The sequence below is a fragment of the Vibrio sp. HDW18 genome, from assembly GCF_011306175.1.
GTDB classification, from domain to species: Bacteria; Pseudomonadota; Gammaproteobacteria; order Enterobacterales; family Vibrionaceae; genus Vibrio; species Vibrio chanodichtyis.
This window is the reverse complement of the sequence record NZ_CP049913.1, coordinates 1,152,458-1,210,128: the sequence shown is the minus strand read 5'-3', so window position 1 is coordinate 1,210,128 and position 57,671 is coordinate 1,152,458. Positions and strand designations below refer to the sequence as shown.

Sequence of the window (57,671 nt, the reverse complement as noted above, 5' to 3'; positions counted from 1 at the left end):
AGCGAGGTTCTGCCACCACATCAATGGTTACTAAGCTACCAAGCGGGATCACGTTGCCATCGGCTGCGCGAACATAGTAGCTGTTCATTGATTCTGGATTGAGACGCCATTTACGTTCCACTTGTGGGATCACTTCGTAAGAGCGGCCGTTGAGGTCGATACGGTTAACATAACCGTCCGCCATCATAGTGCTGAGAGTGATACCAATATCTTGCATGGTCACACCGTAAGCACCGGCTTTATCTTTATCAATGTTGATCTTCATGGTCGCCGAATCGAAGTTCAAATCAAGATCTGAATAAACAAACATTGGATTGGTTTTTACTTCGGTCAGCACATCAGTTGCGATGGTAAATAGGCTTTCAAAGTTGCTTGGTGTCGTGATCACAAATTGGATCGGTAAGCCTGAGCCTGCCCCCGGAAGTTCTGGCATCTGGAAAGCAGTGACCGCCATGCCAGGGATGTCCTGTACTAAAGTACCAACTCGGTTGGTCACTTCGGCTTGGCTGGCTTGACGTTGACTCCACGGCACCATAGAAGCGATACCTAATGCTTGGTTGGAGTTTGGAATTCCGGTAAATACCTGCGCAAACTGAACTTCAGGTTGGTTGGATAAGATATCATTGACATCCGCCATGGTATTAGCCAGATAATCTAGGTTCGCATTTGACGGGCCTGTACCCATCAGCATCAATACCCCTTTATCCTCTGCTGGCGCTAATTCACTTGGAATAAACTTAAACAGCATAGGTAGGCTAGCAAATACGATCAACGCAAAACCAATCACTACTGGGCGATGAGCCATAACCGCTTGTAACATACCTTCATAGCGTGCCGTCATGCGATCGAGCAGATGGTGTACTTTGAGTTCAAATTTGTTTGGGGCTTCATTAGCCTTGAGCATTTTTGAACACATCATCGGCGACAAAGTCAACGCGATAATACCAGAGACAAACACCGCCCCGGCCAGAGTGAGTGCGAACTCTTTAAACAGCGCACCGGTAATGCCGCCCATTAACGCAATCGGAGCATACACCGCACCTAAGGTCAGCGTCATGGCGATAACAGGGATGGCGATCTCGCGGGTACCAATGATTGCAGCACGGAAAGGTGATTCGCCTTCTTTGACATGACGGTCAACGTTCTCTAGCACCACGATCGCATCGTCAACCACCAGACCGATAGCCAACACCATCGCGAGCAGAGTCATCAAGTTCCAAGAGAAGCCCATCATCTGCATTACCATTGCCACCCCAATCAGAGAAAGTGGAATAGTGACAATCGGGATCAGTACCGCACGCAGAGAACCCAAGAACAGGGTAATCACGATTAGTACGATAATGGCAGCTTCAATGATGGTTTTGATTACTTCATGGATGGATTCGTTGATCGCAACCGTTGAGTCATACAACACGCTCATTTGGATATTACTTGGCATGTTTTTGCGTAGCTCAGGCAGGATCTCCAACACATCTTTGGCAATATTGATCGGGTTGGCACTTGGTGCCGCACTGACTGCCGCAACGACCGCTTCACGACCGTTGGCGCTGGCCCGATAAGAGTCATGGCTTTTTTCTAAGGTGACTTTCGCAATATCACCAAGACGGGTAACGTTGCCTTTTTCTGCCTTAACCACCAGATTTTCCAACTCTTCTACGTTGGAAACTTGGGTATCAACACTGCCGTTATATAGCACGAATTCACCAATCGCTTGACCCGTTGCGGATTGGTAGTTATTGGCATTAAGCACACTCATCACATCAGATGCTGACAGGCTAAGTGCTGCCATTTTGGCTGGATCTAACCAGACACGTAGTGCGTATTGCATACCGCCATACAGGTCGATACTGGAAAGACCATTCACCGCATAAAACTGTGGGTTAACCACTCGCACTAAGTAGTCAGTGATCTGGCTAGAAGATAACTCTTCACTGGTAAAACCAATGTACATTACAGCGGTGGTTGAACCGGTTGACATGGTGACCGTAGGGTCTTCTGCTTCACCAGGCAACTGCGAGCGCACTGAGTTGGTTTTGGCCAATACATCTGACAATGCAGCGTTAGGATCGGTATTGAGCTTCATCGTAACCGTAATGGTCGAGCTGCCTAACACCGACTGTGAGGTCATATAGTCAATATTATCGGCTTGTGCGACGGCTTGCTCCAATGGCTGGGTAATAAAACCTTGGATCAAATCAGCGCTGGCACCGTAATAACTGGTGCTTACCGTGATTACGGTATTGGTCATTTCAGGGTATTCACGCACCTGCATTTTGAAAATCGCTTGCAGACCAAGCAACACAATCAAAAAGCTGATCGATACCGCTAAAACAGGACGTTTTATAAAAACATCAGTAAAGCGCATGATGCCTCCGCTTACAGCATTGGGGTTTCTGTTGGTACTTTGGTCGCATCACTTTCGACAATACGAACTTTAGCACCATTACTTAGACGAACTTGACCAGTAGTGACTACTACATCGCCCGGTTTGACACCTTCCAGGATATGCGCAATTGACTCTGAACGTTCGCCGACTTTTACCACATGTTGCTGCACGCGTTGCTCACCATTTTCTTCGGCCACAAGGTAAACATTGTCACCATACAGGGTATAGGTAATGGCAGTTTGTGGCAGAGTCACTTGGTTCTCTAGTTTCGGCAGAATGATGTTGGCGCGGGCAAACATACCGCTACGTAACTTACCATCACTATTCGGGATATCCGCTTGGACTTGGATCAAGCCACTCTGCACGCTAACGGCTGGCTCAATCGCAGAGATTGAACCTTTAAATGAATCTTGTGGATAAGAATCGACGATGATATCGACCTCTTGATCCATTGAAATCCGCGAAATATCGGTTTGTGGCACAGTGAAGCGCAGGCGCATCACGCTGGTATCTTCCAGACGAACAATATCGGTACCAGGTTGTAGATATTGGCCTAAAAACACATTACGGATCCCGATCACACCCGCAAACGGTGCTTTGATTTCGCGGCGCGCAATGCTGGCTTTCAAGCCTTCAATGTCAGCGGCCAGTGCGTAGTAGTTCGCTTCCGCTTCATCGTAGGCTTCTTTAGAAATTGAGCCCTTGGCAAATAAGCCTTTGTAACGCTCATACTTCGCCTTGGCGGCTGGCAGACGAGCTTCTGAGCTTTTTAGGTTGGCTTTTTCCACCGAAGAGTCAAGTAACACCAGTGGTTGCTGGTTTGCCACCTGAGTGCCTGATTCAAATAGAATTTGGCTAATTACGCCAGAGCTTTCGCTGGTCAGAGTCACGCCTTGGTTAGGTTCAATGAAGCCAATTGCTTCAATCACTGGCACCCAATCAACCGAGTTAACTGTAGTCACTGTCACCGGAAATTCGGATTCAGGACGATTGGCCAAATACTCGGCAATTTTCTGTTGTTTAAACAGGTTGAAGCCTATCACACTGCCGAACAGCAGGGTCGCGATAAGCAACATAAAGAATGTCCACTTTTTCATTCTGGTGCGAACTCCAAATTAGTGTTGAGTAATAGCATTACAACTAGATCCAATCATAGCATCGAGAGCCAAATCATCCAGTTGATAAAACCTAAAGCATATTGACAAGCAAGAGCCAGTGATTTCAAAACTCAGCACCCAAAATGGCGGTCGAGATATTTGAAAAGTCCCTGCGGTGGTTTTCCTTGGTCAAATCACCTTCGACTTGGGCACGCATTCTCTACCCTAGTTCCCTTGTGTAGCAACAACTTATTGATAAACCGTCATACTGTACGCTATTACGCATAATGTCACACCAAGCATTAACCACCGAGAATGGTCAGCTAATTAAGACATCAGGTTTATCGGCCAGTGAACGTTTGCTTATTATAGCGGCTAACCCCCCTGTTTTGCAATACACTTGTGCAGCAAAGTTTAAGGCAGATGGTTTCTTTGTTGGTGATCTGGGGTGAGCAGATTATGATGAGCGGCTAAATAGATAGGATTGAAATCGCTATGAAGTTAAACCCAAGACAAGATGAAGCGGTCAAATATGTTTCCGGACCCTGCTTAGTCCTTGCGGGGGCTGGTTCGGGCAAAACGCGGGTTATCACCAATAAAATCGCTTATTTGGTGCAGCAATGTGGCTATAAGGCGCGCAATATTGCGGCGGTCACTTTTACCAATAAAGCGGCACGCGAAATGAAAGATCGCGTGGCACAAACGCTGGGTAAAGCGGAATCACGAGGCTTAATGGTCTCTACTTTTCATACCTTAGGTTTGAATATTATTCGTCGTGAATTCAAAGCGCTGGGCTTAAAAGCAGGATTTTCATTATTTGATGATCAAGATCAGTTGGCACTACTCAAAGAGTTGACCGAACAGCAGCTCGATGGCGATAAAGACTTGCTGCGCCAACTGCTGAGCACGATTTCTAATTGGAAAAATGACATGCTTACCCCGCAGCAGGCGATGGCGCGGGCGCAAGGCGAACAGCAGCAACTGTTTGCGCACTGTTTTGAACGTTATCAAAAACAGATGCAGGCTTATAACGCACTGGATTTTGATGATCTGATTTTACTGCCAGTATTGCTGCTGCGCAGTAGTGAAGAGGTACGTCAGCGTTGGCAAAATCGGATCCGCTATCTGTTAGTTGATGAATATCAAGATACCAATACCAGTCAGTATGAATTGGTAAAACTGTTGGTAGGAGAGCGTGGCCGTTTAACTGTGGTCGGTGATGATGATCAGTCGATTTACTCATGGCGCGGCGCCAAGCCACAAAACCTAGTGTTGCTAGGTGAAGATTTTACCAATTTAAAATTGGTAAAATTGGAGCAAAATTATCGATCAACGCGGCGTATTTTGCGTGCGGCGAATATCTTGATTGCTAATAACCCACACGTCTATCAAAAAGCACTATTTTCGGAGTTGGTGGAGGGCGAACAACTCAAAGTTATTCTCGCCAACAATGACGATCATGAAGCAGAGCGAGTGACCGCAGAGATTATCGCGCATAAGTTTCTCAACCGTACCGAATATCGGGATTACGCAATCTTGTATCGTGGTAATCATCAATCGCGCCTAATTGAAAAGTCGCTCACCCAAAACCGAGTGCCCTATAAGTTATCGGGTGGCACCTCTTTTTTTGCACGAGCGGAAATTAAAGACATCATGGCTTACCTACGTGTGCTGGTGAACCCGGATGATGACAACGCTTTTTTACGCATCGTGAATACCCCAAAGCGCGAGATTGGCCCGGCGACCTTAGAAAAACTCGGCAGCTACGCCAATATGCGCGGTAAGAGCCTGCTAGCTGCCAGCTTTGAATTGGGTTTAGAGCAGCATCTTACTGGGCGTGGACTCGATAATTTACGCCGTTTTAGCGAGTGGTTGGTGGCAGTGGCTGATAACGCACAGCGTGGCGATAGTATTGAGGCCGTGCGCGCATTGGTGCGTGATATTCATTATGAAGACTGGTTGTATGAAACCTCCGCCAGCCCTAAAGCGGCGGAAATGCGCATGAAAAACGTCTCTGATCTTTATTCATGGATTGTGGCCGACTTGTCCGGCGATAACCCGGATCAACAACCGAAAACCCTTAAAGAAGTGGTCCAGCGTTTGACCTTGCGCGACATGATGGAGCGCGGTGAAGAGAACGATGATAGCGATGCCGTACAATTGATGACGCTGCACGCATCAAAAGGGCTGGAGTTTCCTTACGTGTATCTGATGGGAGCGGAAGAGGGCATTTTGCCGCACCAAACCAGTATTGATGAGGAAAATGTCGAAGAGGAACGCCGCTTAATGTATGTCGGCATCACTCGTGCACAGCGTGAGCTGACCTTTATGGTGTGTAAAGAGCGTCGCCAGTTTGGTGAGCTGATCAAGCCGCAGCACAGCCGTTTTCTCGATGAGTTACCACAAGATGATATTGAGTGGGAACTCAAGAAAAAGCCGGTCAGTCAACAAGAGCGAATGGCCAAGGGCCAAGCACATATTGCCAATTTACGCGCGATGTTTAAGAAATAATTGCTACTGGTTATCGATTGGAAAATCCAGTAAGCGAGAGAGCCGCCACTGGCTGGGTTGTGGAGTACAGTTGATCACAACCCAGCAATCATATGTTCAATCGCTGCTACGATTTCAGCATCCGAACAATCGACACAGGTACCTTTGGCCGGCATAGCATTAAAGCCATGCAGTGCATGATTTTTTAGCACTTCTTTACCTTGTGCAATACGTGCTCCCCATTCGGCAGCGCTGCCGATTTTAGGAGCACCTGATACGCCAGTTGAGTGACAAGCAATACAAAAGGTGCCGTAGACTGTCGCACCATCGCGTGGACCCGTTGCCACGACTGGGGTCGGTTCGCTACTGGCCAGATAAACATTGCCAACCGGTTTGATCCGCTCCGCAATCGCATGTTTATCGGCATCGGTTATCGCCCATGTGCCACTTGACAGCGCTGAGCCAAGCGTTATCACTAGCAGGTTAAAGAGTGTTCGCAACATATCTAAACTCACTTTACATAATTAAGGTAAGTGTGGCTTACCCATCCTTTTTCCAGCTTAAATTTCACATTATTAATGTTAAGTAGATGTGAAAAGTAAATTGAGTATAGCGCGGTAATATGTTGCAACAAACCTGCAAATACCCTCTTCTCGTCGTGAATCACCCTCTTAACCAATAGAAGAGCAGCAAGCGCCTGATGAAAAAGGCACCAATCAGTAAAAAAACTAAAAAAAACACTAGACGCCCTTAGGTGATCTACGTATTATTCCACTCCGCCGATAGGGCATGCGCCCGTAGCTCAGCTGGATAGAGCGTTGGCCTCCGGAGCCAAAGGTCGAAGGTTCAAATCCTTTCGGGCGCGCCATGTTCGCCTGGGGAATATCGGTAAATAAATATCAGTGGTGGCTATAGCTCAGTTGGTAGAGCCCCGGATTGTGATTCCGGTTGTCGTGGGTTCGAGCCCCATTAGCCACCCCATTTATTTTGGTGATAGTTAACTATCTCCGGTCTTAAGTGTAAAGCTTAAGCAAATTAAGTCGGTGAATAGCGCAGCTTGGTAGCGCATCTGGTTTGGGACCAGAGGGTCGGGGGTTCGAATCCCTCTTCACCGACCACTTATTTAAAGATTAGGCAAATGCGTGGTCTTAAATAACGGCAGGCAAGCGGTTATTACAAGTTGCAGTGGTGGCTATAGCTCAGTTGGTAGAGCCCCGGATTGTGATTCCGGTTGTCGTGGGTTCGAGCCCCATTAGCCACCCCATTTATTTTGGTGATAGTCAATTATTTCCAGTCTTAAGTTGTAAAGCTTAAGCAAATTAAGTCGGTGAATAGCGCAGCTTGGTAGCGCATCTGGTTTGGGACCAGAGGGTCGGGGGTTCGAATCCCTCTTCACCGACCACTTTTCAAAGCCTCAGCATCTGCTGGGGTTTTTTGCATTTTATCTATCGCAAAATTTAACCCGACTTTATGCGCGGTGATTGGCTGCTATTGCTCGGCTAAACGTCATTGCCCTCCGTTGTAAATCATTCGGGTGTACCTTTCTCTTGAACCCCTCATATTGCACTTTAGCTAGAGTTGGCGTTTTTTTGCCCCAGCTTTGTTGCTTTTACGCGCAAGATTTGCCAAATTGAGAGGCTTGTAAATCGTCAGAAGATAATTCTGATTCGAATGGATGCAAATGCACATCAGTTTCGGTTATGCGCTGATGTGCTTCAGACAGGGCAAAATTGCCTCAGCGGTAGAGGTCTGATGGAATGTCACTTTTAGCAGTTAAAAATCTTAGAATTGAATACCCTTCGCGGCATGGGGTGCATGTCGCAGTCAAATCGCTCACCTTGGATATCCAAGAGGGTGAAATTGTCGGTGTGGTAGGCGAGTCGGGGGCTGGAAAATCAACGGTAGGCAATGCCGTTATTGATCTGCTTAGCCCTCCTGGCACGATTGCGGCCGGTGAAGTTTATTTAAACGGTGAGAAAATTTCCGGTTTATCGCCCCAAGCGATGCGTGAAGTGCGTGGCAGCAAAATCGGCTTTATTTTTCAAGATCCGATGACCTCACTCAATCCACTGTTTACGGTTGAACAGCAATTAACCGAAACCATTCATGCCAACATGCAGGTGAGTGATCAGCAAGCCTATCAACGCGCATTATCTTTGTTGCAGCAAGTTGGCATCCCCCAACCCGAAAACCGTCTCAAACAGTATCCGCATCAATTTTCTGGTGGTATGCGTCAACGGGTGGTGATTGCGATTGCGCTGGCGGGTGAGCCTGATTTGATCATCGCTGATGAGCCAACCACCGCGCTTGACGTATCGATTCAAGACCAAATCTTGACCCTGATCCGTGAGCTATGTAAGCAAAACAATGTCGGCTGTATGTTGGTGACGCATGATATGGGCGTGGTATCGAATGTGACCGATCGCGTCGCGGTGATGTATCGTGGTGATTTGGTCGAGTTTGGCCCCACTACCAAAGTGCTTGGCACGCCACAGCACCCTTATACTCGCAGCCTAATTTCAGCCGTGCCGCGTTCTGATCGCAAGTTGGATCGTTTTCCTCTCGTGAGTTATATCGAACAAGCGCAACAGTTGCAGCCTTTGGATGTGAAAAATCACTGGCTAGGGCAGAGTCAAGATCAGCGTCAATACCGTGGTCCGCTACTCAAAGTGGATAACGTGAGCCTACGTTTTGTGACCAAAGATTCTTTATTCGCCAGCCGCCGCGAATATGTACAAGCCTCCGATAATGTCAGTTTTGAAGTCCATGAAGGGGAAACTTTTGGCTTAGTTGGTGAATCTGGCTCAGGGAAATCAACCATTGCACGAGTGATCGCCGGTTTGTACCAACCCAATGCCGGGCGAGTGAGCTTTGAAGGGATTGATTTAACTGCGCTGAAATCGGAACACCAACGCCGCCCTTTACGGCGTCAAATGCAGATGGTATTCCAAAATCCGTATACCTCAATGAATCCGCGCATGAAAATTTTCGACATCATCGCCGAACCGATCCGTTTTCATAAACTGACGCGCAGTGAAAGTGAAACGCGGCACATCGTCAACGATCTGCTGGAGCATGTTGGTTTAGGCGCGATGGCAGGCTTGAAATACCCCCATGAATTTTCTGGCGGTCAGCGGCAGCGAATTTCGATCGCGCGCGCTTTAGCGACCCGTCCACGCCTACTGATTTGTGATGAACCGACCTCGGCGCTCGATGTCTCGGTGCAGGCGCAAATTCTGAACTTGCTCAAAGATCTGCAAGATGAGCTGAATCTGACCATGTTATTTATCAGCCACGATTTACCGGTGATCCGCCAGATGTGTGATCGCGTTGGAGTGATGCAGATGGGCACGCTGTTGGAAGTGGCACCGACTGAGCAACTGTTTACCGATCCACAGCATGAGTACAGCAAAAAATTGATTTCCTTAATGCCTGAATTTACAGGCTTACGCGAAACGACAACGGCAGCATAGCCGTTAAATTTCGCCAACCATGCCGTTTGGTTGGCGGTAGTGACAGAAGCAAACACAATCAACAAGGGATTGGATTCCCGCATAAGGAGTTATGCAATGAAAACCATAAAAAACCAACTAGCGTTGGCCTTGATCGCGGCTGGCTTGAGTTTTGGCAGCTTGGCGGCGGATATTACCGTCGCTTATGATTCCGACCCAGTCTCGATGGATCCCCATGAGCAGCTCTCTGGTGCCACATTACAGCTTTCGCACATGGTGCTCGATCCGCTGATCCGTTTCACGCAGACTATGGAGTTCGAACCACGTTTAGCACAATCTTGGCAGCGTATTGATAATGAAACCATGCGCTTTACCTTGCGCCAAGGGGTCAAGTTTCAATCCGGTAATGATTTTAGTGCCGATGATGTGGTGTGGACCTTTAACCGCTTGAAGCAGTCAGCCGATTTTAAAGGTATTTTTGAGCCGCTGGTTGCGCTGACCAAAGTCGATGACTACACGATTGAAATCAAAACCGCGGGTACTTATCCGCTGATTGAAAACGTGGCGACCTATATTTTCCCGATGGACAGTAAGTTCTATACCGGCCTGACGGCTGATGGCAAAGATAAAGCCGAAATCGTCAAGCATGGTAACTCCTTCGCCTCTGAGCATATCTCAGGCACTGGCCCATTTATGGTGAGCAGTCGTGAGCAAGGGATTAATCTGGTGCTGCAACGTAATCCTAATTACTGGGATAGCGCATCAAAAGGCAATGTCGACAAGCTAACTCTCTCGGTGATCAAAGAAGACGCGACTCGGGTTGCTGCGCTGTTGTCTGGCGGGGTGGACATGATCGCCCCCGTTGCGCCTAATGATTACCAACGCATCCAAAACGCCAAAGGCGTAGCTCTGTTTACTATGCCAGGTACGCGCGTGATCACTTTCCAAATGAACCAAAATAGCAATCCAGCCTTGAAAGATGTGCGAGTACGTCAAGCGATTGTGCACGCGATCAATACCCAAGGGATTGTCGACAAAGTGATGAAAGGTGCGGCGACAGTTGCCAACCAACAAAGTCCTATTGGTTATGCCGGTTACAATGAAAACCTCAAGCCACGCTTTGATCTGGCGAAAGCTAAGCAACTGATGAAAGAGGCTGGTTATGAACAGGGTTTTAATCTGACCATGATTGCGCCCAATAACCGCTACGTAAATGATGAGAAAATTGCCCAAGCAACCTCGGCAATGCTGGCGCGAATTGGCATCAAAGTCGATTTAAAAACCTTACCTAAAGCGCAATACTGGCCAGAGTTTGATAAGTGTGCCGCCGATATGCTGATGATAGGTTGGCATCCTGATACTGAAGATTCGGCCAACTTTACCGAGTTTTTGACTATGACGCGTGATGCCAATACCGGTAAAGGTCAGTACAACTGTGGTTATTACTCGAATGCCGAGGTGGATAAGCTGGTTGATGAAGCCAACTCCGAAACCGATCTTGCCAAACGCAGCGCGATGCTCAAGCAGGTGGAGGCGATCTTATATAACGAAGCGGCCTTCGTACCACTACACTTCCAAGATCCCTCTTGGGCAGCGAAAACCACACTTGACATCGCTCCGATCATCAATGGGATGGATTTCCCTTATTTTGGTGATCTGGTGGTGAAAGAGTAATCAGCGCTGACACATCTCGCTTAGTTGACTCTTGCGCAGTGTGTCGTCGGGTACTTTGTGGTCTTCTCGGCAGCAAAGTACCCGATGCTTGTTTGAAGCATTGGCGCGTAATCAATCGATATAAAAATGAAAGGGGCAGGGAATGTTTTCGTTTCTGGTCAAGCGCCTGTATCAGGCACTGATAGTGATGTTGGTGATCAGTTTAGTGGCCTTCGCCATTCAGGATAATCTCGGTGATCCATTGCGTGAGTTGGTGGGGCAATCGGTTTCAGAGTCTGAACGCCAAGCATTGCGTGACCACTTGGGGCTCAATGATCCGTTCATGGTTAAATACTCGCGTTTTATTAGCGCGGCAGTTCAGGGTGATTTAGGGACCTCATATTTCTTTAAGCGCCCTGCGTTGGATGTCATTTTGGATAAGTTGGTGGCCACCCTAGAATTGGTATTTGGCGCCACGCTAATCATTGTGTGTTTTTCCATCCCACTTGGCGTCTATTCAGCAATTCACCCTAAAAGCTGGATAACTAAAATCATTATGGCAGGGAGCAGTATTGGGATTTCGATCCCAGTGTTTTTAACCGCCATCCTGTTGATGTACGTCTTCTCGATTGAACTGGGTTGGTTGCCCTCTTATGGGCGCGGTGCCACGGCCAACGTTTTGGGATGGCAATCGGGCTTTTTTACGCTCGATGGCTTACGTCATTTGGTGCTGCCCTCAATCGCTTTAGCCTCAATCATGTTGCCGCTATTTATCCGGTTAGTACGCTCAGAAATGTTGGAAGTGCTTGGTTCGGAATACATTAAATTTGCCCAAGCCAAAGGTTTGCCACTCAATAAAATCTATTACCAGCATGCATTGAAAAACACCTTGCTACCGGTATTAACCGTCGGAGGGGTGCAAATTGGTACTATGGTAGCGTACACCATTTTGACCGAAACTGTCTTTCAGTGGCCGGGAACCGGTTTACTGTTTTTAGAGGCAATTAATCGAGTCGATACGCCATTGATCACCGCTTATGTGATTTTTGTCGGGCTGATCTTCGTAGTGACCAATACCATTGTTGATCTGCTGTATGGTCTGATTAACCCCACTGTCAATCTCACGGGCAAAGGAGCGTAATGATGAGTGCAGTATCTGGTGCTCCTTCGCGCTGGCAGCGTTTTCAGCAGTCGGACTTTTTGTATTATTTTATGCGCGATAAAGTCGCGATCGGTAGCTTTAGCGTATTTCTATTCTTTGTGGTGGTGGCTTTAGGTGCACCATGGCTGGCACCGACTAATCCATACGATCTATCAGCGATCGATATTATGGATGCTGAATTACCGCCAGCCTGGATGGAAGGGGGCGAAGCACATTTTCTGCTTGGCACCGATGAGCAAGGACGCGACATATTTTCGACGATTTTGTATGGCTCACGTCTATCGTTAACCATCGGTTTTTTGGCGGTCGCTTTACAACTGGCGTTAGGCATTGTGATTGGCCTGTCGGCAGGCTATTTCGGAGGTCGGATTGACAGTTTTTTGATGCGTTTTGCCGATATTCAGCTCTCATTTTCCACCATGATGGTGGCTATCATTGTCTCGGCAATTTTTAAAGCGAGCTTTGGTGGCGAATTTTTCGGTCAATATGCGGTGGTGATGTTGGTGGTGATCATCGGTATTGCCGAATGGCCGCAATACGCGCGTACTGTGCGAGCCTCGGTATTGGCCGAAAAGAAAAAGGAGTATGTTGAAGCGGCGCGCGTGATGGGCTTTAAAGCGCCACGTATCATGTTTCGGCATATTTTGCCGAACTGTTTATCGCCGATCTTAGTGATTTCAACTGTACAAGTTGCCAATGCGATTATGTCGGAAGCGGCGCTGTCTTTCCTTGGCTTAGGCTTGCCAGTCGATCAGCCTTCTCTGGGCTCGCTGATCAGCATTGGTTTTAGCTATATTTTTTCCGGCGCATGGTGGATCACCGCTTTTCCTGGGGTGGTGCTGGTGCTGCTGGTGTTGGTGATTAATCTGCTCGGTGATTGGCTACGCGATGTGTTTAACCCAAAAATTTATAAGGGCTAAGCCTGCCGAATCGATGAGCTTCACAAACTCTTGATAAACTGGCCGCCGAAGTTGAATGCTCGGCGGTTTTTTGCACTGTTTTTGCATCTGTTTTCGGTACCGATGCCCTTCAAGCTGTGCAGCGATGGCGCAGGGCAAAGGCGATGGGTGATCAATGATGAGGAATGCAGTGGATGTCGAAATGGATAGAATACCGCAAGCTAAGTTTGGTTTGGTTGTTGCTCGCTCCGCTGACCGGGTTTGCCAGTAGTGAATATTGGTGTGAAGCGCAGCAAGCTGCGGTCGATACACTGCCCGAGCTGGATACGGCTTGCCCAATTGGTGAGGGCTTGTGGGGCAAAAAACCTCAGCCCGGCGATTCACTGTTCTGGATCCAGTGTGGCATGTTAAGTCAACTGATGCCGCTTACCAGCGTAAAAACGCTTTATGAACACATCTCGACCGATATTTGGCTCAAGCCTGAGCCCAAAGGCGCACGCTGTTTGATTGGCCCCTATAGCGATTTTGCTATCGCCAGCCAGGAGCTAAAGCAGATAAAAAAACTGGCAAGTTTTGAACAAGCTTTTATACGTCAAGTGATCAAAAACACTGCGCCACAGTCCGTGCGGCAAGCTAAAGAGTTGCGCAGTGCAACGCCCACTGTAGCTCAGGCTGTGAGCCAACAAGCTCCGCTCAATCAATCGCTCAGCACGCCGCCCAATAAGCCAATCTCTGCTCTGACCGCGACGAGCACGGAGTCGCCCGCCAAACTCAACAGCATGCCTCGCCCATCGGCAAATCACGATTTTGTGTTACGCCAGTCAATCAAAGTCGGCAGTCAAACCTTTGCGCTGCCGTATACCGGCAACCCGCAAGTGCCATTTTATATGGAACACGATTTAGCGTGGAATCGGCTTGATTATGCTGCAGCACAAAGTGTGTGCCAGCAGCTTGCGATGCGTCTACCAAGCGAGCAAGAGTGGTCAGCCTTACTCAATACCCAGCAGATGCAAGCGCAGCGCTGGCCAGTGCAGCTTCCCTATTGGGGAGAAGGCCGCAAAGGGCTATTTGCGACTGGCAAAGTCAATCCACTAAACGGCTCGTCACTGCTTAATGTGCTGTGTGTGAAGTAAGATTTAGTCAGTAGGAGGGCAAGCTGTAAGATGATTATTTATTTTTTTGTGTGAATGTATAGTCTGCCTTTTGAAACAAATATTGATTTATATTGTCCATATTAAAGCAAAATGTCACGCATTTGCTGTCTACCTAAACGGAAAGAGTTGTAGGGGAAATTTATGTGGATTAAGAAGAAGTACCGCTGGGCTCTGTCTGATAATCAAGTGACTCCAGAATCTGTCTACCAAGAGCGTCGAGAAATACTCAAAAAGTTAGGGATTGCGGTTGTTGGTATGCCCATTGCTGCTAATGCTCAAGCTGGAATTTTGGATTTTTTTTCTGCAAACGAGAATCCTATTCTAGATAATAGAAGGAATCTTTTTGCTACGAAGTCAGCACAATATCAAGCTGATTTAGCGCTTACGCCGGAAAGTAAGGTTATGACATACAATAACTTTTATGAATTTGGCACCGGTAAATCTGATCCTGCTAAAAACTCATCCCAATTTATTACAGACCCTTGGAAAATTGAAATTGATGGCTTAGTCAATAATCCCTTGACACTCGATTACGAGGATATCTTTAAGAAATTTGCACTAGAAGAGCGAATTTACCGCTTACGTTGCGTTGAAGCATGGTCAATGAATATTCCATGGATTGGATTTCCTCTCGCTGACATCATTAAGATGGTGGATCCTAAAAGCAGCGCTAAATATGTCGCATTTGAAACGCTCTACGATCCAAAACAGTTCCCCGCACAAAGCGCATTCAGCAATATTGAGTATCCGTATGTTGAAGGGTTGCGCTTAGATGAAGCCATCAACCCACTGACCTTAATTTCAGTTGGTTTATATGGCAAAACACTTGCGCCACAAAATGGAGCACCCTTGAGGCTTGTTGTACCATGGAAATATGGCTTCAAAAGTATCAAGTCTATTGTTCGTATTCATTTCGTTGATCGTGAACCACCCACGACATGGAATCGTTTAGCTCCGAATGAATATGGTTTTTATGCCAATGTAAATCCCAATGTTGATCACCCTCGATGGAGCCAAGCCAGTGAACGTTTTATTGGTGAAGGAAATGTATTAAGCAGCCGTAGGCAACCGACGTTACTGTTTAATGGTTATGAGCAAGAAGTAGCACATTTATACAATGGTATAGATTTGAGGAAGTTTTATTGATGGTGTTAACACCTAAGCGGATTATTGCACTGAAAGTAGTGATTCATGCCCTCTCATTAGGTTGTTTACTCTGGCTTGTGATGGCTGTTAATACTGGTAGTTTAGGTGGTGATCCTACACCAGAGATCATTCACTACACCGGGATGAGTGCACTAAATACTCTGTTTATCACCCTATTGGTTACTCCCCTAGCCAGATGGAGTAAGCAAGGCTTGCTGTACTCGACTTGGGGCTAGATTGGCGCTTATTGGCAGTTGAATTAATTAAACGTCCTTACTTGACCATCGGAGGGATTGCATGGGGCATATTGCTATTGTTGGCGGTCACTTCTATACGACTGATACAGCGGAGTATGGGGATTCAATGGCAAAAACTACATAATTGGGTCTATCTCGCCGCCATACTAGCCCCTATCCATTATTATTGGTCGGTCAAGTCAGAAGTCACAGAGGCGATTATTTACATTTTGATTGCGATTAGCTTATTGGTAGTTCGTTGGCGAACCTTTAAATATTGGATCACAAAACCGTAAGTATTGACTAAAAAGAATATGCCCAATGCAGATTCACATTGGGCATGTTTTGACTGCTAAATAAGTGGATTATATCATGTCCAAGAGCGATCAATACAGGTTGGTTCTGACATCAATCTGAAAATATTTATATGATAAGATCTAGTTGTATTTTCTATAAAAATAGTAATTTTTAATCATTGTCCTAATTTTCCTTATTGAGACATTTTCAAAGCGTTTAGGGTAAAAATCCAGCAATCTAACACATTGCCATCATACGGTATCACATTAATTTATTTGCTTGTTATTTTTATTATCTATTATTATGTTGGTGATGAACATCACTAAGGATTTATTATCACATTCCATGATTAATATGAATAACTCCTTAAATCAAGATACTAAATCATCAACCTATAATTTGAATTGGCTAAGTTCTCTTAAATATTTAGACTAGTGATCAGCTTTACTATAAATGCATCATGGCTCATACATCTGGTAAATTTAATCAGGATACATTATTTACTTTACTCAAGTAGTTCTATCCTCACTTTTTTCGGATGAGTTCAGTATCTACATGAAGGAGTTCTCAATGGAAAATTCTGCTATAGGAAAAATTTCACTCAGTGGATTGATCGAATTAATCAGCCATTATATTCCAGATTGAAGCGATTTGCCTGTGAAGCAATCTACTTTTTAAAATTATACCCAAACAACTTGGGGTTGCTAGTAGGCGGCAAGTGAGTGAATCCCCATGAGCATAGGCAAACTATATGATTGGGATGAACAAACGTAGCCAACACCGCTGCAGTTTCAAGTAGGAAGGGTATAGAAGATATGCATGGCAAAGTTACAAAAACGTTTATCGATCGGGAGTTCTAGCGGTGATTAAATCGATCTGAGTTACGACCAAATTACGAGTTCATTTTGTCTTTATTGTGATCTTATTGTTTAGTATTCCCCCGTTTAGGTGGATCTTAGCTTCTATATTTTTATATAAAAGAGGTATATACATGCCAACAACTATTGAAACATATTCTAAAACAACCATCAGTACTCTGAATCAAGCTAGCAATCATACTGATAGTAATAATTTGTCTGGTAGTATTTATAGCGTAAAGCAATCAAATGAACAAAAATGCCATAAAGTCAGAATCAGTCCCCTACGTAAACCACTTCCATTAGAGGATGTTAATAACAAGCCAATGTCGATGTCAGGATTGGATAGCACATCTCCAAGTAAACTATTTTCATTAGATATTTCTAGTAATCGAATGCTGGAAAATAAAAGTATAGACGTTAATCAACTTGCGGTGGATAGTGCGTTAAGCGCAGTAGAAAGAGCTTTGACTTGTGACTTTTTTACCGCAGTATCATTAAAAAATAATTTTAGGCAACTTGCAACCGGTAATGGCTCTTTAAGAACAATGGCTACAGCGCTACAAAGTTTCATACAGTTTGGAAGTGATGAGATCAAAGTACTTGCAGATGAACTGTTAAATAAACAAATTATATTGGTTCCATTTTCTCAGTTTGGAACTTATTCTGGGATGGCGTCAAATCTTATAGAAGAAGCCTCAATGGATATGCTAGAAGAGATAGTTGTTCAATTAAATGATATTTATGATGTGGTATCAAAAAATATATTAGGCAAGCAAGTTTAGTAGAAAAATAAAATCAATAGAAGATGTTTTATAAAATTAACTGGTTTTTATTTTAGTCGTAAAATAAGGGCTTGGTCTTTACTAGGCCTTTATTAATTCATTTTTCATGTGGATATTAAATGTATTATCCGTTGATATTCATATTTTTGGCAAGTGCAATAATTGACTAAACGATTCTAGTAAGAAAAATGTAAACGCGTCATAAACCCCACATTCTAATCAATCTCGGTACGCCCTAAGATCAAACCTCAAACTACAAGGAGATCTGAAATGGCAAAGCGGCGTACCGACCAAGAATGGCAAACCCTGTTCGAGCAATACGAATCCAGTCAACTCTCTCAGCGTGTGTTCTGCGAGCGCCATGATCTGAGTCTTTCGACCTTCTACGCAAAGCGTCAACAATTGCATTGCTCTGGGCAATCTCAAGCAGGTGGCTTTATCAAAGCGGAAGTCGTTGAAAAAACGACACGCTACCAGATGACTCAAACACCGATTGCCAACATGACATTATTTATTAATGACGTTGAACTCAGCATCCCCCAGGGAACACCTGCCTCGTATCTGGCAGAGTTAATCGGAGCACTGTCATGAAACGAATGCTGAGTGCTCCGAATGTTTACCTGTATCGGGAGTTTGTGGATTTTAGAAAGTCCATCAATGGTCTGGCGGCGATTATTGAATCTGAAACCGACTTACCATTAGGAAGCGGTGCGCTGTTCCTGTTTATCAATAAACAACGCGACAAAATCAAAGTCTTGTATTGGGATAAAACGGGCTTCGCTCTGTGGTATAAAAGATTGGAAAAAGCCAAATTCAAATGGCCCACTCAAGAGAAAAAACAGGTATACACCCTGACTCAATTTGACTTAGACAGACTGTTATCGGGCTTCACGATAATCGGCCATAAACCGATAAAAATAGACAATATTACAATGAGTTAATCTCGATAAAAGTCAGTTACACCAAGCCTTAGAGTGGCGTTTTTAGTATAATAAATGCCATGAAAAAGACGCCCGATATTAACCCAGAAAGCCAAGACATCGCCGAGCTTCAAGCTATGGTGAAAGCGTTGATGTCGGAGAAAAAGGAGTGGCAACAAGAGCGCCAATCCTTAATTGAGCAATTTAAGCTCGCTCTTGACCGCCAGTTCGCCAAACGCTCAGAAGCGTTAAAACCTTATAATGAAGCACAGGGTGACCTCTTCAATGAAGCGGAATGCGAAGCCGCTAAAGCTGAAGAGGAAGTTGTCACGACAACGACGACCACAAAACGCCGTGGTAAACGTCAACCACTGCCTAAAGACTTACCGCGTGAAATCCTCGTACTTGACCTTGATGAGCATGATAAGCAATGTCCTTGCTGTCAGCACACTCTCCATAAAGTCGGTGAAGACCGCAGTGAAAAGCTGGAGTTCACGCCAGCGGTGTTAAAAGTGTTGGAGGTTGTCCGCCCTAAATACGCTTGTCGTCAGTGCGAACAAAAAGCAGAGACGAGCCGTATTCACCAACAGCCTGCTCCAAAGAGCATCATCCCCAAAAGCTTCGCCACTGAAAGCCTGCTTGCCAACATTATCCTCGGTAAATATCAGTATGCGCTACCGCTGTACCGCCAGGAAACCCTGTTCACCCAGTCGGGTATCGAGTTATCGAGAACCACGATGGCAAGATGGGTAATCCAGGTGAGTGAAAAGTTCAAACCGCTTTATCAAGCATTAAAAGCACACTTACTTGAGCAAGTGGCGGTTCATGCTGATGAGACACCGCTCAATGTGCTCAAGGAAGACAAGCAATGTTACATGTGGCTATACTGCTCGGGGGCTGACTCGCCCGAAGCTACACTCCCTGACATGAAAAACATCGTCTTGTTCGACTATCAAAACAGTCGTGCGAGAGCTTGTCCCGTGGGCTTCCTGGGCGACTACTCAGGTTATCTGCAAAGTGATGGCTACGGTGCTTATGACGGATTAACCAAAGTTACCAATGTCGGCTGCTTCGCTCACGCACGTCGTAAGTTCATGGATGCGAAGAAGCTTCAAGGCAAAGGAAAATCAGGTAAAGCGGATGTGGCGTTAGCAAAAATCCAAAAGCTGTATGCACTTGAATCCCGATTAAAACTCGCTTCGGTCGAAGAACGTTGGTCTGAGAGACAATCCAATGCTAAACCCATGCTAGATGACCTCTATGACTGGTTAACCACGCAAAAAGTCATCGAATCGAGTCCTCTTGGAAAAGCCATCAAGTACACCCTGGGTCAGTGGCCTAAGCTGATACGCTATGTTGAAGATGGGCATTTATCTATCGACAACAACCGAGCGGAACGCGCAATTAAGTCATTGGTTATTGGGAGAAAAAACTGGTTGTTCGCCAACAATCCCAATGGTGCAGATGCCAGTGCGTTACTATACAGCATCATCGAGACAGCAAAAGCTAACGGGCTAATACTCTACGATTACATGGTGAAATGTATGAAAGAGTTGGCAAAGTCAGAGCCTGATATCGACTCACTGCTTCCTTGGAACTTCTCACATTAAAACTCGAACGCCCCGTGGGATCATGGGGCGGATACAGAAAAATGCTCATAAAGTCAGAGAAAAACTAATATTGTCAGCGGTGTTTTGGAAATAGAATTTTCATCATCCAGTTTTAGATCCGTTTTTTGAAAGCATCGCTAGAGTGTACAAGATATGTCCTAAATTCATCCTGAAAAATATCACTGTCCACACATACAGCATGGACAGTGATTGATTGTTTTCCAGATTTATTTATGTGTAAGATGCTTTTCCTACACTAACCCCTCATGGTAGAAATTCTACTACCACACGTAATTTCTGGAATTAATCTGTAAAGCTTTGTCTGCTCTAATCTTGCGGCATTTTCCAGAAAACTTCCCGGTTGAGGCTGAATTTTAATGGATTTCTGTCACATTCAGCATTTTTCCAGAATTTTCGTTGTTAAGCCAGTGCAGAAATTCAGTGTGTTTTGTCTACATTAATGTCGGAAGCTTGCTGCAACGCAATAGTGTTGTTAGAGGACAAAATAGTTTCATCGGAAATGTGGATTTTTCATGCATTTTTTATCAATGTGAATGCTAAGGTTTGATCGTTTTTTAGGCGCATCACTAATGCCAAATCTAAGGAGATGATAATAAAGATTGACCAATTTCAAAAACCTTTCTGTACAAAAGCTTCTTAGAGTTCGTACTTAAATTGTGGTTCGTCGAATTAGTTTTAGTATGGCAAGCTAGTATGATAATTTTCTTAAAAAATCATCAAGATATCATCACCTTTGACGGCGTTCGTACAATTTACATATCTAGACATCGTGCTTGTTCAACACTTGGGATTAAGCGCAAATAACAAAAACTATCGTTAACTATCAATTGCTAAAGCTAGTGTCACTTGCAAAAGTTGAACGATTGTTTCGTTCAATTATCGACAGTCTCGGCAATAGGGTTTGCCAACGCTTACACTAAAAAAGTACAAAAACATTGTGCGTTCCTTAATAACTTTGTAGATTCAATGGGATATATGCAGTACCCCTTGAGGCAAGTCAACCTGTGAGAAAAATTAAAGAAAGTATTGAGGCGCATTTCGATTCACTGAATCTAGATCTTCGTCTTAATGGTAATGGCCGCTACTTTGACCAAAAGTGTACATTAGACGTGCTTTGCTCGGTTAGTGATGTCATTTTAGAGATGCATGAAAACGGCCAACAAACATTTACCGTGAAGAATGTCATGTATTCCGATGAGTTAAATGAAGTGATGGCAGGGCATTTCAAAAAGCCAGCAATCAGTGATCCTGGCGCTGCTCGTGAATATGATAAAGTCGCATCGATGCCAATCAAAGCTCTGACACAAGCAGGTGTACTCCAAGAAACAGGAAAATCTGGAAACGCCACCCTCTACAGAGTCGCCAATGAGGACTTTCTTAGTTACATTGCTGCCAGCGAGCGTAACACTCTAAATTTTGTCGTCAGTTACCTAACAAAAGTAATGCGTGATAGCGGTCTTTACCCTAAATTTGAGCAGTTCTTTGCTAGCCCGAACAAGGTCAACTATTCAGATCTTAAAGAGAGCTACAGCAGCTTTATCATCAACTACACCAAGATTAATGGCGTTACGGAATGTAACCGAATATTCCCTAAAGTGCTGAATCCCATCGCCTTTGCTAGATCCTCACATGGTTCAAAAGATGGGCATCTGTCATCAGGGCCAATCCCTTACCAAGATCTCATTTACAACCGTCCTAACTTTAGAGACCTAAACAAACCGAAAGACATGCCAAGGGCCACATTCCTTGAGCAAATTCCAGAGGAAACGACCACTGAGGTCTACCACGTCAACAAAGCGAAGAAGAGTGTACGTCGCTACCATGAGGGCAAGAGTGAGGTGAATCGCTTTAAGGAATTGGAGGCTAGCCATGTGCACCATATTTTCCCTCAAGCAGTCTTCCCTGAGCTTTCTGATACGCTTGAAAACCTTATATTACTCACGCCAGGGCAGCACCTAGCCTACGCACACCCCAATGGCAACACTCAGACCGTATCAAAGTCTTACCGTATCCGCCCCATGATCCCACGGGGCGTTCGAGTTTTAATGTGAGAAGTTCCAAGGAAGCAGTGAGTCGATATCAGGCTCTGACTTTGCCAACTCTTTCATACATTTCACCATGTAATCGTAGAGTATTAGCCGTATCCGCCCCATGATCCCACGGGGCGTTCGAGTTTTAATGTGAGAAGTTCCAAGGAAGCAGTGAGTCGATATCAGGCTCTGACTTTGCCAACTCTTTCATACATTTCACCATGTAATCGTAGAGTATTAGCCCGTTAGCTTTTGCTGTCTCGATGATGCTGTATAGTAACGCACTGGCATCTGCACCATTGGGATTGTTGGCGAACAACCAGTTTTTTCTCCCAATAACCAATGACTTAATTGCGCGTTCCGCTCGGTTGTTGTCGATAGATAAATGCCCATCTTCAACATAGCGTATCAGCTTAGGCCACTGACCCAGGGTGTACTTGATGGCTTTTCCAAGAGGACTCGATTCGATGACTTTTTGCGTGGTTAACCAGTCATAGAGGTCATCTAGCATGGGTTTAGCATTGGATTGTCTCTCAGACCAACGTTCTTCGACCGAAGCGAGTTTTAATCGGGATTCAAGTGCATACAGCTTTTGGATTTTTGCTAACGCCACATCCGCTTTACCTGATTTTCCTTTGCCTTGAAGCTTCTTCGCATCCATGAACTTACGACGTGCGTGAGCGAAGCAGCCGACATTGGTAACTTTGGTTAATCCGTCATAAGCACCGTAGCCATCACTTTGCAGATAACCTGAGTAGTCGCCCAGGAAGCCCACGGGACAAGCTCTCGCACGACTGTTTTGATAGTCGAACAAGACGATGTTTTTCATGTCAGGGAGTGTAGCTTCGGGCGAGTCAGCCCCCGAGCAGTATAGCCACATGTAACATTGCTTGTCTTCCTTGAGCACATTGAGCGGTGTCTCATCAGCATGAACCGCCACTTGCTCAAGTAAGTGTGCTTTTAATGCTTGATAAAGCGGTTTGAACTTTTCACTCACCTGGATTACCCATCTTGCCATCGTGGTTCTCGATAACTCGATACCCGACTGGGTGAACAGGGTTTCCTGGCGGTACAGCGGTAGCGCATACTGATATTTACCGAGGATAATGTTGGCAAGCAGGCTTTCAGTGGCGAAGCTTTTGGGGATGATGCTCTTTGGAGCAGGCTGTTGGTGAATACGGCTCGTCTCTGCTTTTTGTTCGCACTGACGACAAGCGTATTTAGGGCGGACAACCTCCAACACTTTTAACACCGCTGGCGTGAACTCCAGCTTTTCACTGCGGTCTTCACCGACTTTATGGAGAGTGTGCTGACAGCAAGGACATTGCTTATCATGCTCATCAAGGTCAAGTACGAGGATTTCACGCGGTAAGTCTTTAGGCAGTGGTTGACGTTTACCACGGCGTTTTGTGGTCGTCGTTGTCGTGACAACTTCCTCTTCAGCTTTAGCGGCTTCGCATTCCGCTTCATTGAAGAGGTCACCCTGTGCTTCATTATAAGGTTTTAACGCTTCTGAGCGTTTGGCGAACTGGCGGTCAAGAGCGAGCTTAAATTGCTCAATTAAGGATTGGCGCTCTTGTTGCCACTCCTTTTTCTCCGACATCAACGCTTTCACCATAGCTTGAAGCTCGGCGATGTCTTGGCTTTCTGGGTTAATATCGGGCGTCTTTTTCATGGCATTTATTATACTAAAAACGCCACTCTAAGGCTTGGTGTAACTGACTTTTATCGAGATTAACTCATTGTAATATTGTCTATTTTTATCGGTTTATGGCCGATTATCGTGAAGCCCGATAACAGTCTGTCTAAGTCAAATTGAGTCAGGGTGTATACCTGTTTTTTCTCTTGAGTGGGCCATTTGAATTTGGCTTTTTCCAATCTTTTATACCACAGAGCGAAGCCCGTTTTATCCCAATACAAGACTTTGATTTTGTCGCGTTGTTTATTGATAAACAGGAACAGCGCACCGCTTCCTAATGGTAAGTCGGTTTCAGATTCAATAATCGCCGCCAGACCATTGATGGACTTTCTAAAATCCACAAACTCCCGATACAGGTAAACATTCGGAGCACTCAGCATTCGTTTCATGACAGTGCTCCGATTAACTCTGCCAGATACGAGGCAGGTGTTCCCTGGGGGATGCTGAGTTCAACGTCATTAATAAATAATGTCATGTTGGCAATCGGTGTTTGAGTCATCTGGTAGCGTGTCGTTTTTTCAACGACTTCCGCTTTGATAAAGCCACCTGCTTGAGATTGCCCAGAGCAATGCAATTGTTGACGCTTTGCGTAGAAGGTCGAAAGACTCAGATCATGGCGCTCGCAGAACACACGCTGAGAGAGTTGACTGGATTCGTATTGCTCGAACAGGGTTTGCCATTCTTGGTCGGTACGCCGCTTTGCCATTTCAGATCTCCTTGTAGTTTGAGGTTTGATCTTAGGGCGTACCGAGATTGATTAGAATGTGGGGTTTATGACGCGTTTACTATTAGCCCGTTAGCTTTTGCTGTCTCGATGATGCTGTATAGTAACGCACTGGCATCTGCACCATTGGGATTGTTGGCGAACAACCAGTTTTTTCTCCCAATAACCAATGACTTAATTGCGCGTTCCGCTCGGTTGTTGTCGATAGATAAATGCCCATCTTCAACATAGCGTATCAGCTTAGGCCACTGACCCAGGGTGTACTTGATGGCTTTTCCAAGAGGACTCGATTCGATGACTTTTTGCGTGGTTAACCAGTCATAGAGGTCATCTAGCATGGGTTTAGCATTGGATTGTCTCTCAGACCAACGTTCTTCGACCGAAGCGAGTTTTAATCGGGATTCAAGTGCATACAGCTTTTGGATTTTTGCTAACGCCACATCCGCTTTACCTGATTTTCCTTTGCCTTGAAGCTTCTTCGCATCCATGAACTTACGACGTGCGTGAGCGAAGCAGCCGACATTGGTAACTTTGGTTAATCCGTCATAAGCACCGTAGCCATCACTTTGCAGATAACCTGAGTAGTCGCCCAGGAAGCCCACGGGACAAGCTCTCGCACGACTGTTTTGATAGTCGAACAAGACGATGTTTTTCATGTCAGGGAGTGTAGCTTCGGGCGAGTCAGCCCCCGAGCAGTATAGCCACATGTAACATTGCTTGTCTTCCTTGAGCACATTGAGCGGTGTCTCATCAGCATGAACCGCCACTTGCTCAAGTAAGTGTGCTTTTAATGCTTGATAAAGCGGTTTGAACTTTTCACTCACCTGGATTACCCATCTTGCCATCGTGGTTCTCGATAACTCGATACCCGACTGGGTGAACAGGGTTTCCTGGCGGTACAGCGGTAGCGCATACTGATATTTACCGAGGATAATGTTGGCAAGCAGGCTTTCAGTGGCGAAGCTTTTGGGGATGATGCTCTTTGGAGCAGGCTGTTGGTGAATACGGCTCGTCTCTGCTTTTTGTTCGCACTGACGACAAGCGTATTTAGGGCGGACAACCTCCAACACTTTTAACACCGCTGGCGTGAACTCCAGCTTTTCACTGCGGTCTTCACCGACTTTATGGAGAGTGTGCTGACAGCAAGGACATTGCTTATCATGCTCATCAAGGTCAAGTACGAGGATTTCACGCGGTAAGTCTTTAGGCAGTGGTTGACGTTTACCACGGCGTTTTGTGGTCGTCGTTGTCGTGACAACTTCCTCTTCAGCTTTAGCGGCTTCGCATTCCGCTTCATTGAAGAGGTCACCCTGTGCTTCATTATAAGGTTTTAACGCTTCTGAGCGTTTGGCGAACTGGCGGTCAAGAGCGAGCTTAAATTGCTCAATTAAGGATTGGCGCTCTTGTTGCCACTCCTTTTTCTCCGACATCAACGCTTTCACCATAGCTTGAAGCTCGGCGATGTCTTGGCTTTCTGGGTTAATATCGGGCGTCTTTTTCATGGCATTTATTATACTAAAAACGCCACTCTAAGGCTTGGTGTAACTGACTTTTATCGAGATTAACTCATTGTAATATTGTCTATTTTTATCGGTTTATGGCCGATTATCGTGAAGCCCGATAACAGTCTGTCTAAGTCAAATTGAGTCAGGGTGTATACCTGTTTTTTCTCTTGAGTGGGCCATTTGAATTTGGCTTTTTCCAATCTTTTATACCACAGAGCGAAGCCCGTTTTATCCCAATACAAGACTTTGATTTTGTCGCGTTGTTTATTGATAAACAGGAACAGCGCACCGCTTCCTAATGGTAAGTCGGTTTCAGATTCAATAATCGCCGCCAGACCATTGATGGACTTTCTAAAATCCACAAACTCCCGATACAGGTAAACATTCGGAGCACTCAGCATTCGTTTCATGACAGTGCTCCGATTAACTCTGCCAGATACGAGGCAGGTGTTCCCTGGGGGATGCTGAGTTCAACGTCATTAATAAATAATGTCATGTTGGCAATCGGTGTTTGAGTCATCTGGTAGCGTGTCGTTTTTTCAACGACTTCCGCTTTGATAAAGCCACCTGCTTGAGATTGCCCAGAGCAATGCAATTGTTGACGCTTTGCGTAGAAGGTCGAAAGACTCAGATCATGGCGCTCGCAGAACACACGCTGAGAGAGTTGACTGGATTCGTATTGCTCGAACAGGGTTTGCCATTCTTGGTCGGTACGCCGCTTTGCCATTTCAGATCTCCTTGTAGTTTGAGGTTTGATCTTAGGGCGTACCGAGATTGATTAGAATGTGGGGTTTATGACGCGTTTACGTCTTACCAACTGGTTGGCCTACTCGCGAAATTAGACAGCATTGAACGCTCGGTCTTCTCTCAATTTGATGAGTTTTATAGCTTGAATGAGTTCATCAATGTAGTGAACACAGGGTTAGATTCCGATTTGCTTACCGAGGGGATGGGCGTGGAAGAGATCAGACATAAAATTGCTGCGGCATATATCAACTAGCTTTGCCACCTAGGCGCTCAAAACTTGAGTAAAAAAATAGTAGGCGTCATACCTGCTATTTTTTTATAACAATCTTCAAGCTGCATTATTAGATTAGCGTTTCATCCCAAAGTAACTCACTGAAACACTGTCGATATTCATCGAACGTGTACCATAGTTTCTCGCGATGCGATAAAACTGATTAAACTCAGAACTTGAGAAGTAATCAATATTATCATCGGTCACCACATCATCGGTATATAAAATTGCCGCTGAACCATCAGCCACGCTGCCTTTTGGCAGGCGTGTTGCGCGTGGATTGTAGGTCAGGTTCGGCACCAGAATTACATTGGCATCGAGATACTTTTTCACTGCGAATTCTGAGATATCATCCACATAGCAATCGTAATTTTCAATGTCTTTGATGTCCCCATGGCCGATATTGCGCGACTTAATTACGCGATATTTACCCTGCTTTTTCGTGTGTTTCTTGGTGATTTGACGGTCACGAAAAACTTTAAACTTACCAAACTCTAGGGTCTGGAAAATCTCATCAAACCATTCATTACGATACAACAACCAACTATTGAAGTAGTTATGAGTCAAGTAGTCTTGCTCAAGCACAAAGTAAGCCTTGTTCAGGTAAGAGTAAACGCTCACCTGACTGTGGTTTTTAGGCTTGGAAGTTGTGTAAGTAACTGAAACAGTCTCAATTTTCACATCGAACGCTTTTTCATTGTAATCGTTGATATGCAGCAGTGTGTGCATTTCTAGCAACTTTCGCGTCTTCATATATTCCGGCGCATTTAGTAGCGCTTTTGGTACAATTAATGAAACATGCTTGCCCAACTTGCTGCATTTCTCAATAAAAAACGAGAAAATGTTATTAGTAGTTTGGTTCGCCAAGCCACGACGATACTTACTAAGCAGGCTGTTATCTTTGATTTTCATGTACGGCGGATTACCAACAACCACATCGTAGGTTTTGTTGGTTTCTAGCAGTAAGAAGTCTTCATTAAAAAAATTGATTTCTACATTATCGAGCGAGATGTATTTGTTGATCAGCAGTTTACAAAGTTCAATCGAATCTTTGTTGATGTCCACGCAATCAATGATCAGTTTTTTACCTTGATACTTTTTGACAATTTGATGCAAGAAGTTACCCACACCAACCGCCGGCTCTAGTACGCGTAAGGTGTCAGAACTAATCTCCGGCAACGGCGCTATTGCTGAAAAGCAGATTTCTTGGTCGGTGTAATATGCAGCGGTATCAAGTCGTTCTGCGTTGGCTAACTCACAGATTTTGAACATGTCTTGTGATGCATAGTCTTGCCAGTTCTTCTCAACGAACTTGTAAAGTGTTGCCATGTCTTCCAAGTGATACTCTCGGATGGTATCAGCGATCTGTTTTTCAGATAAACGAGGAGACTTCACACTTATGATCTTACGTCCTATTTCACCGAACACGGCGCTAGGCACCGCTTCACCCAAGCATTGGCGAATATTGATATCAGTCTTCTTTCTAAACTGATTTTTTACTTCATAATTAGCAGCGTTGGTTGGTACAGTACCACTTGGGAACCATTGAAAAGACTCAGGGATCGACATCATCAGCATCAATTCACGAATACTGAAAACGCGGTCATCCACCGGATGGACAGTGTTTTGGCTTGGCAAACAATCGTTGCGTGTGTGAATACAAGGCGCGACCTTATCCCAAAGCTGACGTTGATACTTATCGCCATTTTTGCTCTGGTTCACCACAATTTGTCCATCGACAACCTTGTGCGGCTTTAGCTTGTCGTCGGTATTATCAAATGCACTCTTGCCGTAAGGAGTGGCCTTAATCCAAGGCAACATTTCTTCTTTATACGGCCTGAATGAGTGGAAGAAATCATCCTCAGAAAATTCACCCATCTTTTTTAGATATGGTAAGTGACCAATAACGTCTTGCAGTGTTTTCTCGGGGCGGAAATCTGGATAAAGATCGAGCGGTGTCACGCCTTTTTGATCTCTTCTAACACCAATTACAAGTGTACGGGTGCGACTTGAGTTCGCGCCATAGTTCTTGAGGTTAAGAACTTTGCTTTCAATCTGGTAGTCTGGGCCCAAGTTGGTATGGATAGCCTCTTTGATAGGCTTATCGACACCATCGAGATCGGTACACACTGATTGAAGAAACGCGCGTACGTTTTCAAAGATAAAAAACCTTGGCTGCTGTTCTTTGACAATCTTCAAAGACTCAACCACTAGCGAGTTACGCCCAAGCTCCTCATTTTTCTTATGGTTAGCCACACTCATGCCTTGGCACGGAGGCGTCGCCACAACGAGGTCAATATCTTTAAGCTTTTTACGCTGCTTGTAGGCAGCTATTTCACAGTAAAGCCTGTCATGCGTGTCTTTTTGAGTAAGATCACCACAGATGTATCCAGAATCATACTCACACTTATTGTTGTATTTTTGGATGTTTAAACGCTTTTCTAACAGTTCAGCAGTGGCGATACATTTAAACCCAAGTTCTTTTAAACCGAAGCACCCAACTCCCGCCGAACTGAATAGGCTGACGTACGTTAGCATGATATACCCTCATTTATTGACATGCACATTCTAACACACTTAATCAAAACTCGAAGGGATAAAAAGAACCATTAAATTAACTTGTTGATTAACATGTGATTATTTTTTATTGTGGTTTTTTTTTGGGCGAGAAACATGAAAAAACCAGCAATATGCTGGCTTTTAGAGTGTAGTGGGAAAGGATGGATTGGAACCATCGAATGCAGTGCGAATAGGTTTACAGTCTACTTTCTTCGGTCACTCGGGAACCCCTTCCAAATGTGTATGCATAATAAAGAAAAATTCAGGCTGAGTACAAGAAAAGCTCTCCACTTCAGTTCAAGTGCCTAAATTTTGTATCAAGCACTGTAGCCGTCATCGAAATCGCTGTTGGCGAGCAGTTGGCACCGTAGCTTTTACTGACTGATAATCAGGTTCAGACTGGAAGCTAAAACTATGATGTAAAGTCAAATGCTCAAGATATTGGTTACAATTGATGCGACCTAAAATGTTACCAACTCCAGCACTTACGCGACCAGTATATAAAGTTTTGAACTCAAAGAGGCGATCAAAAATTTTAATACGGCATTCATGCCCCCAAGCACCTTGGTGTTGGTTGTTTTCCCAAACTAACTTGCAAGCTCGCGTTTCAATTGAACGAACTAAGAAGCCTAAAGCATAATAAAAGTGTCGCTCGTCCGAAAACACCAAGTAGGGGCTACGAGAACCAAAAGATAACTTCATAATATCTATCCTATATTTTTATATGTAGACAGAATAACAACATAATTTCGTGATTTCTGTGATGAATAAGACCTAGCAATGACTTAGGGACATTCTTTAATTAAAAAGGGTGCTACATCACTGATCAATGACAAACTGTGGTAAAAACGTAGCAAGCACCTTTCTAATTTAGCCTATTTAGACACCAAAATAGAGTCTAGTGACGTTACTGAGCTGGGATTAGATTTAGTAGGAAAAATGCACGCCCCTAAATTTTATAGAGTATTTGATCTAGCGAGTGTTGGGGCAAAAACTGTTTTAGCTTAGCTGCCCCCGACAGACTTGATATAGCCCAAAAGCGATCAATCATTTATTGTAAATGATCAGACTTTATTCGAACTGAAGAGACTTTTTTTCTTCGGCAGGTGTGATGGGCAAAAATTTTGTTACCGTGAGCAATTTTTTGCCCACGCGAGCAATTTATTGCTTGAGTGTTTGCTGGGTTTTTCTAACCACTTGATATATAGCTCTTTTTGATTTGGCATTTCTTTTGCGTAGAGAAGCATCAAACTGTGCGATGTGGTTCACATCGCTTTGATTCACTCAATAAGGATTAAGCTATGCCAACTCCATGTTATATCTCTATCGAAGGCGAAACACAGGGCCTCATCACTGCTGGCGCTCTTTTTACTGACTCTATCGGCGATGCATTCGTTGAAGGTCATGAAGACCAAATGTTGGTTCAAATGTTTGACCATACAGTGACTGTACCGACCGACCCACAATCGGGTCAGCCTTCAGGTCAACGTGTGCACAAGCCATTCAAATTCACCGTCGCGCTCAACAAAGCGGTTCCTCTGCTTTATAACGCCCTCTCTTCGGGTGAGAAGATGAAATCGGTGGAGCTAAAATGGTACCGTACCTCTATCGTAAGCGCCTAGTTAACCAGTGAGACTGTATTCAGCCTAGCTGATTCCTACATTCCATGGCATAAGATCAGTTAAATCATCGCTTGGTTGTCAACGATCACCGAAAACTGATCCACTTTTAGCTTAAAAACGATCAATCAAAATTGATCCACCCTTTTACTCAGGTATTGCTCCTGAACGTCGTTTATCTTTCAATCGATAACTATCACCACTCAACTGCAAAACATAGGAGTGGTGAAGTAGTCGATCTAACATCGCAGCCGTCAATGTCGCATCATCGGCAAATGCGCTAGGCCACTGGCCAAACGATAAATTACTGGTCAAAATAATACTGCCATACTCATAGCGCTTAGCGATCACATTAAAAAATAGGTTCGCTTCTTCCCGTCCAAACGGCAGGTAACCGATTTCATCAATGATCAATAACCTTGGGGCCATCACAGAACGAGAGAGGTATTGCTTCAGCTTGTTTTGCCGCTTAGCGGTCGATAGTTGCAGCATCAAATCAGCGGCAGTGATAAAGCGCGTTTTCTTTTTAGCTTGTACGGTTTTGAGCCCCAACCCGATGGCTAAATGCGTTTTACCGACACCACTTGGCCCGAGCAACACTACGTTTTCATTACGCTCAATGAAGGTCAGCGCACTTAACTCTTGTATCTGCTGTTTCGGAACGCCGGTGGCGAACTTAAAATCAAACGTACTTAACTCTTTATGAGCGGGAAAACCGGCCATACGATTGAAAAGCTGTCGAGTGCGTTCGTCTCGTTGTTGTTGCTCGCTTGCCAATAAAGCGCGTAGAAATTCACCATAACTCTTTTCCTGAGCAATACATTGCTCCGCCAACGATGGCCAAGAGGCAGCAACAGAGCCGAGTTTCAGTGAGTCACAGAGGTGGCCGATTTGTTCATGCAGTAGCATGGCCACCTCCTAACAGCGCTTCGTAAACCTTCATAGGATGTTGTAGATTGATGGACTCTAACGGCGGAACAATACGGATATCTAGGGCTGACTTGTGTTGACTTGCACCCTGTACCAACCTTGGCAAAGGAAGTAACTGTTTCACTTCTTCTCGCAAGCGCTCAGCAGGGACAGCTAACGTGGTGCCATGAATGCGTTGATTCGCCACACGTTGTAACCATGGGCCGACTTTTGCGTTGGCTATTGGTACATCCAGTTCGAGATTTTGCGCGCGCAATTCGGCGCGAAGTGGCACAACGAAGCTGTTTTTTAGGTAATGGTTAAAACGCTCAACTTTCCATTTAGTCTTGGCTCGATAGGGTTTACAAGCAACCAGCTTGAAGCCGTAGTCTTTCGACATCTGTAGCATCTCGTCATGCAACTTATGCTCGCCTTGTGCATAAGCATCTAGCTCAATGATGAGTGCTTTAGCGTTGTCACACAACACCTGCTCCGGTACGCCACCGAAATACTCAAACGCTTCTTTTAAACCTTGTTGCCATGCATGCGCACGCTCGTTATCAAAAAATTTTACGAAAGTGGCGCGCGAATAACCTAAGGTTGCGACAAAGGCTTTGAGCGGCCGTTTACCGCGCCGAATGGTGGTAAAGTCGATTTGCATTTGCTGCCCTGGCAGGGTTTCAAAACGGACAACCGGCTCAGGAGTGGAACAAAGCTTAAACTGACAGACAAAGCGACGGAGCTGAGCAATACCGCCTTGATAACCACGTTGAACCACCTCATCAAATAAGACCGTAGCAGGTATCCAATCGGGTTTGGCCTGCTCAATTCGTTGAACGAGATAGGGCTTAAAGGGCTCTAGTTTTGTCACGGGTTGTACTCGTTGCGCGTAAGCGGGCATCTGATGCTGCTGCAAATGATGCTTTACGGTGTTACGAGAAATACCTAATTGACGGGCAATTTTCCGGATGCTTTGGCCCTGTGCAAAGCGAACATGAATGTCCACAAATATCTCCTTGGTTAACATAAATCACCCGTACAAAAAATAAACGGATGATACCAAGTGGATCAGTTTTCGATGATCGTTAGTGGATCAGTTTTGCATGATCGGTGACACTTGGTGAACGCTTCGGTAACTCTCTGAACAGGTGCACGAAGTAGAAGTAGGGATTGATGTCGTTTGCACGGCACGGCAAGTCATGACCAGACTATAGCGGTTTGCACTGGCCTTTGCTCCGTCTACTGAAGTTGAGAACATCCAATTTTTGCGCCCCGTGGTAAACGGACGTACATCTCTCTCAGTCACGTTATTATCGATGCTGATATTACCGTCTTCAAGATACGTAAGAAGTTTTGGCCACTGGTTTATCGCATAGTTGATGGCGATCCCGAGCTTGCCTTTCGGTAGTTGTGTTTCCTTGACCCCGACCAACCATTTATGGAACTCATCGAGTATAGGCTTGGCTTTTTGTTGCCTTATCTGTCGCCGATTTTCTGGACTTAGTGCTCTAATCTCCCGTTCTATACCGTAAAGCTTACCGATATAGTTTAGCGCTTTTTCTACACGGCCAACTTTCTTGGTCGGTTGAGCTTTTTGTGCATCGGTAAACTTACGTCTTGCATGAGCCATGCAACCCGCTTGCGTGACATTTTTAAGAGTGTCATATGCAGGATACCCATCCGACAACAGATAACCAGAGTAATCACCAAGGAAGGTGTTGAGACAGTTTGCCCCGCGCCCTGGCTGATAATCATAGATAACCACTGGTAACTTATGGAACTCGCCACTGCGATAGACCCACATATAGGACTTGCTTTGCGCTGTTTTCCCTGGCTCTGACAGTACCTGTACCGTGGTTTCGTCTGCGCAGATTAAGCTTTCAGATAACAAGCGGGCTTTCATCTGGTCGATAATGACGTCAACTTTGTTCCCTAGCTGAACACACCAGTTGGCCAGCGTACCTCGGCTAATATCGATGTCGCCTCGCTTAAGAATATCAACCTGACGGTACAGCGGTAGCGCATCAACGTATTTGGCAGTAACGATGGCGGCGAAGGTTTCTGGACAACCGATACTTTTCGGGATCATGCTAGCGGGTTTGGGGGCTGTGACGATCTTGCTGCTGGTTTCGGTATGTTCACACTGACGGCAGGCATATTTGGTTCGTTCATGGCGGATCACACTGATTTTCTGAGGGATGATCTTCAGCTCTTCAGAGGTTTCTACCCCACATTTATGTAATTCGTGCCCACAACATTCGCAGTGTGAACCTGAACTTCTCGCTCCAGCTCTTCAGGTAGCGGTTTACGTCCTTTTTTATGATGAGCTGGCTCAGGTTTGTGCAGTGCATTTTGCTGCTCGGCTTCATTGAAGGTACCTTTAACCACCTTTTCACTCTGGGAAGAGAACCGTTTGGATTTACTGAGGTTGAGTTGCTCAAGCAGAAGTTCCACCCGTGTTTTAAGCTCAGCCATTTCTTCTTGCTGGGCCTGTAGTTGCTTGTCCTTCGCTTTGTTTTCTTCCTGAAGCGCTAACAGCATCGCTTTCAGTTGTTCTACGTCGTCAGGAAGGTGATTCATCAGTCAGGCTGCTCTTGGTCAGGATTATGCCGTTAGTCTGACAGGGTAAAAGGATCGTTCAAGCCCTTTATCACGATCATGGTATTGGCTCACACTTCAATGCCATATAAGGGCTGGTGAGCTTTTGGGTGTTCCAGATTAAGCCCAGAGAGTAACCATTGAAGTTGCTGTCTGGAGATAGCGATATGACCAGATGCATTGGGTTTAGGCCATTTAAAACGACCTTTCTCCAGTCGGCGGTAATAAAGCCAAAAACCATTAGTATCCCAGAACAAGATCTTAATTTTGTCTCGGCCGCGGTTGCAGAAGATAAACCAGGCTTCACTGAACGGATCCATTTCCAACACATCAGCCACAATCAATGACAAGCCATCAATAGACTTGCGCATGTCAGTTATGCCCGAGACCAGGTAAATACCCAAGTTCGGTGTTAACACGTCAGAGCCTGTAACCAGTTTTGGATTTGGTGTGCTGGCATGTTAGCGGGAAATTCAACGGTCATTCCTGTTGGTAGTGAAAGCATAACCGACTGGCGTTCCCCTATGCTTTTCGGGCTATCTTCTATCAGGACAGGATGCACCACTTGTTGCTGTTCGCCCCCGTAAAGCTTTTTGCGCCAGTAGTAAAAGGTATTTACCGTCAGTTGGTTTGCCTTGCAAAACGCGACAATGGATAACTCAGTTTGGCTCTGTTGCTCAATGATTTCTGCCCAAAACTGAGTTTTGTTCGATTGGTTCATAGTGACTCCTTGGTTGCGAAATCACTATGCCTAGAATGCTGAGTTATTGGTAGGTGGGTTTAAATAGGCGCTTACGTTTTTAGATCAAAAAACCATGAGTTGGCAACAGCAATGAATTTGCCGTGGTGATCGTACAATGTGGGTAATGGTCCAATGTTATATCCGTGTGGATGTAAAGTGATTGGGCCATTCCTACTATGAGAAATTTGTGTATCAGTAAATACGTTTGAAGATTGGATGATTGTTGCCATTTGTACTCCATAGCGATAATTAATAAAAACAGGCTGCATTGAGAGCGAATCGTCAAATGTGCAGCCTGAAGTAGATTAATTTCCAGAGTTACAAATGTGTAGCAGTAGAGTTTCTACACTAACGTGTAAGAGTAACAAACTCTTCAGAGCCCGTTGGGTGGATCGCGACTACGGAGTCGAAATCGGCTTTGGTTGCGCCCATTTTCATTGCGACTGCAAAACCTTGGATCATCTCATCCACCGCAAAGCCGATGCCGTGTAGACCGACTACGGTTTGCTCTGGTCCGGCACACACTAGCTTCATTTTGCATGGCTGACGGTGAGAGGTGACGGCGGTGTACATTGCGGTAAAGCTCGATTGATACACTTTGACGTTCTCTGCGCCGTATTGGGCAATCGCTTGTGGTTCAGTTAAACCAATCGTGCCAATCGGTGGGTGGCTAAACACCACAGTCGGTACCAACTGGTAATCCATCTTGGCGTTGAGTTTGTGATTAAACAGTCGCTCAGACAGTTGGCGTCCAGCTTTTACTGCCACAGGCGTGAGTTCAATGCCACCTTCCATAATATCACCGACGCAGTAAATGCCGGCCACGTTGGTATTTTGCCATGCATCGACTTTGATGTAGCCTTGCTCATTGGTTGCCACACCGGTAGCCGCCAAATTGATTGCATCGGTAGCCGGCTGGCGACCAATTGCCCAAATCAGGCTATCCACATTGTGCGTTTGACCATTTTCCAGATGTAGCGTCAGGCTACCATCGGCTTCTTTGACCACTTGTTTTGGCACGCTATGAGTGTGCAGTCGTGGCCCTTCCGTGTTCATCACTTCCATTAAAGTTTCGATGATCATGGGGTCGAAGCTACGCAGTGGCGACTCTTTTCGGCAGAACAGGTGAGTTTCGCTGCCGAGCGCATTCAAAACGCCGGCGATTTCTACCGCGATGTAACCTGCGCCGATCACCGCCACGCGTTTGGGCTGCTCGCGCAGCTCAAAAAAGCCGTTCGAGTCGATGCCGTATTCTGCGCCTGGAATATTTGGAATGCTTGGACGACCACCCACAGCGATCAAAATATGATCGGCGGTATAGCGCTCGCCATTGACTTCCACGGTTTTGCTATCGACAAAACGTGCAAAGCCTTTGATAACTTGAATTTTATTGTTACCCAGTACCCGATCGTAAGATTGATGAATACGACCAATGTAAGCTTGGCGGCTTTCCACCAGTTTTGCCCAGTTGAAGTTTTTCACCTCGACATCGAAGCCGTAGCCTTTGGCGTACAGATGCATCGCTTCGGCGATTTGCGCCCCATGCCACATCACCTTTTTCGGTACGCAGCCGACATTGACACAAGTGCCGCCTAAATCTTGCGCTTCAATCAGCGCAACTTTCGCTCCGTACATCGCTGCGCGGTTAGCAGAAGCGATCCCGCCGCTGCCGCCGCCAATGCACAGGTAGTCAAAATGTGTTGCCATTACTTTCTCCAATTATCTTGCGTGAAGTGGGCAAAATAGCCACTTCACTCTTTTGTTGTCTTTTTTATATCGGGTCGGCAGGGGCATAATTCACCAGCCTTGCGCAAAATAGCGGCTTATTCCGGTACGATCCAGTGCAATTTGTAATGGCCAGTAGCGGGGGCAATCGCCTGCTGGAGAAACGGCAAAATGGTCTGCATCTGGCTTTCCAGCGTCCACGGCGGGTTAATCACTATCATGCCCGAGGCGGTCATACCGCGCTCCTTGGTATCCGGTGATACGCCAAGCTCAATTTGTAAAATCTTACGGATGCCTAAGTCTTGTAAGCCTTGTAGCATGTCATCAATATCGCAGCGATTGACCACTGGATACCAAATTGCGTAAATACCGGTAGCCCAGCGTTGGTGGCTGTGTGCGATCGCCCGTACCACATCGCGATACTCTTTTGCTAGCTCATACGGTGGGTCAATCAGCACTAAACCGCGCCGTTCACGCGGTGGTAAACTGGCTTTGAGGCGGCTAAAGCCATCTTCCTTATAGATGGAGACTTGGCGATCGCGATGAAATTCTTGCTCAAGTAATGGGTAATCGCTTGGGTGCAGCTCGGTTAGCACCATGCGATCTTGTTCACGCAGATGAGCGCGCGCTACGCGTGGTGAACCCGGGTAGTAACGCAGCGTGTCACCTAGATTGAGCTGACGAATCGCATCGAGATAGTTATCGAGCTGCTCTGGAATCGTCTCTTGTTGCCACACACGGGCAATTCCTTGTTTGTATTCGCCGGTTTTTTCCGACCACTCATGGGTCAGATCGTAACGCCCCACACCAGAGTGAGTATCGTGGTAGACGAACGGTTTCTCTTTTTGCTGCAGAGAAGTCAGGATCAGGCTTTGCACAATATGCTTAAGCACATCGGCATGGTTGCCCGCATGAAAACTGTGTCGGTAACTTAACAAAATAGGCTCTCAAACCCGCTTGAGCGGTAGTGTAGTGGCGGCGTAGGCAATGGCCGCCAGCAATAGACATCACATATTGGCTCGATTATATACCGATTTATCACCGAGCGCGCAGCGGTGCGGTGCGCTTTTTATGTCGCCAAGGCGGGCTGAATCCTAGAGTGACTGGCACGCGAATCACGTTGGTGGATTGAATCGCGCTCAACAATGCAGCTCACCTATTGAAAAAGCAGGCTGCCACCTATATTTATGAAATTAACCTCGGGTCGAATTGCGGCCTGTCTTGATGCTGAACAGGAATCTATTTATGTCAAATCCACTTGTTACCTTTACGGATCTGCCGCCGTTTGCGGCGCTAAAACCGGAGCACGTAAAGCCAGCGGTTGAGCAGGCCATCGCGGATTGTCGCCACACCATTGATCAGGTGGTCGCGGATCACCCGCAGCCCAGTTGGGAAACAGTGATCGCACCGATTGAAGCGATCGATGATCGTTTGAGCCGTATTTGGTCGCCGGTCAGTCATCTCAATTCGGTACTGAACAGCGATGAATTGCGCGAAGCGTATGAAAGCTGCTTGCCGCTGTTGTCTGAATATGGCACTTGGGTTGGCCAGCACAAAAAGCTATTCGAAGCCTATAAAACCATTAAACAGAGTGCCGAGTTTGCGACGCTGAGCCGCGCTCAGCAAAAAACCATTACTGATAGTTTGCGTGATTTTGAGTTGTCGGGGATTGGTCTGCCGGTGCAACAGCAAAAACGCTATGGTGAAATCAGCAAACGGATGTCGGAATTGAGCTCTAAATTTTCCAATAACGTGCTGGATGCTACCATGGGCTGGAGCAAGCAGATTACCGAGGTCAATCAGCTCGCGGGCATGCCAGAATCGGCACTGGCGGCGGCACAAGCGGCGGCCGAGGCCAAAGGTTTAGAGGGCTATCTGCTGACGTTAGACATTCCCTCTTACCTGCCGGTGATGACCTACTGTGATAATCAAGCGCTGCGGCAAGAAGTGTATCAAGCGTATGTAACTCGCGCTTCGGATCGCGGCCCGAATGCGGGTCAGTGGGACAACAGTGAAATCATCGCCGAGCAACTAAAGCTGCGCCATGAAATTGCGCAAATGCTTGGTTTTAGCACTTACAGTGAAAAATCACTGGCGACCAAAATGGCGCAAACCACCGATCAAGTGCTCGGTTTCTTAAACGATTTAGCCAGCAAAGCCAAACCGCAAGGTGAGCGCGAAGTGGAAGAGCTGCGTCAGTTTGCGCAAAGTGAGTTTGGTGTTAACCAGCTTGAGCTGTGGGATATTGCCTACTATAGCGAAAAGCAAAAGCAGCACCTGTTTGACATCTCTGATGAAGAGCTACGCCCTTATTTCCCTGAGCAAAAAGTGGTGAATGGCCTGTTTGAAGTGCTCAAACGCTTGTTTGGTATGCAAGTTAAAGAGCGGCAAGGGGTTGATGTATGGCACGAGTCGGTGCGCTTTTTCGATATTTTTGATGGGCAAGGGACCCTGCGCGGTAGCTTTTATCTCGACCTGTATGCGCGTGAGCACAAGCGCGGTGGCGCGTGGATGGATGAGTGTCGGGTGCGCCGTCGCACCGCCAGCGGTGAGCTGCAAACGCCAGTGGCTTATTTAACCTGCAACTTTAACCGCCCAGTTGGCGATAAGCCGGCGCTGTTTACCCACGATGAAGTCACCACCTTGTTCCACGAATTTGGTCACGGCATTCACCATATGCTGACCCAAGTCGAGATCGGTGCGGTGTCCGGTATCAATGGCGTGCCGTGGGATGCCGTCGAGCTGCCAAGCCAATTTTTGGAAAACTGGTGCTGGCAAGAAGAGGCGCTGGCCTTTATCTCCGGCCATTACCAAACAGGTGAACCGCTACCGAAAGCGATGTTGGATAAAATGCTGGCTGCGAAAAACTTCCAATCGGCGATGTTTATTTTGCGTCAGTTGGAGTTTGGATTGTTTGATTTTACGCTGCACACCACCTACGACCCGGAAGTTGGGCCACAAGTGTTAGAGACTTTGGCGCAAGTGAAAAGTAAAGTTGCAGTACTGCCGAGCTTAGAGTGGAACCGTTTCTCGCACAGCTTTAGCCATATTTTTGCTGGTGGCTATAGCGCGGGTTACTACAGCTATTTATGGGCAGAAGTGCTGTCAGCGGATGCGTTCTCACGCTTTGAACAAGAAGGCATTTTCAACCCTGAGGCAGGCCACAGCTTCCTGACCCACATTCTGGAAATGGGCGGCAGTGAAGAGCCGATGGAGCTATTTAAGCGCTTCCGTGGCCGCGAGCCGCAAATTGATGCCTTGCTGCGTCATGCCGGAATCGCCGCGTAATCGATAGCACTTTCAGCCCACCTAGTGTGGGCTGAAATTTTTCCGGCCACCGCTGCGCCCATTCAAGACGTTTGGGTATCTGCGACACTTGGGGTTATAATCGCCGCCATTATGTATAAATAACCAGTGGCGCAGTCATGATCGATCCCTCTCTGTTACTCGATGGTCTCAACGATAAACAACGCGAAGCGGTGGCTGCGCCACTGGAAAATTTGCTGATCCTAGCTGGTGCTGGCAGTGGTAAAACTCGGGTATTAGTTCATCGCATCGCATGGTTGATGACGATGGAGCAAGCATCACCATTTTCGGTGATGGCGGTAACGTTCACCAATAAAGCTGCGGCCGAAATGCGTGGTCGGATTGAAGAGCTGATGCATGGCACCGCTTCTGGCATGTGGTGCGGGACTTTCCATGGCATTTGTCATCGTATTTTGCGCGCCCACTATCTCGATGCCAAGTTGGTGGAAGATTTTCAAATCATCGACAGTGACGATCAGCAGCGTCTGCTCAAACGCTTGATCAAAGCGCACAATCTGGATGATAAACAGTGGCCCGCCCGCCAAGTCGCGTGGTGGATCAACAATCAAAAAGATGAAGGATTGCGTCCGGCGCACATCAATGCGTTTGATCCGGTCACACAAACTTACCTCAAGCTGTATACCGCTTACCAAGATGCGTGCGATCGCGCCGGTTTGGTCGACTTTGCGGAAATTTTACTGCGTAGCCTAGAGCTGCTACGCGGTAATCAAGCGATTCGCCAGCACTATCAAGCACGTTTTAAACACATTTTGGTCGACGAGTTTCAAGATACTAACGCCATTCAGTACGCTTGGCTGCGTATGATGGCTGGTGCCGAGTCCCATGTGCTGATCGTCGGTGATGATGACCAATCGATTTACGGTTGGCGTGGCGCTCGAGTGGAAAATATCGAGAAATTTACCCGCGAATTCCCGAGCGTGAATACCATTCGTCTGGAGCAAAACTACCGTTCGACCAAAACCATTTTGCAGGCATCCAACGCGTTGATCGCCAACAACAGTGAGCGGATGGGTAAACAACTGTGGACCGATGGGGTAGTCGGAGAGCCGATTTCAGTGTACTCGGCGTATAACGAGCTGGATGAAGCGCGCTTTGTGGTGAGCAAAATCAAAGCGTGGTACGAGCAAGGTGGCCGCCTGACCGATTGCGCGATTTTGTATCGTAACAATGCCCAGTCGCGGGTGTTGGAAGAAGCGCTGCTGCAGGCTCGCCTGGCTTATCGGATCTACGGCGGGATGCGCTTTTTCGAGCGACAAGAGATCAAAGATGCGCTGAGTTATCTGCGCTTAATCAATAACCGCAACGACGATACCGCGTTTGAACGGGTGATCAACACTCCGCCGCGTGGCTTAGGTGACAAAACGCTGGAAACCGTGCGCTTTGCTGCGCGCGATCGCGGTTGCACCTTATGGCAAGCCAGTATTGGCTTGCTCAATGAGCAAGTGTTGACCGGTCGCGCGGCGGGCGCACTGAGTCGCTTTGTCGAACTGATTAATGCACTGGAAGATGAAGGGGTTGAGATGCCGCTGCATGTGCTGACCGACCATGCGGTGAAAACGTCGGGCTTGTTTGAGATGTATCAGCAAGAGAAAGGCGAAAAATCCAAAGCGCGGATTGAAAACTTGGAAGAGCTGGTCAGTGCGACACGCCAATTTGATAAGCCAGAAGAAGCGCAGGATATGACCATGCTGACCGCCTTTTTGACTCATGCGGCACTGGAAGCGGGCGAAGGCCAAGCGGATGAGCACAGCGATGCGGTGCAACTGATGACCTTACACAGCGCGAAAGGGCTAGAGTTCCCGTTGGTGCTGATGGTGGGGGTCGAAGAGGGCATGTTCCCCAGCCAGATGTCGGCAGAAGAGCCGGGGCGTCTCGAAGAAGAGCGTCGTCTCTGTTATGTCGGCATGACCCGTGCGATGCAAAAACTCTACATTACTTACGCAGAGATGCGTCGGCTGTATGGGCAAGATAAGTATCACAAGCCATCGCGCTTTATTCGCGAGCTGCCAGAGAGCTGCTTGGATGAAGTGCGCATGAAAGCGCAAGTCAGCCGCCCAACCAGTACCGGCCGCTTTAGCCAAACCGTGGTCAAAGAGAGCTTTAACGAAACCGGTTTTAGTTTAGGCTCGCGGGTGCGCCATCCTAAATTTGGCGAAGGCACCATTATCAACTTTGAAGGCAGCGGCCCACAAAGCCGAGTGCAAGTGGCGTTTAATGGCGAAGGCATTAAATGGTTAGTCACCGCTTACGCAAGATTAGAAAAAGTGTAAGGGGATTGGCATGGTGGTATTGATTGCCTCTTGTTTGCAGCGGGGCAATCTGTGTGCGGTTTCTCTGCCCGCGATGTAAAAGCCACCAGAGAAGAAAGCCATTAGAAGATAAAAGCCCCAAAAGAAGAAAACCCCGGGGGCAAGCCCACCGGGGTTAGAGTCTTACTCGCAGCATTCCAGCTACTAAAAAAGGTGCTCCCTGCATCAACTCCTTGATAGTAGGCTGTAATCCTTCAGCTCAATCCTTGCGTCGCCTTCCTAGCGGTGTCCTGTGTCATCCATTACCACTCACTATCCTAGTGAGCACACATCACTTGTTCCCTGAGCGGTGTCCTTGACATCATCCTGATGTTCAATCCCTGCCTCGTCCAGAGGTATCCATTTCCCATCCTGGTCGTTACCGTCCTAGTAACGATTGCGTCCGTTCAATGTCCTGTTTCGCTTTCCCTGCCGACCATTCATCCTGAATGTCCGACTCTTCTTCCTGAAGATCACCAATCCTTGGTGGTTTCCTGTTCCGTGTCAGTATCCTGCCGACAAGGTTCATCTTACTCAGCGGCGCAGGCTGAACAAGCTGATGAAATCGATTACTTTAGTGCTCAAAGATTAATCTCTGGTTTATTTTGTTTAAAAACAAAAGCTTGAAGTTTGATGGTTGGTGATTCTGGCAGAATAAACCGAATTTATCCTACCTGCTTGTAGGAGATCTCTTACAAGCAGGTGGGTAAAAGTAGGATTGAGAGTCGACTCAGCGGTTACGCTGGTGGCGCGCTGCTCGTGCGGTTTTTAAGCCATCGAAGCTAAAAATCAGCAACGCACTCCAGATAAAGGCAAACGTGAGCGCTTTATCGCTGGAAAATGCTTCACCGTAGATCAGCACCGCCAGCAAAAACATTAAACTTGGGCCGATATATTGGAAAAATCCCAGCGTTGAGAGCTTAAGGCGTGCCGCGGCACCGGTAAAACACAGTAGTGGTAAGGTGGTGACGACACCAGCGCACACCAGCAGAAGATTGAGCTGCCAAGGGTTAAGCGCCATATTGCTGGTGGTGGTGTCGGCGATCCAGAACAGATAAATCGCGGCAGCAGGCAGCATAAATAGGGTTTCCAGAAATAGTCCGGTTTGCGCATCGATTTGGATTTTTTTGCGCAGCAGGCCATAAACGCCAAACGTTGTGGCAAGGGCGATGGCGACAATCGGTACTGAGCCAAACACCACGAGCTGAATTGCTACGCCAATTGCGGCCAGCATCACTGCAAACCACTGCAATTTGCGTAGTCGCTCACCCAAAAACAGCATACCGAGCAGCACGTTGAGCAGTGGGTTAATGTAGTAGCCTAAACTGGCATCGAGCAGGTGATTAGAGTTGATCGCCCAGATAAAAATCAGCCAGTTAACCCCAACCAAGAGTGCGGTGATCAACAATAAGCCCAATTTTCTCGGCGTTTTCACCACACTTTGTACATTACCCCAACGGCGTCCCAATTGGACCAAAATCGCCAATAGGAAAAACGACCACAGCACTCGATGACTGAGAATTTCAAGGGCAGAAACTGCGCCAAGTGCTTTGAAATAGATTGGTGCTATGCCCCACATGGTGTAGGCACTAACGGCAAGTAGCATGCCTTTTCTGGCATCTTGTTGTTCGGGAGTCATGAGTCGCTTCTTTGGTTATGATGACCAGCTTGGCTGGTGAAGAAAGCAAAGTATAACCTGAGAATGCTAGCGCGTACGCATTTTGCGGTTTTATTCACCGAGTATCCCCTCTACAATAGCCGGCTGATTGACCACCTAAACGCGCCGTGCACACGATTATTATGACCGCCACCTTACTTGCTGAATCTTCGCCACTGTTAACTTCACCACAACGTGTCTTACACGAGGTGTTTGGCTACCAGCAATTTCGGGTTGGCCAGCAAGAGGTGATCGATGCGGCGTTACAAGGGCGTGATAGCTTAGTGATCATGCCAACTGGCGGCGGTAAGTCGCTGTGTTACCAGATCCCCGCACTGGTGCGAGAAGGGGTAACGCTGGTGATTTCGCCGCTGATTTCGTTGATGAAAGATCAAGTCGACCAGCTCAAAGCGAACGGTGTGGCGGCTGAATGTGTCAATTCAACATTAACTCGCGAAGAGTTGCAGGCGATTTATCAGCGGATGCACGCCGGTCAGCTTAAGTTGCTGTACGTGTCACCTGAGCGGGTGCTGTCCTCAGAATTTATTGAACGGCTCAGCCATGTATCGTTAGCGATGATTGCGGTGGATGAAGCACACTGTATTTCGCAGTGGGGCCACGATTTTCGCCCAGAATACGCAGCGCTCGGTCAACTGAAGCAGCGTTTTCCACAGGTTGCGGTGATGGCGCTGACCGCGACCGCCGATGATGCGACTCGACATGATATTATGCAGCGTCTGCAACTTAATCAGCCGCATCAGTATCTGGGTAGTTTTGATCGGCCGAATATTCGCTATATGTTGGTGGAAAAGCATAAGCCGGTTACACAAGTGATCCGCTATCTGGAAACGCAACGTGGTCAGTGTGGGATCATCTATTGCGGTAGCCGCAAAAAAGTCGAGATGCTCACCGAAAAACTGTGCAACAACCACATCCGTGCTGCCAGCTATCATGCTGGCATGGAGGCCGATCAACGCGCTTGGGTGCAAGAAGCGTTTCAGCGTGATGATGTGCAAATTGTGGTCGCGACCGTGGCATTTGGTATGGGGATCAACAAACCCAACGTGCGTTTTGTGGTGCATTTTGATATTCCGCGCAATATCGAATCTTACTATCAGGAAACCGGCCGCGCTGGGCGCGATGGTTTACCGGCCGAAGCGATGATGTTGTACGACCCAGCCGATATGAGTTGGCTGCGGCGTATGCTGGATGAAAAGCCCGATGGGGCGCAAAAGCAGGTTGAAAGCCACAAATTGACCGCGATGGGCGCATTTGCTGAAGCGCAAACCTGTCGTCGCCAAGTGTTGCTCAATTATTTTGGTGAGTACCGCGATCAGCCGTGCGCCAACTGCGATATCTGTCTTGATCCGCCGAAACACTTTGATGCCACTGAACAGGCGCGTAAAGCGCTGTCGTGTGTGTATCGAGTTAATCAAAATTTCGGGATTGGTTATGCGGTGGAAGTGCTGCGCGGCATGCAAAATATCCGCATCCGTGAACATGGCCACGATAAAATCACCACCTACGGGATTGGTCGTGATCACAGCCATGATTACTGGGTGAGTATTTTTCGTCAGTTGATCCACAAAGGCTTGCTCTATCAAAACATCACCCGCAATTCGACTTTGCAACTGACCGAAGAAGCGCGCCCTTTGCTGCGTGGCGAGATGGATTTACAACTGGCAGTGCCGCGCTTAGATACCGCGGTGCGCGCGGCAAAATCGGACAAACTGGCCAGCAAAAATTACGATAAAAAGCTGTTTGCTAAACTGCGCAAACTGCGTAAGGCGATCGCCGATGAGGATAATTTGCCACCTTATGTGGTGTTTAGCGACGCCACCTTGATTGATATGGCGGAGATCATGCCGACCTCTTATGGTGAAATGTTGGCGGTCAATGGGGTTGGCCAGCGTAAGCTGGAAAAATACGCCGATCCGTTTTTGGATCTGATCGAACAACATTTGACGGGGCATAGTTGAGTCGAGCTTTAGCCGGTATCCGCCTCTTTGGCTGGCTGTATTCGCAGCACCAGCCTAGTTCGCGGCTGGTGCTGGTTTTAGGATGATCGAAAGGAGGAGCCGATTTACTTAGCTCAAAGGCTAGGCTTCACCAATAAACCCGCCGGTTTGATGGGCCCATAATTGAGCATAAATGCCGTTGTGCGCCAATAGTGCTTGATGAGTGCCCTGCTCAACAATCTTACCTTCATCCATCACAATCAGGCGATCCATCGCGGCAATAGTCGATAAGCGGTGCGCAATCGCAATCGGCAGTACTAAGATTTTATCGGCTTCGGCAATCATCACCAGCATCGAAACCATATATACCGTGATATAGACCGACAGATCGACCAATTTCAGCACCGTTTCGCGCACGCTATTCGCATTTTGCATCACTTTGGTCGCTACCCGACCAGCAAGAGCGGCTGGCTCTGCGATTGCTGAGATTAGTGATTCTGTTAACAGTATCTCCCATATGACGATTCAGATTGCAACTGCAACTGAAGAACAGGGCGTTGTGAGTGAAGAACTCAATCGTAACGTAATTAATATTACAAATGCTTCAGAAGAGGTCACCTCAGGCGCGAAACAAATGGCCGAAGCTTGCAACGAGCTGAATTCTTTAGCCGCTCAGCTACATAGTGTGGTCAGTAAGTTTCAAGTTTGATGATGGTTATTAAGGGAGCAAAAACCATTAAAGTTCCCCCCCCTGCTAACCGGTAAATCATTTCAACACATTATATAATGTCTTAATTTATAGAGAGCCTTGCTCATCCAAGGCTCTCTTAATCCAGCACAAAACCAGTTTAAGAACCTAACTCAATACAATGTCCACGATATAAAATCAGACTGTGTGGATCATTATTGATCGTGACCAATAACTCTGAACTGTTTTTAAGTGCTTGCCATTCGCTAGGAGAGAGATAACGCGCTTGGTTGAGATTTTTCAAGCTATCAATCAGTTGTAGTTCACCCGTATTTTTATCTCTAATCCATACCATTTCTTGTGCAAGCGAAATAGGTTCAACGCTAAGATTACGCTGCATATGTAGACTGGATTGCCCAGGTTTATCACCTTGATAAGCGACTAATGCAAAGGCATCACGCTGATTTTCGGATGACATCATTGCGAAGTAAGCGATAGGCTGTATCTGAGTAGCTTCGATCACTGTTGGAATTGACAACATGATATTTTGCCCCCATATCCCAACCAACAATGACATGCTCATTCCGACCGGTAGCCACCACCAACGCAAACGAGGTGAAGGTTTAGATAACAATTGAGTGCGCTCACAAATACGCATCCAAACTCGCTTCGGTGGCGGTTTAAAATAGCTCGCCGAAACCTGAACATGAGTAGCAGGATTAAAATCAGATAAATATTGTTGCCACTGCTCGATATGCTCCCACCACGTTGGATCCGAATGGAACAAACTTTCCATACGGCATTTAACTAAATTAGTTTGTGTACCTAATACATATTCTGCTGCCAATCTATCGCGTAATAGGGCATTCAAATAACGGCCGCTTTTTAATGGCTCAGACATTGTTTCAACTCCTGCAGGCCGCGGCGGATCCATGATTTTACGGTTCCTAACGGTGTATTAGCATGCTTTACGATTTCTTGGTGGCTCATCCCATATTGATATGCTAAAACTATCGCACTTCGCTTTTCCTCTGTAAGAGTCAGCAAACATCGGCTCAAGTGCTGATCGGATAAGCTTTCTGCTGTATGAGATCCTCGCTCTATCAAATTCTCCAGTGACTCTTCACTACGACGTCCTCGTTTCCGAATTTCATCAATCGCAAGATTTCTCATACACTGGCAAAGCCAAGCCCATGGGTAGTCTACGGGATGTAAGTAATTACTAACCCAAAGCTTAACGAACCCTTCTTGCAAAATATCTGCTGCAAGGTGTTCATCTCCGACAATAGGCAAAATTACGTTATAGAGCCTTGAACTGGTTAACTGATAGAGCGCTTCGAAAGCCTTTCGGTCTCGAAGCGCTACTTGGGAGAGCAGTAAACCTATCGCATGTTTATCTATGCTCACACTTTCCTCATTGAGTAATTAGATGCCAAACATTGTTGACCCCATCACCTTTCGTTTCGCCCGGCTGTGTATCTTCAAACCAACGATAGAGCGGCTGACCTTTATAGCTCCATTGATAAGTGCCATCATTACGCTGGATCACACCAAAACCTCCGGTTAGTCTTAGGTTTTCAATGCCCTTGCGAATAAGGTCAGTTTCAACATAAGCAGGTGGCCACTTGACTGCACAATCACCATAGCATACCGACATATCCGGTTTATCTTTATCAAAGGTATAGAGTGCCAAATTATTGTTATCGACTAAATAACGATGAGTACCATTATTAAAGAGTTGTAGTGTTACATCATCAGCACGAGCCAAATGCCAAACGCCTTTTACACCAGCACCACTAATATCACCAGGTTGAGTATCTTTGATCCAGCGATAGAGAGGTTTGCCGGCTAACGTCCATTGTTGACGCCCATCATTACGGGTGATTGATTCAACAGCATTAAGCTTTGCAAACTCAGATTTAGTCTCTTCATCTACCCACATTGGTGGCCACAGTTTTTCACATTCATCGTAGCAAACGGATTTAGTAAGAGGATCTTTTGTAAAGGTATACAAGGTTTTCCCTGCCTGATCTGCATATACCTCACCCAAAGCAGTATTAACCGTCGTGGCTGCCAAGCTATAGCTAGCAGGGATTAAAAGCAAAGTTGATATTAATAGTTTTTTCATCATGATTATCCTTATTTATGGGTCCAGCCTTCGCGTAAAAAATATGTAGCACCTACATCACTCGTGATGAAGTTAATAAAGTCTCGAGTTTGAGGGTCGGCACCTTGTGCTTGAGCAAGGTTAAGATCTCGATAAATACGCCGTTCTGATTCAATTTCTACGTAATCGACTTTATCGGAATGGTTTAATGGCCAGTGAATCCAAGTAATCCAAGCATCCGCTTGTTGCTGCTGGAAAGCTTGAAAACTAGCACCACTACCTTTTGCGTAGGCAATGATTTTACTACGAAAATTTTTCACATCAGCTAATGAACCTGTACGACCGGCAATATCCTCCCAAACACCTGTGCCTGAAGTGTTGTAAACGCCTAATCCTTCAGTCACCACTATTTTTGCTGGCTTATCAAGTAGATCTTGGACTCCTCGGATTCCTTTCGGGTTGCCTTTAGGCACGGCGATAACCGCTCTACGCAAATAGATGGGTTCAATATTTTGATGATTAATAAAGGGATACGTTTCAGCAAAAGCACTCATCGATTGCTCTGATGAGCCAAAGAGCAAATCTGCATTTTTCTGTGCTTCTAGGCTCCATTTGGATTCTGGTCCAGCAATAATATTAACGGGCACCCCGCTTTGCTCAGTAAACGCTTGGGCAGCATGACGTAATGCAGTATCTGGACCACCAGGGCCGTAGACATTAATCACCCCATCTTTAGGTTGATGAGTAACATTTAAATCCGTTGGTACTGCAGCCACTGCAGATGTACTAGCGGCCAATAGTAGTAGGTTGGTTATCACACGATAGCGATTCATCCGTTCTCCTTAATTGAGGGGAAAGTTCGTGAAATGAGACGCTAGAAACAATCGATTGGATGCAGAAAAAAGAAATTTTAAATGTAATTAAAATCTACAGCTCAACAAGTGCGCGGCGGCGCGTGGTTTAGCGGTACTGCCCGCATTTTTGCTATTGATGGCTGGTATTTGGTTGGTAGCGGCCTCAATCACCGCGGTTTGAGTGATCGGTTTTATCGGATTTTTGTCCCCCAATATTGCCCGTGCCTTCGGCGCGCGTACCCCGAAAATTGAGCTGTACAGCAGCGCGCTGCTGCTCAGCTTGGCGGTTGTGGGCTGGTGGCACTCAGTTGGTCGCGTTGGCTCACGTTACTCTCGATTGGACGTGATTTTGCCGCCACTCGCGGCTTAAGCCCACGTCGGGCGAGCTTATTGCTGCTAAGCCAACGCGCCCGTTAATCGATGAGCGCAGCGGCGCAATAGTTGCTGTAGCGAATAGTAAATAAGCAATAGCTAGATTGAAAAAAGAAAAACCGCAGCCAGTGATCATCAAAAGCCCCGGCAAAGCGGGGCAATCATAAAGTCACTAAGTTTCAAGTAACGCCAAAATGCTATTCGATGTTTTGGATCTGCTCGCGCATCTGTTCGATCAGCACTTTTAGCTCAACACCGGAAGCGGTGATATCGGTGGCGATGGATTTGGAGGCCAGCGTGTTTGATTCACGGTTGAACTCTTGCATCATGAAATCCAGTTTACGACCACAAGAGCCGCCTTTTTTCAGTACTTCGCGCGCTTCTTTGACGTGAGAATCGAGACGATCCAGCTCTTCGGCGACATCAGATTTCTGTGCGAGCAGGATCAGCTCTTGCTCGACGCGGCTTGCATCCAGCTCAATCTTCGCTTCTGAAAATTTGCCGAGCAGACGCTCGCGTTGCCACTCGAGAATTTCTGGCATCCGTGCGCGCACTTTCACCACTTCGGCGCTGATCGCTTGTAAACGTTGCTCAATCAGCGCTTTCATATTGTCGCCTTCACGACCACGCGCAGTGATAAATTCATTTACCGCGTCATCAAAGCCACTCAGAAGGGCTTGATTGATCGCATCCATATCCTGTTCTGGCGTTTCCATCACCCCCGGCCACTGCATCACTTGGAATGGGTTGATGCGGCTCAGTTCGCCAGTCATGTGCATGATTTGGCTGGCAGCATTAATCACTTGTTGAGCAAGGGCTTGATTGATGGTTAGCTCGCTGCGCGCCGCAGGATTGGCTTCAAAGCGTAAATGACACTCGATTTTGCCGCGCGATAGGCGCTGACGAAAACGCTCACGCAGCAGAGGTTCTAACCCGCGTAACTGCTCAGGCAGGCGGAAATAGGTTTCGAGATAACGTTGGTTCACCGAGCGAATTTCCCACACGGCGCTGCCCCAATCGCCTTTGACTTCTTTGCGTGCGTACGCAGTCATGCTGTAAATCATTACGGTATCCTTTAATTGTCGTTCGGCTCTTAATGCCCTGAATCATACGGCAAACCAAGGGGAGATCCTAGGACCGCAGCGCTTATCTGCGCTAGGATCTTGCCGTCACTTCCAGTATAATTGCGCCCCAATTCTATTTCCCCTTTCGCACAAGGCTTTTAACTATGCGCCCAGATAACCGCGCTGCGGATCAAGTTCGCCCAATCAAAATAACCCGTCACTATACTGCGTATGCAGAAGGCTCAGTGTTGGTGGAGTTTGGCAACACCAAAGTGCTGTGTAATGCCAGTGTAGAACAAGGTGTGCCACGTTGGTTAAAAGGCCAAGGAAAAGGTTGGGTGACGGCGGAATATGGCATGCTGCCACGCGCTACCCATTCACGCACTCGTCGTGAAGCGGCCAATGGTAAGCAGGGTGGCCGCACGATGGAAATCCAGCGCCTGATCGCTCGCAGCCTGCGTGCAGTGGTGGATTTGGAAGCGATGGGCGAAATGATGATCACGGTCGATTGTGATGTGATCCAAGCCGATGGCGGCACACGTACCGCATCGATTACCGGTGCGAGTGTGGCGCTGGCCGATGCCTTTGCCCATTTGATCGCCAAAGGTCAACTGAAGAAAAACCCAATGAAAGGGCATGTCGCGGCAGTTTCGGTTGGCTTGCTCGGTGATGAAGTGCGCTGCGATCTGGAGTATGTGGAAGATTCTGCCGCCGATACCGATATGAATGTGGTAATGACTGAAGAAGGTAAGATGATTGAAATTCAAGGCACCGCCGAAGGTGAACCGTTCAGTCATCAGCAGTTATTGGCTTTATTAGCGGTCGCCGAAAAAGGCATTGCTGATATTGTTGCGGTGCAGAAGGCATCGTTATTAGATTGATCAGGTAGCTCCCAATTGGGGGCTATTTTTTTATGCCGTGCTAGAAGCTAGAAGCTAGAAGCTAGAAGCTAGAAGCTAGAAGCTAGAAGCTAGAAGCTAGAAGCTAGAAGCTAGAAGCTAGAAGCTAGAAGCTAGAAGCTAGAAGCTAGAAGCTAGAAGCTAGAAGCTAGAACCTAGAACCTAACCCCATTGAGAGAAGATGTAATGAAAGCGTACCAGCGTGAATTTATTGAGTTTGCCCTAGAAAAACAGGTGCTGAAGTTTGGCGAATTTACTTTGAAATCAGGCCGTAAAAGTCCTTATTTCTTTAACGCTGGTCTGTTTAATACTGGCCGTGATTTAGCGCGCTTGGGCCGTTTTTATGCGGCAGCGTTAGTCGATTCTGGTATTGAGTTTGATGTGCTGTTTGGTCCTGCTTACAAAGGCATTCCGATTGCTACCACCACAGCAGTAGCATTGGCTGATCACCACGATGTGGATACGCCTTACTGCTTTAACCGCAAAGAGGCCAAAGATCATGGCGAAGGCGGTAATCTGGTGGGCAGCCAATTAGCAGGGCGGATTATGTTGGTGGATGATGTGATCACCGCTGGCACGGCGATCCGGGAATCGATGGAGCTTATCCAAGCCAACAAGGCTGATTTAGCCGGCGTGCTAGTGGCGATCGATCGCCAAGAGAAAGGCAAGGGCGAGCTCTCAGCGATTCAAGAAGTCGAGCGTGATTTTGGCTGCGCGGTCATTTCGATTATTAGCCTGAGCGATCTGATCACTTATCTTGAGCAGCAAGGCGGTAATGCTGAGCATTTAGAAGCGGTCAAAGCGTACCGCGCGCAGTACGGCATTTAAGCGGATTGATATAACCCAAGCCTAAAACGAAAAAAACAGCCTCAATTGAGGCTGTTTTTTTTAGCACTAAGCTCAAGAACAAAACGCTTAGCTTTGATCGCCATGATGGGAGTTGTCGTAAATCTCTCGTCCATCACGCTGAGTTTTCAGCAACGACAAGTTCCACATGTACTGCTCCGGCTGTGGCGTGACCAGTGCTTCAATCGCACGGTTCATCGCCAGTGCATCGGCTTCTTCATCGCCGGTTGGGAAGTTTTGCAGCGCAGGCAAAATGTGTACTTGATAACGCCCCGATTCGCTGTCGTAACATGACATTAAAGGCACTACCTGCGCTTTACACAGTTTGGCCATTTTGCCAAATCCTTTGAGCGTGGCTTTTTCGGTAGCAAAAAACGGTACAAACACGGAGTTTTGCGGGCCGTGATCTTCATCCGGCACCCAGTAGCCAACATAGCCGGATTGAATGGAACGCAAGAAAGGTTTGATGCCCGCTTCACGAGTGAAAATTCGGCCACCATACTGCATACGTTGGACGTGCATCAGCCAATCGGCAATCGGGTTGCGCTGCGGTTTCATGATGTTGGCGACTTTGTAGCCGCGAGCCGCCAGCATAACGGCGGCGTAATCAATGGCCCAAGAGTGTGGGACTAACAAAATCACGCGCTCGCCGCTATCTAGCAGCGGCAGCAAGTTCTCTTCGCCAATCAGTTCGCCCCGTGCGTTGTTGTAGCGGGTCGAGCGCACCAACAGCTCTGAATAACCGAGCATAAACTGCGAGGCTTTCACAAACGTATCGTGCAGGATCTGCTCGCGCTCTTGCTCGCTTTTCTCTGGAAAACAGTAGGCGAGGTTAACCCGAGCGCGGCGGACTACGCGGCCATTTTTTTTGATGATGAGTGGCACCAAAGGCTTCGCCAGTCGATCACGCAAGCGCCAAGGAATAAAGGCCAACAGTGCCGCGAAAGCGATGCCAATCCAAGTCCCCCAATGTTTTGGGTGCAGAAAGCGCCACTCAAATTGCGGGTTATGTAGATGGCGTGCAATGCCGTTGTCTTGATCGCTCACAAATTCACCTTTACTGATAGCGCGAGTTGGTCAGTTCGTAGTCCGGCAAGGATTTGAAGCGTTTGTGCAGCCACATCCATTGCTCGGGGGCGCGCAGTATAATCTCTTCGACAAATTTATTCATGTAAGCCGCGGCAGCGGTTTCATCTTTTTGTGGGTAGTCCGCTTCAATTGATTTATCAGCCATGATCTCATAACGCCCTTGCGCGTTACGGAAACCTGAGCCGATCACAATTGCACAGTGGCTGGTGTAAGCCAAAATGCTGGTGCCGGTGGTGGTGCAAGCTTGCTGCACGGCAAAGAAAGGCACAAATACTGATTTGTTGTGCCCATAGTCTTGATCCGGCAAATAGAAGACCCGTTCGCCTTGGCGTAGCACCCGGATCATCTGCTTAATATCGGTTCGATTAATTAGCTTATTGCCATTGTGTGTGCGGCCACGATACTGAATAAACTCATAAGCGGGGTTGGTGTGTGGACGATAAACCCCATAGCCACCAATGCCCATAACCCCTAATGCGCGAGCGGTAATTTCCAGATTCAGAGCATGCACGCAGCAGAGTAACACCCCTTTGCCTGCCTCGATATGTTGGCGCATCGCCGCCGTATCTTTATCGATCAAAATGCGCTTAAAGCGCCACGTTGGCCAAAACCAAGTGATCCCAGTTTCAATCAACGCCATGCCAGTATTTTTGAAGTTTTCTAGCACAAAAGCATCAATTTCATTTTGACTCATGTTGGGAAACGCGAGGGCCAGATTTCGCCTAGCAATGTGCACCCGTTTTTTGCCAAAGCGCATCGAAAATTGACCTAAACCTCGGCCGATTTTGAGCAGTAGAGCATAGGGTAAGAGATTAACCAGTAATGCGATCAGTCCAAACCCTAACCAAACCCCCCAATATTTAGGGTGTAATAACGCGCTGGAGAATTGTGGTTTACGGTATTTATCTTGACTCATGGTTCTCACTTAATTTGTGCACTTAATAGCGCCCAGTATTCATCAAAATTAGCAGTGGGTAGATATTTAAAATCGGAACGCACAAAGCGATTCAGGCTGCCTTCCACCTGACCGAGTAATTGCGCGGCAAGAATATTTTCATCGACCGGGAAGGATTTTCCTTCTCGGATTTTACGCTCGCGCAGAATTTGCCGCAAAGAGGTTTCAATTCGTTCAAACAATTGATTGATCCGATCGCGGAGGCGCTCATTTTCAAACATTAGCGCATGTCCAGAGAGAATGCGTGTCAAGCCCGGGTTACGTTCGGCAAAGGCGAGCAGCAGTTGCATCACCAGCCGAATGCGACTGAGGGTATCTTTTTCCTCATCAAAGATGCGATTGATGCGCGACATCAACGACTCTTCAATAAATTCTATCAAACCTTCAAACATGCGAGCTTTACTTGGGAAATGGCGATAGAGCGCCGCTTCGGAAACGCCAACCTGTTTGGCTAATTTAGCGGTCGTAATGCGTGAAGCACCGTCATTGGACTCAAGCATTTGTGCTAGAGCTTGCAGGATTTCTTCGCGTCGGTTGTTTTTTTTATTGCCGGCCATGCACCGTTTTCCTTTTCATTATCACTGCGGATCAACCATCAATACCCTAACCTCAGCCAATACACCACTCTCAGCGCAATCAAGGTAGTGATGAAACCGATGAAGTTTAACTAAGCTCAGCGGTGGTTCGAAGCGTGTTGATAAAAATGGTTGAACTGGGTGGCGAAAATAACGCCTAGCGGTGCTGCTATCTATGGCATTAATCGATGGATTTGCTCTAGCACTGCTATAGCGAGCGCTTGCTTACTGGTTAAAGGCAAGCTTTGCTGACCCTCTCGCCAAAATAACGTCAACGCGTTGTCATTGCTGTTAAACCCTTGTCCGGGCTGTGACACATCATTAGCACAAATCAGGTCGAGCTTTTTACGCGTCAGCTTATCGCGTGCATAGGTTTCAACCTGCTGCGTTTCGGCAGCAAAACCGACGGTAAATGGGCGGTGTTCGCTCAAGGCAGCCACTGCGGCAACGATATCGGGATTTTTAACCATCTCAATGGTTAATATATCGTTGTCGCGATTCTTTTTGATCTTCTGCTCTGCCATAGTTTGTGGACGATAGTCGGCCACGGCGGCGCAGGCGATAAAGATCTGGTGCGCAGTCGCTTCAGTCATAACGGCGCTATGCATCTCTAGTGCACTTTGTACATTAATTCGTGTCACCCCCGCTGGGGTGGGTAAATGTACCGGACCGCTGACTAGCGTGACTTCGGCGCCGAGCTGTGCGGCGGCGCTGGCGAGCGCAAAGCCCATTTTGCCTGAGCTATGGTTGGTAATATAACGCACCGGATCGAGCGCTTCTTGAGTGGGGCCGGCGGTGATCAGCACCCGTTGTCCGTGCAGAATTTTGGGGGTAAAAAATTGCTCGCAGCGCGCTACCAGCTCCATCGGCTCTAACATGCGGCCTGGGCCGATATCGCCACACGCTTGTTCGCCAGCCGCCGGTCCCCAGATTGAGTAGCCGCGCTGCGCAAGGGTATCCAGATTGGCTTGGGTGGCAAGGTTGCGATACATCTGCTGATTCATCGCTGGTGCGACCATCACTGGGGCATCAGTGGCGAGAATTAACGTGCTTAATAAATCATTACCCATGCCCGCGGCGATGCGCGCAATCAGATCGGCGGTGGCAGGAGCCAGCAGCACCAAATCCGCCCATTTGGCCAGTTCAATATGTCCCATTGAGGCTTCTGCAGCTGGGTCAAGTAAACTGGTGGAAACTGGGCGACCCGATACGGCCTGCATGGTCAGCGGAGTAATAAATTCTTTGGCGGCGTGGGTCATCACCACCTGCACGCTTGCGCCGCGCTCGACCAAGCGCCGAGTTAACTCGGCACATTTGTATGCTGCGATACCACCGCTGATACCGAGTAGAATCTTTTTACCTGCCAATGTTTGCATTTCGAAACCCTCAAAAAATCTGCGCGCTATGTTAGCACAGCTAACCGAAATGTTGCAGTCACCCCAGCATGATAGCGCGGATGACAACCGGTAAAGCTCGCTTGATCGTTTGCTGAAAAGTCCGCTTAAGCGCATTTGCTTCGTTGACGGAGTGGCTAAACATTTTAAGCCTTTGTGTACAGCTCACTTACATTAGTCAGTGAGATGATTCGAAACTTAAGCCACGCGGCTTGCGAGTTGTCGGCTTCTCTGCTTTGTGTAAACGAAATCCTTGGCAGAGCCCACTATGAACCTTAAATTTTTACCGCCCGAATCGATGCCGC

At 46.9% G+C, this 57,671-nt stretch carries 46 protein-coding genes, 5 tRNA genes and 5 pseudogenes (2 of these 56 running past the window's edge); 27 read left to right on the top strand and 29 right to left on the bottom strand.

Going from position 1 to position 57,671, the window contains the following annotated elements; genetic code table 11:
* A protein-coding gene (gene vexB, locus G7083_RS05840; protein WP_166013957.1) for a multidrug efflux RND transporter permease subunit VexB crosses the window boundary here: on the bottom strand, positions 1-2,365 show its 5' portion. Its footprint begins 746 nt before the window's first position; only the first 2,365 of its 3,111 coding nucleotides appear in the window; its start codon is at positions 2,363-2,365; the stop codon falls past the left edge of the window.
* A gap of 11 nt (positions 2,366-2,376) precedes the next feature.
* On the bottom strand, positions 2,377-3,483 hold the full coding sequence (locus tag G7083_RS05835; RefSeq protein WP_166013956.1) for an efflux RND transporter periplasmic adaptor subunit: 1,107 nt from the start codon (positions 3,481-3,483) through the stop codon (positions 2,377-2,379).
* Positions 3,484-3,978: 495 nt separating this feature from the next.
* Here G7083_RS05835 and rep point away from each other — a divergent pair, with 495 nt between their 5' ends.
* The gene (gene rep / locus G7083_RS05830; protein ID WP_166013955.1) at positions 3,979-5,994 is read left to right on the top strand and encodes a DNA helicase Rep; all 2,016 of its coding nucleotides are present in this window, start codon (positions 3,979-3,981) and stop codon (positions 5,992-5,994) included.
* A 74-nt stretch (positions 5,995-6,068) separates the two neighbouring features.
* On the opposite strand, the gene G7083_RS05825 is transcribed toward rep, so the two are convergent.
* On the bottom strand, positions 6,069-6,476 hold the full coding sequence (locus tag G7083_RS05825; protein WP_166013954.1) for a cytochrome c5 family protein: 408 nt from the start codon (positions 6,474-6,476) through the stop codon (positions 6,069-6,071).
* A gap of 288 nt (positions 6,477-6,764) precedes the next feature.
* Between G7083_RS05825 and G7083_RS05820 the strand changes: the two genes are divergently transcribed.
* From G7083_RS05820 to G7083_RS05740, 17 genes and pseudogenes are all read left to right on the top strand, one after another.
* A tRNA-Arg gene (locus tag G7083_RS05820) sits at positions 6,765-6,841 on the top strand.
* 37 nt (positions 6,842-6,878) lie between these two features.
* Positions 6,879-6,954 (top strand) — tRNA-His (locus G7083_RS05815).
* A gap of 60 nt (positions 6,955-7,014) precedes the next feature.
* Positions 7,015-7,091: transfer RNA gene (locus G7083_RS05810), tRNA-Pro, on the top strand.
* A 70-nt stretch (positions 7,092-7,161) separates the two neighbouring features.
* Positions 7,162-7,237 (top strand) — tRNA-His (locus G7083_RS05805).
* A gap of 61 nt (positions 7,238-7,298) precedes the next feature.
* Positions 7,299-7,375, top strand: a tRNA-Pro gene (locus G7083_RS05800).
* A 355-nt stretch (positions 7,376-7,730) separates the two neighbouring features.
* Complete coding sequence (locus G7083_RS05795; RefSeq protein ID WP_166013953.1) at positions 7,731-9,446, top strand: ABC transporter ATP-binding protein; 1,716 nt, start codon at positions 7,731-7,733, stop codon at positions 9,444-9,446.
* A gap of 96 nt (positions 9,447-9,542) precedes the next feature.
* Positions 9,543-11,099: an ABC transporter substrate-binding protein gene (locus G7083_RS05790; RefSeq protein ID WP_166013952.1), complete on the top strand. Its 1,557-nt coding sequence runs from the start codon at positions 9,543-9,545 to the stop codon at positions 11,097-11,099.
* Positions 11,100-11,241: 142 nt separating this feature from the next.
* Positions 11,242-12,219 carry an ABC transporter permease gene (locus tag G7083_RS05785; protein ID WP_166013951.1) on the top strand — a complete coding sequence of 326 codons (978 nt, stop codon included), beginning with the start codon at positions 11,242-11,244 and terminating at the stop codon, positions 12,217-12,219.
* A gap of 2 nt (positions 12,220-12,221) precedes the next feature.
* Positions 12,222-13,160: an ABC transporter permease gene (locus G7083_RS05780; protein WP_166014996.1), complete on the top strand. Its 939-nt coding sequence runs from the start codon at positions 12,222-12,224 to the stop codon at positions 13,158-13,160.
* A gap of 173 nt (positions 13,161-13,333) precedes the next feature.
* Positions 13,334-14,272 carry an SPOR domain-containing protein gene (locus tag G7083_RS05775; protein WP_166013950.1) on the top strand — a complete coding sequence of 313 codons (939 nt, stop codon included), beginning with the start codon at positions 13,334-13,336 and terminating at the stop codon, positions 14,270-14,272.
* A gap of 162 nt (positions 14,273-14,434) precedes the next feature.
* On the top strand, positions 14,435-15,439 hold the full coding sequence (msrP, locus tag G7083_RS05770; protein WP_166013949.1) for a protein-methionine-sulfoxide reductase catalytic subunit MsrP: 1,005 nt from the start codon (positions 14,435-14,437) through the stop codon (positions 15,437-15,439).
* Positions 15,436-15,971: pseudogene (locus tag G7083_RS05765) on the top strand (protein-methionine-sulfoxide reductase heme-binding subunit MsrQ). Before msrP ends, G7083_RS05765 begins: the two are co-directional and overlap by 4 nt.
* A gap of 992 nt (positions 15,972-16,963) precedes the next feature.
* Positions 16,964-17,614: a hypothetical protein gene (locus tag G7083_RS05760; RefSeq protein ID WP_166013948.1), complete on the top strand. Its 651-nt coding sequence runs from the start codon at positions 16,964-16,966 to the stop codon at positions 17,612-17,614.
* 270 nt (positions 17,615-17,884) lie between these two features.
* On the top strand, positions 17,885-18,205 hold the full coding sequence (locus G7083_RS05755) for an IS66 family insertion sequence element accessory protein TnpB (protein WP_166013944.1): 321 nt from the start codon (positions 17,885-17,887) through the stop codon (positions 18,203-18,205).
* Complete coding sequence (gene tnpB, locus G7083_RS05750) at positions 18,202-18,555, top strand: IS66 family insertion sequence element accessory protein TnpB (protein WP_166013945.1); 354 nt, start codon at positions 18,202-18,204, stop codon at positions 18,553-18,555. Before G7083_RS05755 ends, tnpB (G7083_RS05750) begins: the two co-directional genes overlap by 4 nt.
* A gap of 59 nt (positions 18,556-18,614) precedes the next feature.
* Positions 18,615-20,144 carry an IS66 family transposase gene (locus G7083_RS05745; protein WP_166013947.1) on the top strand — a complete coding sequence of 510 codons (1,530 nt, stop codon included), beginning with the start codon at positions 18,615-18,617 and terminating at the stop codon, positions 20,142-20,144.
* Between the two features lie 1,025 nt (positions 20,145-21,169).
* Positions 21,170-22,216: a hypothetical protein gene (locus tag G7083_RS05740; RefSeq protein ID WP_206212113.1), complete on the top strand. Its 1,047-nt coding sequence runs from the start codon at positions 21,170-21,172 to the stop codon at positions 22,214-22,216.
* Between the two features lie 124 nt (positions 22,217-22,340).
* Here the strand turns inward: G7083_RS05740 and G7083_RS05735 are convergent, their stop codons facing one another.
* From G7083_RS05735 to G7083_RS05700, 8 genes are all read right to left on the bottom strand, one after another.
* Complete coding sequence (locus G7083_RS05735) at positions 22,341-23,870, bottom strand: IS66 family transposase (protein WP_166013947.1); 1,530 nt, start codon at positions 23,868-23,870, stop codon at positions 22,341-22,343.
* Positions 23,871-23,929: 59 nt separating this feature from the next.
* Complete coding sequence (tnpB, locus tag G7083_RS05730; protein ID WP_166013945.1) at positions 23,930-24,283, bottom strand: IS66 family insertion sequence element accessory protein TnpB; 354 nt, start codon at positions 24,281-24,283, stop codon at positions 23,930-23,932.
* Positions 24,280-24,600 carry an IS66 family insertion sequence element accessory protein TnpB gene (locus G7083_RS05725; protein WP_166013944.1) on the bottom strand — a complete coding sequence of 107 codons (321 nt, stop codon included), beginning with the start codon at positions 24,598-24,600 and terminating at the stop codon, positions 24,280-24,282. The genes tnpB (G7083_RS05730) and G7083_RS05725 overlap by 4 nt, the downstream gene beginning before the upstream one ends.
* Before the next feature lie 65 nt (positions 24,601-24,665).
* Positions 24,666-26,120: an IS66 family transposase gene (locus tag G7083_RS05720; RefSeq protein ID WP_166013946.1), complete on the bottom strand. Its 1,455-nt coding sequence runs from the start codon at positions 26,118-26,120 to the stop codon at positions 24,666-24,668.
* Positions 26,121-26,179: 59 nt separating this feature from the next.
* On the bottom strand, positions 26,180-26,533 hold the full coding sequence (tnpB, locus tag G7083_RS05715) for an IS66 family insertion sequence element accessory protein TnpB (protein ID WP_166013945.1): 354 nt from the start codon (positions 26,531-26,533) through the stop codon (positions 26,180-26,182).
* The gene (locus tag G7083_RS05710) at positions 26,530-26,850 is read right to left on the bottom strand and encodes an IS66 family insertion sequence element accessory protein TnpB (protein ID WP_166013944.1); all 321 of its coding nucleotides are present in this window, start codon (positions 26,848-26,850) and stop codon (positions 26,530-26,532) included. The genes tnpB (G7083_RS05715) and G7083_RS05710 overlap by 4 nt, the downstream gene beginning before the upstream one ends.
* 366 nt (positions 26,851-27,216) lie before the next feature.
* Positions 27,217-29,679 carry a DNA cytosine methyltransferase gene (locus G7083_RS05705; protein ID WP_166013943.1) on the bottom strand — a complete coding sequence of 821 codons (2,463 nt, stop codon included), beginning with the start codon at positions 29,677-29,679 and terminating at the stop codon, positions 27,217-27,219.
* 354 nt (positions 29,680-30,033) lie between these two features.
* On the bottom strand, positions 30,034-30,402 hold the full coding sequence (locus G7083_RS05700) for a hypothetical protein (protein ID WP_166013942.1): 369 nt from the start codon (positions 30,400-30,402) through the stop codon (positions 30,034-30,036).
* Positions 30,403-31,001: 599 nt separating this feature from the next.
* Between G7083_RS05700 and tssD the strand changes: the two are divergent.
* Positions 31,002-31,310: pseudogene (gene tssD / locus G7083_RS05695) on the top strand (type VI secretion system tube protein TssD); the annotation flags it as partial.
* 156 nt (positions 31,311-31,466) lie between these two features.
* On the opposite strand, the gene istB reads toward tssD, so the two are convergent.
* The 7 genes and pseudogenes from istB to G7083_RS05660 all read right to left on the bottom strand — a co-directional run bounded on the left by istB (position 31,467) and on the right by G7083_RS05660 (position 38,231).
* Complete coding sequence (istB, locus tag G7083_RS05690; RefSeq protein WP_166013941.1) at positions 31,467-32,228, bottom strand: IS21-like element helper ATPase IstB; 762 nt, start codon at positions 32,226-32,228, stop codon at positions 31,467-31,469.
* Complete coding sequence (gene istA, locus G7083_RS05685) at positions 32,215-33,255, bottom strand: IS21 family transposase (RefSeq protein WP_166013940.1); 1,041 nt, start codon at positions 33,253-33,255, stop codon at positions 32,215-32,217. Before istA ends, istB begins: the two co-directional genes overlap by 14 nt.
* Positions 33,256-33,313: 58 nt before the next feature.
* Positions 33,314-34,808, bottom strand: a pseudogene (locus tag G7083_RS05680) (IS66 family transposase).
* An 89-nt stretch (positions 34,809-34,897) separates the two neighbouring features.
* Complete coding sequence (gene tnpB / locus G7083_RS05675) at positions 34,898-35,245, bottom strand: IS66 family insertion sequence element accessory protein TnpB (RefSeq protein ID WP_277347123.1); 348 nt, start codon at positions 35,243-35,245, stop codon at positions 34,898-34,900.
* Positions 35,239-35,547, bottom strand: a complete 309-nt coding sequence (locus G7083_RS05670) for an IS66 family insertion sequence element accessory protein TnpB (RefSeq protein ID WP_166013938.1) — start codon at positions 35,545-35,547, stop codon at positions 35,239-35,241. The genes tnpB (G7083_RS05675) and G7083_RS05670 overlap by 7 nt, the downstream gene beginning before the upstream one ends.
* 369 nt (positions 35,548-35,916) lie before the next feature.
* On the bottom strand, positions 35,917-37,275 hold the full coding sequence (gene gorA / locus G7083_RS05665) for a glutathione-disulfide reductase (RefSeq protein ID WP_166013937.1): 1,359 nt from the start codon (positions 37,273-37,275) through the stop codon (positions 35,917-35,919).
* A gap of 116 nt (positions 37,276-37,391) precedes the next feature.
* On the bottom strand, positions 37,392-38,231 hold the full coding sequence (locus tag G7083_RS05660; RefSeq protein ID WP_166013936.1) for a 23S rRNA (adenine(2030)-N(6))-methyltransferase RlmJ: 840 nt from the start codon (positions 38,229-38,231) through the stop codon (positions 37,392-37,394).
* Between the two features lie 307 nt (positions 38,232-38,538).
* Between G7083_RS05660 and prlC the strand changes: the two genes are divergently transcribed.
* Complete coding sequence (gene prlC / locus G7083_RS05655) at positions 38,539-40,581, top strand: oligopeptidase A (RefSeq protein ID WP_166013935.1); 2,043 nt, start codon at positions 38,539-38,541, stop codon at positions 40,579-40,581.
* Positions 40,582-40,718: 137 nt separating this feature from the next.
* Entirely contained in the window at positions 40,719-42,890 is a 2,172-nt protein-coding gene (uvrD, locus tag G7083_RS05650) for a DNA helicase II (protein WP_166013934.1), read from the top strand.
* Positions 42,891-43,638: 748 nt separating this feature from the next.
* Here the strand turns inward: uvrD and rarD are convergent.
* Positions 43,639-44,547 (bottom strand): EamA family transporter RarD, encoded by a 909-nt coding sequence (gene rarD, locus G7083_RS05645; RefSeq protein WP_166013933.1) that lies wholly within the window; start codon positions 44,545-44,547, stop codon positions 43,639-43,641.
* A gap of 161 nt (positions 44,548-44,708) precedes the next feature.
* Between rarD and recQ the strand changes: the two genes are divergently transcribed.
* Positions 44,709-46,544 carry an ATP-dependent DNA helicase RecQ gene (gene recQ, locus G7083_RS05640; RefSeq protein ID WP_166014995.1) on the top strand — a complete coding sequence of 612 codons (1,836 nt, stop codon included), beginning with the start codon at positions 44,709-44,711 and terminating at the stop codon, positions 46,542-46,544.
* A 120-nt stretch (positions 46,545-46,664) separates the two neighbouring features.
* On the opposite strand, the pseudogene G7083_RS14975 reads toward recQ, so the two are convergent.
* Positions 46,665-46,832 (bottom strand): annotated as a pseudogene (locus G7083_RS14975) (ABC transporter ATP-binding protein); the annotation flags it as partial.
* 208 nt (positions 46,833-47,040) lie between these two features.
* Between G7083_RS14975 and G7083_RS05630 the strand changes: the two are divergent.
* The gene (locus G7083_RS05630; protein ID WP_206212112.1) at positions 47,041-47,232 is read left to right on the top strand and encodes a hypothetical protein; all 192 of its coding nucleotides are present in this window, start codon (positions 47,041-47,043) and stop codon (positions 47,230-47,232) included.
* A 139-nt stretch (positions 47,233-47,371) separates the two neighbouring features.
* On the opposite strand, the gene G7083_RS05625 is transcribed toward G7083_RS05630, so the two are convergent.
* Genes G7083_RS05625 through G7083_RS05610 form a run of 4 tightly spaced genes read right to left on the bottom strand, consistent with a single transcriptional unit; the run spans position 47,372 to position 50,151 of the window.
* On the bottom strand, positions 47,372-48,112 hold the full coding sequence (locus G7083_RS05625; RefSeq protein WP_166013932.1) for a hypothetical protein: 741 nt from the start codon (positions 48,110-48,112) through the stop codon (positions 47,372-47,374).
* On the bottom strand, positions 48,097-48,618 hold the full coding sequence (locus tag G7083_RS05620) for an RNA polymerase sigma factor (protein WP_166013931.1): 522 nt from the start codon (positions 48,616-48,618) through the stop codon (positions 48,097-48,099). The genes G7083_RS05625 and G7083_RS05620 overlap by 16 nt, the downstream gene beginning before the upstream one ends.
* A 7-nt stretch (positions 48,619-48,625) precedes the next feature.
* Positions 48,626-49,339: a hypothetical protein gene (locus G7083_RS05615; protein ID WP_166014994.1), complete on the bottom strand. Its 714-nt coding sequence runs from the start codon at positions 49,337-49,339 to the stop codon at positions 48,626-48,628.
* An 11-nt stretch (positions 49,340-49,350) separates the two neighbouring features.
* On the bottom strand, positions 49,351-50,151 hold the full coding sequence (locus G7083_RS05610; protein ID WP_166013930.1) for a substrate-binding domain-containing protein: 801 nt from the start codon (positions 50,149-50,151) through the stop codon (positions 49,351-49,353).
* A 112-nt stretch (positions 50,152-50,263) separates the two neighbouring features.
* On the opposite strand from G7083_RS05610, the pseudogene G7083_RS05605 reads away from it, so the two are divergent.
* Positions 50,264-50,464 (top strand): annotated as a pseudogene (locus G7083_RS05605) (Fe(3+)-hydroxamate ABC transporter permease FhuB); the annotation flags it as partial.
* Positions 50,465-50,741: 277 nt separating this feature from the next.
* On the opposite strand, the gene G7083_RS05600 reads toward G7083_RS05605, so the two are convergent.
* A complete protein-coding gene (locus G7083_RS05600) occupies positions 50,742-51,608 on the bottom strand; it encodes a YicC/YloC family endoribonuclease (RefSeq protein WP_166013929.1) in 867 nt (288 codons plus the stop codon).
* 164 nt (positions 51,609-51,772) lie between these two features.
* Here G7083_RS05600 and rph point away from each other — a divergent pair, with 164 nt between their 5' ends.
* Together rph and pyrE are read left to right on the top strand one after the other, a co-directional pair.
* Positions 51,773-52,489: a ribonuclease PH gene (gene rph / locus G7083_RS05595; RefSeq protein ID WP_166013928.1), complete on the top strand. Its 717-nt coding sequence runs from the start codon at positions 51,773-51,775 to the stop codon at positions 52,487-52,489.
* Positions 52,490-52,693: 204 nt separating this feature from the next.
* The gene (gene pyrE / locus G7083_RS05590) at positions 52,694-53,335 is read left to right on the top strand and encodes an orotate phosphoribosyltransferase (protein WP_166013927.1); all 642 of its coding nucleotides are present in this window, start codon (positions 52,694-52,696) and stop codon (positions 53,333-53,335) included.
* Between the two features lie 87 nt (positions 53,336-53,422).
* On the opposite strand, the gene lpxN is transcribed toward pyrE, so the two are convergent.
* The 4 genes from lpxN to coaBC all read right to left on the bottom strand — a co-directional run bounded on the left by lpxN (position 53,423) and on the right by coaBC (position 57,348).
* Positions 53,423-54,400, bottom strand: a complete 978-nt coding sequence (lpxN, locus tag G7083_RS05585; RefSeq protein WP_166013926.1) for a lipid A biosynthesis myristoyltransferase LpxN — start codon at positions 54,398-54,400, stop codon at positions 53,423-53,425.
* A gap of 10 nt (positions 54,401-54,410) precedes the next feature.
* A complete protein-coding gene (locus G7083_RS05580) occupies positions 54,411-55,358 on the bottom strand; it encodes a Kdo(2)-lipid IV(A) acyltransferase (protein ID WP_166013925.1) in 948 nt (315 codons plus the stop codon).
* Positions 55,359-55,363: 5 nt separating this feature from the next.
* Complete coding sequence (gene slmA / locus G7083_RS05575) at positions 55,364-55,954, bottom strand: nucleoid occlusion factor SlmA (RefSeq protein WP_166013924.1); 591 nt, start codon at positions 55,952-55,954, stop codon at positions 55,364-55,366.
* 191 nt (positions 55,955-56,145) lie between these two features.
* On the bottom strand, positions 56,146-57,348 hold the full coding sequence (coaBC, locus tag G7083_RS05570; RefSeq protein WP_166013923.1) for a bifunctional phosphopantothenoylcysteine decarboxylase/phosphopantothenate--cysteine ligase CoaBC: 1,203 nt from the start codon (positions 57,346-57,348) through the stop codon (positions 56,146-56,148).
* A 286-nt stretch (positions 57,349-57,634) separates the two neighbouring features.
* Here coaBC and radC point away from each other — a divergent pair, with 286 nt between their 5' ends.
* On the top strand, positions 57,635-57,671 hold the beginning of the coding sequence (gene radC, locus G7083_RS05565; RefSeq protein ID WP_166013922.1) for a DNA repair protein RadC. The gene runs 638 nt beyond the window's last position; the window shows 37 of its 675 coding nt (coding positions 1-37); it begins with the start codon at positions 57,635-57,637; its stop codon lies off the right edge, out of view.

Coding starts and splice junctions, on each gene's coding strand:
- G7083_RS05720 (WP_166013946.1), bottom strand. CDS start 26,120: ATGAAAAAGACGCCCGATATTAACCCAGAAAGCCAAGACATCGCCGAG.
- G7083_RS05825 (WP_166013954.1), bottom strand. CDS start 6,476: ATGTTGCGAACACTCTTTAACCTGCTAGTGATAACGCTTGGCTCAGCG.
- G7083_RS05705 (WP_166013943.1), bottom strand. CDS start 29,679: ATGCTAACGTACGTCAGCCTATTCAGTTCGGCGGGAGTTGGGTGCTTC.
- G7083_RS05700 (WP_166013942.1), bottom strand. CDS start 30,402: ATGAAGTTATCTTTTGGTTCTCGTAGCCCCTACTTGGTGTTTTCGGAC.
- G7083_RS05625 (WP_166013932.1), bottom strand. CDS start 48,112: ATGTCTGAGCCATTAAAAAGCGGCCGTTATTTGAATGCCCTATTACGC.
- G7083_RS05780 (WP_166014996.1), top strand. CDS start 12,222: ATGAGTGCAGTATCTGGTGCTCCTTCGCGCTGGCAGCGTTTTCAGCAG.
- istB (WP_166013941.1), bottom strand. CDS start 32,228: ATGCTACTGCATGAACAAATCGGCCACCTCTGTGACTCACTGAAACTC.
- rep (WP_166013955.1), top strand. CDS start 3,979: ATGAAGTTAAACCCAAGACAAGATGAAGCGGTCAAATATGTTTCCGGA.
- G7083_RS05600 (WP_166013929.1), bottom strand. CDS start 51,608: ATGATTTACAGCATGACTGCGTACGCACGCAAAGAAGTCAAAGGCGAT.
- msrP (WP_166013949.1), top strand. CDS start 14,435: ATGTGGATTAAGAAGAAGTACCGCTGGGCTCTGTCTGATAATCAAGTG.
- G7083_RS05615 (WP_166014994.1), bottom strand. CDS start 49,339: ATGAAAAAACTATTAATATCAACTTTGCTTTTAATCCCTGCTAGCTAT.
- uvrD (WP_166013934.1), top strand. CDS start 40,719: ATGATCGATCCCTCTCTGTTACTCGATGGTCTCAACGATAAACAACGC.
- G7083_RS05790 (WP_166013952.1), top strand. CDS start 9,543: ATGAAAACCATAAAAAACCAACTAGCGTTGGCCTTGATCGCGGCTGGC.
- gorA (WP_166013937.1), bottom strand. CDS start 37,275: ATGGCAACACATTTTGACTACCTGTGCATTGGCGGCGGCAGCGGCGGG.
- prlC (WP_166013935.1), top strand. CDS start 38,539: ATGTCAAATCCACTTGTTACCTTTACGGATCTGCCGCCGTTTGCGGCG.
- G7083_RS05710 (WP_166013944.1), bottom strand. CDS start 26,850: ATGGCAAAGCGGCGTACCGACCAAGAATGGCAAACCCTGTTCGAGCAA.
- tnpB (WP_166013945.1), bottom strand. CDS start 24,283: ATGAAACGAATGCTGAGTGCTCCGAATGTTTACCTGTATCGGGAGTTT.
- G7083_RS05630 (WP_206212112.1), top strand. CDS start 47,041: ATGACGATTCAGATTGCAACTGCAACTGAAGAACAGGGCGTTGTGAGT.
- G7083_RS05725 (WP_166013944.1), bottom strand. CDS start 24,600: ATGGCAAAGCGGCGTACCGACCAAGAATGGCAAACCCTGTTCGAGCAA.
- G7083_RS05580 (WP_166013925.1), bottom strand. CDS start 55,358: ATGAGTCAAGATAAATACCGTAAACCACAATTCTCCAGCGCGTTATTA.
- tnpB (WP_166013945.1), bottom strand. CDS start 26,533: ATGAAACGAATGCTGAGTGCTCCGAATGTTTACCTGTATCGGGAGTTT.
- G7083_RS05610 (WP_166013930.1), bottom strand. CDS start 50,151: ATGAATCGCTATCGTGTGATAACCAACCTACTACTATTGGCCGCTAGT.
- rarD (WP_166013933.1), bottom strand. CDS start 44,547: ATGACTCCCGAACAACAAGATGCCAGAAAAGGCATGCTACTTGCCGTT.
- G7083_RS05835 (WP_166013956.1), bottom strand. CDS start 3,483: ATGAAAAAGTGGACATTCTTTATGTTGCTTATCGCGACCCTGCTGTTC.
- istA (WP_166013940.1), bottom strand. CDS start 33,255: ATGTTAACCAAGGAGATATTTGTGGACATTCATGTTCGCTTTGCACAG.
- pyrE (WP_166013927.1), top strand. CDS start 52,694: ATGAAAGCGTACCAGCGTGAATTTATTGAGTTTGCCCTAGAAAAACAG.
- G7083_RS05670 (WP_166013938.1), bottom strand. CDS start 35,547: ATGAACCAATCGAACAAAACTCAGTTTTGGGCAGAAATCATTGAGCAA.
- G7083_RS05795 (WP_166013953.1), top strand. CDS start 7,731: ATGTCACTTTTAGCAGTTAAAAATCTTAGAATTGAATACCCTTCGCGG.
- G7083_RS05745 (WP_166013947.1), top strand. CDS start 18,615: ATGAAAAAGACGCCCGATATTAACCCAGAAAGCCAAGACATCGCCGAG.
- G7083_RS05775 (WP_166013950.1), top strand. CDS start 13,334: ATGTCGAAATGGATAGAATACCGCAAGCTAAGTTTGGTTTGGTTGTTG.
- tnpB (WP_166013945.1), top strand. CDS start 18,202: ATGAAACGAATGCTGAGTGCTCCGAATGTTTACCTGTATCGGGAGTTT.
- G7083_RS05735 (WP_166013947.1), bottom strand. CDS start 23,870: ATGAAAAAGACGCCCGATATTAACCCAGAAAGCCAAGACATCGCCGAG.
- G7083_RS05755 (WP_166013944.1), top strand. CDS start 17,885: ATGGCAAAGCGGCGTACCGACCAAGAATGGCAAACCCTGTTCGAGCAA.
- rph (WP_166013928.1), top strand. CDS start 51,773: ATGCGCCCAGATAACCGCGCTGCGGATCAAGTTCGCCCAATCAAAATA.
- G7083_RS05760 (WP_166013948.1), top strand. CDS start 16,964: ATGCCAACAACTATTGAAACATATTCTAAAACAACCATCAGTACTCTG.
- recQ (WP_166014995.1), top strand. CDS start 44,709: ATGACCGCCACCTTACTTGCTGAATCTTCGCCACTGTTAACTTCACCA.
- G7083_RS05785 (WP_166013951.1), top strand. CDS start 11,242: ATGTTTTCGTTTCTGGTCAAGCGCCTGTATCAGGCACTGATAGTGATG.
- slmA (WP_166013924.1), bottom strand. CDS start 55,954: ATGGCCGGCAATAAAAAAAACAACCGACGCGAAGAAATCCTGCAAGCT.
- coaBC (WP_166013923.1), bottom strand. CDS start 57,348: ATGCAAACATTGGCAGGTAAAAAGATTCTACTCGGTATCAGCGGTGGT.